Annotated in this window: 53 protein-coding genes and 1 tRNA gene (2 of these 54 cut by a window edge); 33 read left to right on the top strand and 21 right to left on the bottom strand. The window is 61.0% G+C overall.

Annotated elements, in window-relative coordinates; translation table 11 throughout:
- A protein-coding gene (locus IU367_RS21200; protein ID WP_274453022.1) for an acyltransferase crosses the window boundary here: on the bottom strand, positions 1-52 show its 5' end (the start). The gene continues 848 nt to the left of window position 1, outside the view; 52 of the gene's 900 nt are visible here — the first part of the coding sequence; the start codon lies at positions 50-52; its stop codon lies beyond the left edge, outside the window.
- A 135-nt stretch (positions 53-187) separates the two neighbouring features.
- Positions 188-1702, bottom strand: a complete 1515-nt coding sequence (locus IU367_RS21195) for a YifB family Mg chelatase-like AAA ATPase (RefSeq protein ID WP_274453021.1) — start codon at positions 1700-1702, stop codon at positions 188-190.
- A 384-nt stretch (positions 1703-2086) separates the two neighbouring features.
- On the opposite strand from IU367_RS21195, the gene ilvG reads away from it, so the two are divergent.
- The 6 genes from ilvG to ompA all read left to right on the top strand — a co-directional run bounded on the left by ilvG (position 2087) and on the right by ompA (position 9969).
- Positions 2087-3733, top strand: coding sequence for an acetolactate synthase 2 catalytic subunit (gene ilvG / locus IU367_RS21190; protein WP_274453020.1), 1647 nt, complete (start codon positions 2087-2089; stop codon positions 3731-3733).
- Positions 3730-4020, top strand: coding sequence for an acetolactate synthase 2 small subunit (ilvM, locus tag IU367_RS21185; protein ID WP_043142928.1), 291 nt, complete (start codon positions 3730-3732; stop codon positions 4018-4020). The genes ilvG and ilvM overlap by 4 nt, the downstream gene beginning before the upstream one ends.
- 12 nt (positions 4021-4032) lie before the next feature.
- Entirely contained in the window at positions 4033-4977 is a 945-nt protein-coding gene (locus IU367_RS21180; protein WP_274453019.1) for a branched-chain amino acid transaminase, read from the top strand.
- Between the two features lie 142 nt (positions 4978-5119).
- On the top strand, positions 5120-6961 hold the full coding sequence (gene ilvD, locus IU367_RS21175; RefSeq protein ID WP_274453018.1) for a dihydroxy-acid dehydratase: 1842 nt from the start codon (positions 5120-5122) through the stop codon (positions 6959-6961).
- 88 nt (positions 6962-7049) lie between these two features.
- Complete coding sequence (gene ilvA / locus IU367_RS21170; protein ID WP_241326161.1) at positions 7050-8570, top strand: threonine ammonia-lyase, biosynthetic; 1521 nt, start codon at positions 7050-7052, stop codon at positions 8568-8570.
- 292 nt (positions 8571-8862) lie between these two features.
- Entirely contained in the window at positions 8863-9969 is a 1107-nt protein-coding gene (gene ompA, locus IU367_RS21165; RefSeq protein WP_274453017.1) for a porin OmpA, read from the top strand.
- Positions 9970-10018: 49 nt separating this feature from the next.
- On the opposite strand, the gene IU367_RS21160 is transcribed toward ompA, so the two are convergent.
- Positions 10019-10471 (bottom strand): HPP family protein, encoded by a 453-nt coding sequence (locus IU367_RS21160; RefSeq protein WP_420796488.1) that lies wholly within the window; start codon positions 10469-10471, stop codon positions 10019-10021.
- Positions 10472-10549: 78 nt separating this feature from the next.
- Between IU367_RS21160 and IU367_RS21155 the strand changes: the two genes are divergently transcribed.
- Positions 10550-11104, top strand: coding sequence for a TetR/AcrR family transcriptional regulator (locus IU367_RS21155; protein ID WP_274453016.1), 555 nt, complete (start codon positions 10550-10552; stop codon positions 11102-11104).
- Positions 11105-11156: 52 nt separating this feature from the next.
- A complete protein-coding gene (locus tag IU367_RS21150) occupies positions 11157-12254 on the top strand; it encodes an EF-hand domain-containing protein (protein WP_274453015.1) in 1098 nt (365 codons plus the stop codon).
- 70 nt (positions 12255-12324) lie between these two features.
- On the opposite strand, the gene priA is transcribed toward IU367_RS21150, so the two are convergent.
- Positions 12325-14532: a primosomal protein N' gene (gene priA / locus IU367_RS21145; RefSeq protein ID WP_274453014.1), complete on the bottom strand. Its 2208-nt coding sequence runs from the start codon at positions 14530-14532 to the stop codon at positions 12325-12327.
- A gap of 146 nt (positions 14533-14678) precedes the next feature.
- Between priA and rpmE the strand changes: the two genes are divergently transcribed.
- The 3 genes from rpmE (at position 14679) to IU367_RS21130 (ending at position 17882) form a co-directional block, all read left to right on the top strand.
- Positions 14679-14894, top strand: coding sequence for a 50S ribosomal protein L31 (gene rpmE, locus IU367_RS21140; protein WP_033129027.1), 216 nt, complete (start codon positions 14679-14681; stop codon positions 14892-14894).
- 116 nt (positions 14895-15010) lie between these two features.
- Entirely contained in the window at positions 15011-16444 is a 1434-nt protein-coding gene (locus tag IU367_RS21135; protein WP_274453012.1) for a DUF2867 domain-containing protein, read from the top strand.
- 181 nt (positions 16445-16625) lie between these two features.
- Positions 16626-17882, top strand: a complete 1257-nt coding sequence (locus IU367_RS21130; RefSeq protein WP_098981464.1) for a malic enzyme-like NAD(P)-binding protein — start codon at positions 16626-16628, stop codon at positions 17880-17882.
- 76 nt (positions 17883-17958) lie between these two features.
- Here the strand turns inward: IU367_RS21130 and IU367_RS21125 are convergent, their stop codons facing one another.
- From IU367_RS21125 to trmA, 4 genes are all read right to left on the bottom strand, one after another.
- Positions 17959-18141, bottom strand: coding sequence for a hypothetical protein (locus tag IU367_RS21125; RefSeq protein WP_021138483.1), 183 nt, complete (start codon positions 18139-18141; stop codon positions 17959-17961).
- 54 nt (positions 18142-18195) lie between these two features.
- Positions 18196-19521, bottom strand: a complete 1326-nt coding sequence (gene rstB / locus IU367_RS21120; protein ID WP_098981468.1) for a two-component system sensor histidine kinase RstB — start codon at positions 19519-19521, stop codon at positions 18196-18198.
- A gap of 85 nt (positions 19522-19606) precedes the next feature.
- Entirely contained in the window at positions 19607-20314 is a 708-nt protein-coding gene (gene rstA / locus IU367_RS21115; protein WP_172955244.1) for a two-component system response regulator RstA, read from the bottom strand.
- A 269-nt stretch (positions 20315-20583) separates the two neighbouring features.
- Positions 20584-21717 (bottom strand): tRNA (uridine(54)-C5)-methyltransferase TrmA, encoded by a 1134-nt coding sequence (gene trmA, locus IU367_RS21110; RefSeq protein ID WP_098981472.1) that lies wholly within the window; start codon positions 21715-21717, stop codon positions 20584-20586.
- 171 nt (positions 21718-21888) lie between these two features.
- Between trmA and IU367_RS21105 the strand changes: the two genes are divergently transcribed.
- The 8 genes from IU367_RS21105 (at position 21889) to IU367_RS21070 (ending at position 29384) form a co-directional block, all read left to right on the top strand.
- Entirely contained in the window at positions 21889-23031 is a 1143-nt protein-coding gene (locus IU367_RS21105; RefSeq protein ID WP_274453011.1) for a DUF5610 domain-containing protein, read from the top strand.
- Positions 23032-23121: 90 nt separating this feature from the next.
- Positions 23122-23655, top strand: a complete 534-nt coding sequence (locus IU367_RS21100; RefSeq protein ID WP_274453010.1) for an ATP--cob(I)alamin adenosyltransferase — start codon at positions 23122-23124, stop codon at positions 23653-23655.
- Between the two features lie 99 nt (positions 23656-23754).
- Positions 23755-25437 carry an HAD-IIIC family phosphatase gene (locus tag IU367_RS21095; protein WP_274453009.1) on the top strand — a complete coding sequence of 561 codons (1683 nt, stop codon included), beginning with the start codon at positions 23755-23757 and terminating at the stop codon, positions 25435-25437.
- Positions 25430-25654: an acyl carrier protein gene (locus tag IU367_RS21090; RefSeq protein ID WP_274453008.1), complete on the top strand. Its 225-nt coding sequence runs from the start codon at positions 25430-25432 to the stop codon at positions 25652-25654. Before IU367_RS21095 ends, IU367_RS21090 begins: the two co-directional genes overlap by 8 nt.
- Positions 25651-26412 carry an AAC(3) family N-acetyltransferase gene (locus tag IU367_RS21085; RefSeq protein ID WP_274453007.1) on the top strand — a complete coding sequence of 254 codons (762 nt, stop codon included), beginning with the start codon at positions 25651-25653 and terminating at the stop codon, positions 26410-26412. The genes IU367_RS21090 and IU367_RS21085 overlap by 4 nt, the downstream gene beginning before the upstream one ends.
- On the top strand, positions 26402-26734 hold the full coding sequence (locus IU367_RS21080) for a VOC family protein (RefSeq protein ID WP_274453006.1): 333 nt from the start codon (positions 26402-26404) through the stop codon (positions 26732-26734). Before IU367_RS21085 ends, IU367_RS21080 begins: the two co-directional genes overlap by 11 nt.
- Positions 26735-26774: 40 nt before the next feature.
- Positions 26775-28136, top strand: coding sequence for a DUF4910 domain-containing protein (locus tag IU367_RS21075; RefSeq protein WP_274453005.1), 1362 nt, complete (start codon positions 26775-26777; stop codon positions 28134-28136).
- A 132-nt stretch (positions 28137-28268) separates the two neighbouring features.
- Entirely contained in the window at positions 28269-29384 is a 1116-nt protein-coding gene (locus tag IU367_RS21070; protein ID WP_274453004.1) for a class I SAM-dependent methyltransferase, read from the top strand.
- Between the two features lie 217 nt (positions 29385-29601).
- Here the strand turns inward: IU367_RS21070 and malZ are convergent, their stop codons facing one another.
- The 9 genes from malZ to IU367_RS21025 all read right to left on the bottom strand — a co-directional run bounded on the left by malZ (position 29602) and on the right by IU367_RS21025 (position 38348).
- Positions 29602-31431, bottom strand: a complete 1830-nt coding sequence (malZ, locus tag IU367_RS21065; protein WP_274453003.1) for a maltodextrin glucosidase — start codon at positions 31429-31431, stop codon at positions 29602-29604.
- Positions 31432-31436: 5 nt separating this feature from the next.
- Entirely contained in the window at positions 31437-32285 is an 849-nt protein-coding gene (locus tag IU367_RS21060) for an HDOD domain-containing protein (RefSeq protein ID WP_042870340.1), read from the bottom strand.
- Positions 32286-32355: 70 nt separating this feature from the next.
- Positions 32356-32775 carry an META domain-containing protein gene (locus IU367_RS21055; protein ID WP_274453001.1) on the bottom strand — a complete coding sequence of 140 codons (420 nt, stop codon included), beginning with the start codon at positions 32773-32775 and terminating at the stop codon, positions 32356-32358.
- Positions 32776-33175: 400 nt separating this feature from the next.
- Positions 33176-34537: a molecular chaperone gene (gene yegD, locus IU367_RS21050; protein ID WP_042870336.1), complete on the bottom strand. Its 1362-nt coding sequence runs from the start codon at positions 34535-34537 to the stop codon at positions 33176-33178.
- Positions 34538-34714: 177 nt separating this feature from the next.
- Positions 34715-35704 (bottom strand): 2-hydroxyacid dehydrogenase, encoded by a 990-nt coding sequence (locus IU367_RS21045; protein WP_274452999.1) that lies wholly within the window; start codon positions 35702-35704, stop codon positions 34715-34717.
- Positions 35705-35781: 77 nt separating this feature from the next.
- Positions 35782-36273 (bottom strand): CreA family protein, encoded by a 492-nt coding sequence (locus tag IU367_RS21040; RefSeq protein WP_065403460.1) that lies wholly within the window; start codon positions 36271-36273, stop codon positions 35782-35784.
- Positions 36274-36294: 21 nt separating this feature from the next.
- A complete protein-coding gene (locus IU367_RS21035; RefSeq protein WP_042870331.1) occupies positions 36295-36741 on the bottom strand; it encodes an Mpo1 family 2-hydroxy fatty acid dioxygenase in 447 nt (148 codons plus the stop codon).
- 180 nt (positions 36742-36921) lie between these two features.
- Positions 36922-37776, bottom strand: a complete 855-nt coding sequence (locus IU367_RS21030; protein ID WP_274452998.1) for a type 2 periplasmic-binding domain-containing protein — start codon at positions 37774-37776, stop codon at positions 36922-36924.
- Between the two features lie 185 nt (positions 37777-37961).
- On the bottom strand, positions 37962-38348 hold the full coding sequence (locus tag IU367_RS21025; RefSeq protein ID WP_042870327.1) for a TraR/DksA family transcriptional regulator: 387 nt from the start codon (positions 38346-38348) through the stop codon (positions 37962-37964).
- Positions 38349-38815: 467 nt separating this feature from the next.
- On the opposite strand from IU367_RS21025, the gene IU367_RS21020 reads away from it, so the two are divergent.
- From IU367_RS21020 to IU367_RS20980, 9 genes are all read left to right on the top strand, one after another.
- Positions 38816-40147 carry a glutamine synthetase family protein gene (locus tag IU367_RS21020; RefSeq protein WP_065403463.1) on the top strand — a complete coding sequence of 444 codons (1332 nt, stop codon included), beginning with the start codon at positions 38816-38818 and terminating at the stop codon, positions 40145-40147.
- Between the two features lie 174 nt (positions 40148-40321).
- On the top strand, positions 40322-41683 hold the full coding sequence (locus IU367_RS21015; protein ID WP_042870323.1) for an aspartate aminotransferase family protein: 1362 nt from the start codon (positions 40322-40324) through the stop codon (positions 41681-41683).
- 54 nt (positions 41684-41737) lie between these two features.
- A complete protein-coding gene (locus tag IU367_RS21010; protein WP_042870320.1) occupies positions 41738-42835 on the top strand; it encodes a polyamine ABC transporter substrate-binding protein in 1098 nt (365 codons plus the stop codon).
- A 140-nt stretch (positions 42836-42975) separates the two neighbouring features.
- Positions 42976-44037 carry a polyamine ABC transporter substrate-binding protein gene (locus tag IU367_RS21005; protein WP_390882463.1) on the top strand — a complete coding sequence of 354 codons (1062 nt, stop codon included), beginning with the start codon at positions 42976-42978 and terminating at the stop codon, positions 44035-44037.
- A 75-nt stretch (positions 44038-44112) separates the two neighbouring features.
- Positions 44113-45267, top strand: a complete 1155-nt coding sequence (gene potA, locus IU367_RS21000) for a polyamine ABC transporter ATP-binding protein (RefSeq protein ID WP_042870317.1) — start codon at positions 44113-44115, stop codon at positions 45265-45267.
- A complete protein-coding gene (locus IU367_RS20995; RefSeq protein WP_042870315.1) occupies positions 45264-46169 on the top strand; it encodes an ABC transporter permease subunit in 906 nt (301 codons plus the stop codon). Before potA ends, IU367_RS20995 begins: the two co-directional genes overlap by 4 nt.
- The gene (locus IU367_RS20990) at positions 46166-47008 is read left to right on the top strand and encodes an ABC transporter permease subunit (protein ID WP_042870313.1); all 843 of its coding nucleotides are present in this window, start codon (positions 46166-46168) and stop codon (positions 47006-47008) included. The genes IU367_RS20995 and IU367_RS20990 overlap by 4 nt, the downstream gene beginning before the upstream one ends.
- Before the next feature lie 89 nt (positions 47009-47097).
- Positions 47098-47814: an MOSC domain-containing protein gene (locus IU367_RS20985; RefSeq protein ID WP_274452995.1), complete on the top strand. Its 717-nt coding sequence runs from the start codon at positions 47098-47100 to the stop codon at positions 47812-47814.
- Positions 47815-47968: 154 nt separating this feature from the next.
- Positions 47969-48045, top strand: a tRNA-Pro gene (locus tag IU367_RS20980).
- Between the two features lie 314 nt (positions 48046-48359).
- Here the strand turns inward: IU367_RS20980 and IU367_RS20975 are convergent.
- Positions 48360-48887: an AbiTii domain-containing protein gene (locus IU367_RS20975; protein WP_043142807.1), complete on the bottom strand. Its 528-nt coding sequence runs from the start codon at positions 48885-48887 to the stop codon at positions 48360-48362.
- A 123-nt stretch (positions 48888-49010) separates the two neighbouring features.
- Positions 49011-49475, bottom strand: coding sequence for a thioesterase family protein (locus IU367_RS20970; protein ID WP_021138466.1), 465 nt, complete (start codon positions 49473-49475; stop codon positions 49011-49013).
- 133 nt (positions 49476-49608) lie between these two features.
- Here IU367_RS20970 and recQ point away from each other — a divergent pair, with 133 nt between their 5' ends.
- A complete protein-coding gene (recQ, locus tag IU367_RS20965) occupies positions 49609-51432 on the top strand; it encodes an ATP-dependent DNA helicase RecQ (RefSeq protein WP_043142799.1) in 1824 nt (607 codons plus the stop codon).
- Between the two features lie 93 nt (positions 51433-51525).
- Here the strand turns inward: recQ and IU367_RS20960 are convergent, their stop codons facing one another.
- On the bottom strand, positions 51526-51825 hold the full coding sequence (locus tag IU367_RS20960) for a c-type cytochrome (protein WP_274452994.1): 300 nt from the start codon (positions 51823-51825) through the stop codon (positions 51526-51528).
- A gap of 104 nt (positions 51826-51929) precedes the next feature.
- Here IU367_RS20960 and IU367_RS20955 point away from each other — a divergent pair, with 104 nt between their 5' ends.
- The 3 genes from IU367_RS20955 to IU367_RS20945 all read left to right on the top strand — a co-directional run bounded on the left by IU367_RS20955 (position 51930) and on the right by IU367_RS20945 (position 54500).
- Complete coding sequence (locus IU367_RS20955; RefSeq protein ID WP_274452993.1) at positions 51930-53357, top strand: protein adenylyltransferase SelO; 1428 nt, start codon at positions 51930-51932, stop codon at positions 53355-53357.
- A 10-nt stretch (positions 53358-53367) separates the two neighbouring features.
- Positions 53368-53655, top strand: coding sequence for a DUF3630 family protein (locus IU367_RS20950; RefSeq protein ID WP_274452992.1), 288 nt, complete (start codon positions 53368-53370; stop codon positions 53653-53655).
- 170 nt (positions 53656-53825) lie between these two features.
- On the top strand, positions 53826-54500 hold the full coding sequence (locus IU367_RS20945) for a 7-cyano-7-deazaguanine/7-aminomethyl-7-deazaguanine transporter (RefSeq protein ID WP_241326183.1): 675 nt from the start codon (positions 53826-53828) through the stop codon (positions 54498-54500).
- A 274-nt stretch (positions 54501-54774) separates the two neighbouring features.
- Here IU367_RS20945 and rraA read toward each other — a convergent pair whose 3' ends face one another.
- Positions 54775-55260 (bottom strand): ribonuclease E activity regulator RraA, encoded by a 486-nt coding sequence (rraA, locus tag IU367_RS20940; RefSeq protein WP_021138460.1) that lies wholly within the window; start codon positions 55258-55260, stop codon positions 54775-54777.
- 146 nt (positions 55261-55406) lie between these two features.
- On the opposite strand from rraA, the gene IU367_RS20935 reads away from it, so the two are divergent.
- Positions 55407-57246, top strand: partial view of a methyl-accepting chemotaxis protein gene (locus IU367_RS20935; protein WP_274452991.1) — the 5' portion only. Its footprint extends 14 nt past the window's final position; only the first 1840 of its 1854 coding nucleotides appear in the window; its start codon is at positions 55407-55409; its stop codon lies beyond the right edge, outside the window.

Genomic DNA, 57246 nt, shown 5'->3' with positions numbered 1-57246 from the left:
AGAGCAGGGTCGAGAGGCTGCCGCGCAGCCGCTCTATCAGCTTGTTGTGCATGAGTCGGGTCCGTCTTCTTGTCTGTGGGTGGCAACCAAGTGGTCAGATCTGTGGCCATAATATCAGCCGATGGTCCGCTAGACCATGCACAGGGCCATCGGCAGCCCGGGACTCATGTTTTCTGCATGGCGCCAGTCAGCCGCTGCGCAGCCGTGACAGCAGCCGGTCCATGGCGCGATAACCGAGCGCTTCGATCAGGTGCTCCTTCTCGATGGCGGGCCGTCCCGCCAGATCCGCTATGGTGCGCGATACCCGCAGTATGCGGTGCCAGGCCCGGATGCTGAGCCCAAGCCTCTGGATGGCATTCTCCAAAAACTCGGCATCTTGCGGTGATAATCGGCAAATGTCCTCTATCTCGCGACTATCCAGCAGGTTGTTGAGCTTGCCATTGCGGCTCAGCATCCGCTCTCGCGCTGCCAGTACCCGATCGCGGATCTGCTGGCTCGACTCCCCCCGTTCCGCCTTGCCGGTGAGGCTGCCCTTGGGCAGCAGCGGCACCTCTACCGTCAGATCGAAGCGATCGAGAAAGGGGCCCGAGAGCTTGCCGAGATAGCGCAGTATCTGATCCGGGCTGGAGCGGGTCTGGCCGTCGCCATAGTGGCCGCAGGGGCTGGGATTCATGGCGCCCACCAGCTGGAAGCGGGCGGGGAAATCCACCTGACGGGCGGCGCGGCTGATGGTGATGTGGCCCGTCTCCAGCGGTTCGCGCAGGGAGTCGAGCACCTTGCGCTCGAACTCCGGCAACTCGTCGAGAAACAGTACGCCGTTATGGGCCAGCGAGATCTCGCCGGGCCGCGGGTGGCTGCCACCGCCCACCAGCGCTACCGCCGAGGCGCTGTGATGGGGCGTGCGGTATGGCCTGTGATGCCAGTGGCCGGCGCGCGGGGTCAGGCCACCGATGGAGTGGATGGCGGCGGTCTGCTGCGCCTCCTGCTCGCTCAGCGGTGGCAGAATGCCGGGCAGGCGGCTCGCCAGCATGCTCTTGCCGGTGCCGGGCGGGCCTATGAACAGCAGGTTGTGGCTGCCGGCGGTGGCGATCTCCAGCGCCCGCTTGGCCTGGGACTGGCCGATCACATCCTGCAGATCCGGTACATCGGGCAGGGCATCCGTGGTCTGGGGATCCGGCAGCGGCAGCTCATACTGACCCGCCAGCCAGGCGGTGACGGCCAGCAGCTGATGGGCGGTGCGCACCTCGGCATCCTGAATGAGGGAGGCCTCCGGGCCGTTCTCCTGCGGCACCAGCAGGGTGCGGCCCGCATCGCGGCAGGCGAGCACGGCAGGCAGTACCCCGAGCACGGGCCGGATCTCGCCGGTCAGGGCCAATTCCCCTAAAAATTCATGATCGAGCAGGTATTTTGCGGGTATCTGCTTGGAAGCGGCGAGAATGCCGATGGCGATGGCCAGATCGAAGCGGCCTCCCTCCTTGGGCAGGTCGGCGGGGGCCAGATTGACCGTGATGTGTTTGGAGGGGAACTCGAAGTTGCCGTTGAGCAGGGCGCTGCGCACCCGATCCCGCGACTCCTTCACCGAGGTTTCCGGCAGGCCCACCATGTTGAAGGCGGGCAGGCCGTTGGAGAGATGAACTTCCACCGTGACTTGCGGTGCCGCAATCCCCAGGCTGGCACGGCTATAAACCACAGCTAATGACATAAATCCCGTCCTTGGTTTGATGTATGTGCTAGTTAACCGTTTTTTATTAGTTTTTTATGCCAGCTATCCCGATGCGGCTCAGTCAAAATCAGAGTCTTGTCAGGTAAAAAAGGCTTGCCCAATAAAAATCACCGTGCTAGTTCTAATAGCCATTCGCGGTGCAAACCGCCCCAATTTCACAGGATTTCCGGTTGTAACTATGAACATGGCCTCCCGTTTCGTCAGCATTATTGTGGTCCTAGTGGTGATTATTATCTCACCGCTCGGGGCTCGTTTAGCTGCACGGAACAAGGGATAGACCCACCACCGGACAGAACGAAACAAGCGACCCCCGAGCCTCACAGCTCGGGGGTTTTTTTTCGACTACAGGACAGGATTTTCCACATGAACGGCGCGCAGTTTTTGGTACAGGCTCTCAAGAAACAGGGTGTGACCCAGGTGTTTGGTTACCCGGGCGGAGCCATAATGCCGGTCTACGACGCCCTGTATGACGGGGGTCTTGCCCATCAGCTCTGCCGCCACGAACAGGGGGCCGCCATGGCGGCGGTGGGCTACGCCCGTGCCTCCGGTCAGGTGGGGGTCTGCATCGCCACCTCGGGCCCCGGCGCCACCAATCTGGTGACCGGGCTGGCGGAGGCGCTGCTCGATTCCGTGCCCCTGGTGGCCATCAGTGGTCAGGTGCCCTGTTCTGCCATCGGCACGGATGCGTTTCAGGAGGTCGACGTGCTCGGCATGTCCCTCTCCTGCACCAAGCACTCCTTCATGGTGACGGATGCCGCCGATCTGGGCAGGGTGCTGGCGGAAGCCTTCGCCATCGCCACCGAAGGGCGCCCGGGTCCGGTACTCATCGACTTTCCCAAGGATGTGCAGCTGGCCGCCGTGCCGACCCAGAGCCCGCTGTTTGCGGTGGAGGAGCCAGAGCCCCTCAATCCGGCCGAGCTGACCCTGGCCCGCACCCTGCTGGCCGGTGCCGAGCGCCCCGTGCTCTACGTCGGTGGCGGTGTGGGCATGGCCAATGCCGAGCAGCAACTGCGCGAGTTTGCCGCCGTCACCGGCATGCCGGCCGTCACCACCCTCAAGGGGATAGGGGCGCTGGATCCCGACAGCCCCGTCTATCTGGGCATGCTCGGCATGCACGGCACCAAGGCCGCCAACTATGCGGTGCAGCAGAGCGATCTGCTGGTGGTGGTGGGTGCCCGTTTCGATGACAGGGTGACCGGCAAGCTGGAGGAGTTTGCCCCCGATGCCAAGGTGATCCATCTGGACGTGGATGCCGCCGAGTTCGGCAAGCGCCGCGCCGCCGAGGTGGGCATCACCACGGATCTCAAGCGGGTGTTGCCCGCCCTGGCCATGGCGCTGGCCATAGATCCCTGGCGTGAGCACTGCGCGAACATGGCCCGCGAGTACGCGTTTCGCTACGACCATCCCGGCCAGCCCATCTATGCCCCGGCCCTGCTCAAGCAGCTGTCGGCCCGTCTGCCGGACACCAGCGTGGTGGCCTGCGACGTCGGCCAGCACCAGATGTGGGTGGCACAGCACATGCGCTTTACCAGCCCGCGCAACCACCTCTCCAGTGCAGGCCTCGGCACCATGGGGTTCGGCCTGCCCGCCGCCATCGGCGCCAAGATGTCGCGCCCCGATGACGAGGTGGTGCTGGTGAGCGGTGACGGCTCCTTCATGATGAACGTGCAGGAGCTCGGCACCATCCGCCGGGCCCAGCTCAAGGTGAAGATGGTGCTGATCGACAACCAGCGTCTCGGCATGGTGCGCCAGTGGCAGGAGCTGTTCTTCGACGGCCGTTACAGCGAAACCATACTCTCAGACAACCCGGATTTCGTCGCCCTGGCCGCCGCGTTCGGCATTCCGGGCGAGACCATCACATGCAAGGAGCAGATAGCCGGTGCCCTCGAGCGCCTGCTGGCAAGCGAGAGCGCCTATCTGCTGCATGTGGCCATTTCAGAGGAAGAAAACGTCTGGCCCCTGGTCCCGCCAGGTGTCGCCAACCACAAGATGATGGAGCAACGCCCATGAACCCGCACACCTTTGCGCAGCCAGCAGCTGCACAACACACCCTGCATATTCACGCCCAGCCCAGACCCGAAGTGATGGAGCGGGTACTGAGGGTGGTGCGCCACCGCGGCTTCGCTCTCTGCGCTCTCACTATGGAAACGAGAGCGGAGCAAGATTGCCAACAGCTGCGGATCACGGTTACTGTCGAGTCGGAGCGTCCCATCCAGCAGTTATGGAGCCAGCTGGTCAAGCTGGTGGACGTCTCCCGGGTCGATGCACTGGAACAGCAACCCCGGATCAGAGCTTAAGGAGCAACTGCAATGTCACAGCCTTCCCAATCCCCCACTCAGCCCAAGTACATCTGGTTCAACGGCAGCCTGGTGCCCTGGCAGGATGCCCAGGTGCACGTCATGAGCCACGCCCTGCACTACGGCTCCTCCGTGTTCGAGGGTGTGCGCGCCTACGATACCCCCAAGGGCACCTGCATCTTCCGGCTGCAGGAGCACACCCGCCGCCTGTTCGACTCCGCCAAAATCTACTGGATGGATGTCCCCTACAGCGAGGCCGAGGTGAATGAAGCCTGCCGCACAGTGGTGCGCGAGAACGGCCTGAAGAGCGGTTATCTGCGCCCGCTGGCCTTTGTCGGCAACGTGGGGCTGGGGTTGCATCCGCCGCTGGATGCCAAGGCCGATCTCATGGTGGCGGCCCTGCCGTGGGGCGCCTATCTGGGGGAAGAGGGGCTGAAAAACGGGGTGGATGTGTGCGTCACCTCCTGGAACCGGCTCGCCCCCAACACCATCCCCACCGGTGCCAAGGCTGGCGGCAACTATTTGTCCTCCCAGCTGATCAGCCGGGAAGCCAAGCGCAACGGCTATGCCGAAGGGCTGGCACTGGATGTGAACGGTTACCTGAGCGAGGGGGCGGGGGAGAACCTGTTCCTGGTGAAGAACGGTGTGCTGTTCACCCCGCCCGCCACCGCCGCCATCCTGCCCGGCATCACCCGCGACACCATAATGACGCTGGCCCGCGATCTCGGCTATGAGGTGCGCGAGCAGGCGCTGCCCCGTGAGGCGCTCTACGTCGCAGACGAGATCTTCATGACGGGCACAGCCGCCGAGGTGACACCTGTGCGTTCGGTGGATCGGATGAAGGTAGGCGCCGGCTGTCGTGGCCCCGTGACCGAGCAGTTGCAGAACGCCTTCTTTGGCCTGTTCAACGGTCAGACCGAGGACAAGTGGGGCTGGCTGACGCCGGTCAACGACTGATGAGAGAGGGGAGGCGTGACGCCTCCCCGAGTCGCTTCCGGTCAGGGCATCAGCGTCATGCCCTGACCAGGATCGATTCCCGATCCGCGAGTCACACATTCAAGAAATCATGCGCCCCATGGGCATTCAGGGAGTAGAGACAATGCCGAAGTTGAGATCCGCCACCACCACCCACGGACGTAACATGGCCGGGGCCCGCGCCCTCTGGCGTGCCACCGGCATGACAGATCAGGATTTTGGCAAGCCCATCATAGCCGTGGTCAACTCCTTCACCCAGTTCGTACCTGGCCACGTTCACCTCAAGGATTTGGGCCAGCTGGTGGCCCGCGAGATCGAAGCCGCGGGTGGCGTCGCCAAGGAGTTCAACACAATCGCCGTGGATGACGGCATCGCCATGGGCCACGGCGGCATGCTCTATTCCCTGCCGTCCCGGGAGCTGATCGCCGACTCGGTGGAGTACATGGTCAACGCCCACTGCGCCGACGCCATGGTCTGCATCTCCAACTGCGACAAGATCACTCCGGGGATGCTGATGGCCGCCCTGCGCATCAACATACCCGTGATCTTCGTCTCCGGCGGCCCCATGGAGGCGGGCAAGACCAAGCTGTCGGATCAGATCATCAAGCTGGATCTGGTGGATGCCATGATCCAGGGCGCCGATCCCAAGGTCTCCGATGCCCAGAGCGATCAGATAGAGCGCAGTGCCTGCCCCACCTGCGGCTCCTGCTCCGGCATGTTCACCGCCAACTCCATGAACTGCCTGACCGAGGCGCTCGGCCTCTCCCAGCCGGGCAACGGTTCCATGCTGGCGACCCACGCCGATCGCGAGCAGCTGTTCAAGCTGGCCGGCCAGCGCATCGTCACCCTGGCCAAGCGCTGGTATGAGCAGGATGACGAGACGGCCCTGCCGCGCAACATCGCCACCAAGGCGGCGTTCGAGAATGCCATGGCGCTGGACATCGCCATGGGCGGCTCCACCAATACGGTGCTGCACCTGCTGGCGGCGGCGCAGGAGGCCGGGGTGGACTTCACCATGGCCGACATCGACCGCATGTCGCGCAAGGTGCCCCAGCTGTGCAAGGTGGCGCCCTCTACCCAGAAGTACCACATGGAAGACGTGCACCGCGCCGGTGGCGTGGTCGCCATCCTGGGCCAGCTGGAGAAGGCGGGTCTGGTGCACGGCGATACCCGCACCGTACTGGGCGGCTCCCTGGCCGAACTGCTCAACGAATATGACGTCAGCCGCCAGCCGAGCCAGGAGGTGGTGGACTTCTACCGCGCCGGTCCGGCCGGGATCCGCACCACCAAGGCGTTCAGCCAGGATTGCCGCTGGCCCGAGCTGGATGTGGACAGAGCCGAGGGCTGCATCCGCTCGCTGAACAATGCCTACAGCCTGGAGGGCGGCCTGGCCGTGCTCTCCGGCAATCTGGCCCTTGATGGCGCCATCGTCAAAACGGCCGGCGTGGATGACGAAAACCTCTGCTTCCGTGGCCCGGCCCGGGTATTCGAGAGCCAGGACACGGCGGTTGCCGGCATCCTGGATGGCACAGTCAAGGCCGGTGAAGTGGTAGTGATCCGCTACGAAGGGCCAAAAGGGGGTCCCGGCATGCAGGAGATGCTCTATCCCACCACCTATCTCAAGTCCATGGGATTGGGCAAGCAGTGCGCCCTGATCACCGACGGCCGCTTCTCAGGCGGCACCTCGGGTCTTTCCATCGGCCACGTCTCGCCGGAGGCGGCCTCCGGCGGCACCATAGGTCTGGTGGAAGATGGCGACATCATAAACATCAATATTCCGGCCCGCAGCATGGTGCTGGAGGTGGCCGACAGTGTGCTGGCCGCCCGCCGCGTTGCCGCCTCGGCCCGTGGCTGGAAGCCGCTGGACCGTCAGCGTCAGGTCTCCTTTGCCCTGCGCGCCTACGCCATGCTCGCTACCAGTGCCGACAAGGGCGCGGTACGAGATCGCAGCAAGCTGGAGGAGTGATGATGACACTCAAGGCAAATTACCCGTATTCCGTCTGCGCCGTGCCGAGCATGGTGTGCGTTCATCCCGGCAAGACGGAGGAGTAACCATGGTCTCTGCGGCAGATTATCTACGCAAGGTGTTGCTCTCCCCCGTCTATGAGGCGGCGCGGGTGACCCCCTTGCAGACCCTTAAAAAATTGTCCGAGCGGCTCGGCAACCAGGTCTCCCTCAAGCGGGAAGACTTGCAACCTGTGCACTCCTTCAAGCTGCGCGGTGCCTACCACAAGATCGCCACCCTGACCCAGGAGCAGAAGGATCACGGCGTCATCGCCGCCTCTGCCGGCAACCATGCCCAGGGGGTCGCCCTGTCGGCGGCCAAGCTCGGCATCAAGGCCATCATAGTGATGCCCAAGACCACGCCGGACATCAAGATAGATGCGGTGCGCCGGCTGGGTGGCAACGTCATGCTGTTTGGCAACAGCTTCGACGAGGCCTATGCCGAGAGCCGCCGCCTCTCCGAACTGGAGGGCTACACCCTGATACCGCCGTTTGACGACGTCGAGGTGATCGCGGGCCAGGGTACTATCGGCAAGGAGCTGCTGGAGCAGGATACCCACCTCACCCACGTCTTCGTGCCTGTGGGGGGCGGCGGCCTGGCCGCCGGTGTGGCCGTCTACATCAAGCAGTTGCTGCCGGATGTGAAGGTGATCGGGGTGGAGGCGGAAGGCTCCGCCTGCCTCAAGGCCGCCATGGAAGCCGGCGAGCCGGTCAATCTGGATCGGGTCTCGCTGTTTGCCGATGGAGTGGCGGTCAAGCGCATCGGCACAGAGACGTTTCGACTGTGCAACCAGTATCTGGACGAGGTGGTGACCGTCTCCAACGACCAGATCTGCGCCGCGCTCAAAGACATCTTCGACGACTGCCGTGCCATCGCCGAACCCTCTGGCGCCCTGTCGCTGGCAGGGCTCAAGGCCTACAGCGAGCGCGAGCAGGTCAAGGGCGGCCGGATGGCGGCCATCTTGTCCGGCGCCAACGTCAACTTCCACAGCCTGCGCTACGTGTCGGAGCGCTGCGAGATAGGCGAGAAGCGCGAGGGCATGCTGGCGGTGACCATACCCGAGCGCAAGGGGGCCTTCCTCGACTTCTGTCGTCAGCTCGGCCCGCGCATGGTGACCGAGTTCAACTATCGCTACGCCGATGCGGCCCAGGCGTCTCTGTTCGTCTCGGTGCGCCTGACCGGCGGCGACGAGGAGCTGACCCAGATCCAGCATCAGCTGGAGGGAAATGGCTACCCTGTGGTCAACATGACTGAGAGCGAGCTGGCCAAGAACCACGTGCGCTACATGATTGGCGGCCGCCCGGCCCGGCCCCTGGGTGAACGTCTCTACAGCTTCAAGTTTCCGGAGCAACCGGGCGCCCTGATGCGTTTCCTGGAGACCCTCGGCTGTCGTTGGAACATCAGCCTGTTCCACTACCGTAACCACGGCGCCGACTACGGCCGCGTGCTCTGCGCCTTCGAGCTGCCGGACGAGGACGTGGCCGCCTTCCACGACTACCTGCGCGAGATTGGCTACGGTTGGAAAGAGGTCAGTGACGACCCCGCCTACCGGCTGTTTCTGGCCAGCTGATGACCCGCAGAACACAAGCAGGGAGGCCGCAAGCCTCCCTCTTTTTTTGCGGTCGTGGCGGCTGACAGGCAGGGGCAACCTGCTGGGCCCGGTTGCCGCCCGGACCTTTATTGCGATCCTGCATCTGCGCCGTTTTTCCAGTCGGGAATGTCGTCAGCTTCACACTCTTGAGTCCCAAGTCATTTGAGGCCGGCGAGAGATGGGATAACCTGATGAACGGGGCCGGGTTCGCCCCATCAGGGAAGATAAGCGCATAGCGCGCCCATAACGACTCATTGCAGAGGCTTTCACCATGAACAAATCGATACTTGCCGTGCTGGTCAGCGGCCTGCTTACGACGGGGGCCGTGCAGGCTGCCGCCCAGGACAACACCTGGTATGCCGGCGGCAAGGCCGGTTGGTCCAACTACTTCGATGTCGACCAGAAGCAGGTGGTCTCGGATACCCTGGGCGCGCTGCAAAACACCAGCACCAGCAAGGATGCACTCGGGCTGGGTGCGTTCGCCGGTTATCAGCTCAACCCCAACCTGGGTTTCGAGTTCGGCTATGACTGGTTCGGCAAGTACACCTCGTCCGGTGATCTGAGCGGGGTCAGGGTGGAGGGAGAAGCCAAGAGCCAGATGATCCAGGCCACCATGAAGATAGGTTTCCCGGTCAACGACGCGCTGGATCTCTATGGCCGGATCGGCGGCGGCTACGCCTGGACCAACAGCGAGCTGTCGGCCCAGACCTCGACCGATTTCATCAAGGAGACAGGCAACAAGCATGGGGCCGCGTTTGTCGGGGCGCTGGGGGCCGAATACGCGATTGACCGTGATTGGGCTGCCCGTATCGAATATCAGTACACAACGCCGCTGGGGGACGCCTCCCTCGATCGCTCCGGCATAGAGATGGATAACGGCCTGCTCTCCGTCGGCATGCTCTACCGCTTCGGTCAGCAGGGGGGCGATGTGGTGGCCCCGGCACCTGCGCCGGCCGCAGCGCCCGCTCCCGCCGCCGTGGTCGTCACCCAGCAGTTCAGCCTGAGCTCGGACGTGCTGTTCGAGTTCAACAAGGCCACCCTGAAGCCGGCCGCCAGTCAGGCGCTCGATACCCTGTTCAGCCAGATAGTGGCCGCCAATCCCAAGGATGGCGTGGCGACCGTGATCGGACATACCGACCGCATAGGCTCCGATGCCTACAACCAGTCCCTGTCGGAGCAGCGTGCCCGCAGCGTGGCCGACTACCTGATCGCCAAGGGGCTGTTTGCCGACAAGGTGCGGGTCGAGGGGCGTGGCAAGTCCTCCCCCGTGACCGGCAACAACTGCAGCAGCGGTTCCAAGCCTGCGCTGATCGCCTGTCTGGCACCGGATCGCCGGGTGGAAGTGCGGCTGGAAGGTGTTTCCCAGGCCGCCAAGTAAGGGTATTGGCATGAATCACAACAAGGGAGGCTTTGGCCTCCCTTGTTGTTTATATGGCCTTGGGCCGCCACAGCCGCACCCGCTGAAAGCCGTGGCCCAACAGGATCAGCAGCAAGGCACCGGGCAGCACTGTGTGCCACAGGAAGGGCCACGTCTGTCCTGTCATCAACACCAGCAGGGGGTTGGCGCCGGCGGGCGGGTGTATGAGGTTCAGGCCCTGCATCAGCGCTATGGCCAGCCCCACTCCCAATGCCAGCTGCAGTTCCAGCGGCAAGGGGAGCGACTGTACCAGCAGGCCGACCGTGGCCGTCAGCAGGTGGCCCCCGAGCAGATTGTACGGGCGGGCCAGCGGGCTGGCCGGCAGTGAAAACAGCAGCACGCAGCTTGCCCCGAAGGGCGCCATGATCAGGGCCGTGTGCCAGCTGATGTTCAGCCAGCCCAACACCCCGATCGCCAGTGCCGCGCCCACGCCTGCCCATAACGGGCCATACCATTTTGTCATCACGTTTCCCTCTTGGTTTGTCTGACGTGATTAGGCACATTAGGTAGACAGATCGGTGTACTTCAAGGAGAAAATGACGTGAGTGAAAAACGGCAGCAGCTGATGGAAACCGCCTATCGGCTGTTCAATCGTCATGGCTTTCACGCAACCGGCATAGATCGCATCTGGGCGGAGGCAGGGAGCACCAAGCGTACCCTCTACCGTCACTTTCCCACCAAGGATGCGCTGATCGAAGAGGTGCTGCTGTCCCGTGAACGGGAGTTTTTTGCCCTGCTTGAGGCACGGCTCGCGGGTCGGGAGGGCAGGGAGGATCGGTTGCACGCCCTGTTCGACGGATTCGGGGAGTGGTTTGGCCGCAGCGACTTCTATGGCTGCAACTTCATCAATGCCAGCGCCGAGTTTGCCGACCCGCGTCATCCGGTTCGCAAGCTGGTGGTGGCACACAAGCAGGCGCTGCTGAACTGGGTCAGGGCGCAGCTCGGGTGCAGCCTCTCGCACGCCACCGGGCTCTGCCTGCTGCTGGAGGGGGCAGTGGTGATGGCCCACAGCTATCAGCAGCCGTTGGCGCTGGAGCAGGCCAGATCATTGGCCCTGGCCTTGTTATGTGCCGATGGCGAGGCTGCCACGCTCTGATATAGCCAATCGGTGTTAAGCCTGACACGACATCCGGTCGATAACTGACCAGATGTATGGCGCCGAGGATCAACGTATGCGCATCGATCACTACGATCTCCAGGGAGAGGTACAGCACCAGTATCAACAGCTGCAGGCTCGCAAGGTACGCAACCTCGGGCCCGTCGCCCCTGCCGTGCCCGGGAGCCCTGCCGGGAATGAGGCCACGCCCACGACGGATCGGGTGGTGGCCGAGCTGATGCGCACCGTCAGCGCGAGCGTCATGCAGGGGAGCGTGAGCCAGCCAGGCGGCGCCAGTGCCGAGAGCGTGCCCTCTCTGGTCAAGCCGGAAGAGGAAGAGGCCAATCCCGACGACGGGCTGGATAATCGGCTGCGGCTCATCAAGCTGATGATAGAGGCCATGCTCGGCCACGAGATAGAGCTGCCGACGCCCATCAAGCCGGCCGAACAGACCGCGGAGGGGGTGCCGACTCCGCAAGGGGAGGCAACTCAGGCCGCCCCCGAGCCGGATCAGGCGGTGGAGGTAACCGATACCCTGCTGCAGCGGGAGCAGCTCAACGTGGTGGCGGCGGCCAGCGTGGAGACCAAGGATGGCCAGACCCTGCAGCTCGATCTCGGCTTTGTGCTCGACTGGCGCCAGCTCGATATCAGCCAGCGCCGCACCACCCTCAATGCCCTCAAGGATCCGCTGGTGCTCAGTCTGGATGGCAAGATTGCCGATCTGACCGAGGCGCGGGTCAACTTCGACATAGATCAGGATGGCAAGGACGACAGCCTGCCGGGTCTGAGCGAGGGCAGCGGTTTCGTGGCGCTGGATCGCAACGGCAACGGCACCATAGACGATGGCGGCGAACTGTTCGGAGCCCGCTCGGGCAACGGCTTCGGCGAGCTGGCGGCACTGGATGAGGATGGCAACGGCGTGCTGGATGAAGGCGACAAATCCTTCTCGGCCCTGCAGTTCTGGCGCCCGGACAATGCCCCCGTTGCGCTGGTGGAGCTGGGGATAGGCGCCATACTGCTGCACCCTCTGGATACCCCCTTCAATCACCTGGGCGAGGGCGGCAATCAGGGGGTCTTGCGCCAGTCCGGTCTCTATCTCACCGAGCAGGGCAAGGGCGGCTGGGTGCAACAGATAGACCTGAGGGTCTGATCCCGGGCCCTGGCTGGCGCATAGCGGGATCGCGAGTCGCCGCCAGCACCTGAGCAATATACCAACTGGCTCAGTTCAGCTCAGTGGGGTCTATGTCCAGACTCCAGCGCACCTTCTTGGTCTCGGGCCAGCCATCCAGCTCCTTGACCGCCCAATCCAGCAGTTGTGCCAGGGTTGCCCGGTTCGGCCCCTGTACCAGCAGCTGCATGCGGAATTTGCCCGCCTTGCGTTCCATGAAGCCGCTGATGGGCCCCAGCACCTGCACGTGGGGGTAACGGGCGCTGCGCAGTGTCTCGGCGAGGCGGGTGAGGAACAGCTGCACCTCGTCACGGCCAGTGGCCTCGGCCCGGAACAGCCCCTGATAGCTGAAGGGCGGCAGCCCCAGCAGGCGGCGCTCCTTGAGCGCGGTATCCGCAAAATGGCCATAACCGTTCTGGGTCAGATCCTGCAGCAGGGCATGTTCCGGGTGGTGGCTCTGCAACACCACCAGCCCGGGCTTGCTGGCGCGCCCGGCGCGCCCCGCCACCTGGGTGTAGAGCTGGGCTAGCTTCTCGGCGGCGCGAAAATCGGCGCTGAACAGGGCGCCATCCACATCCAGCAGGCCCACTAGCGTCACATCCGGAAAGTGGTGACCCTTGGCCAGCATCTGGGTGCCGATCAGGATCTTGTACTTGCCCGCCTTGATGTCGCCGAGATGGGTCTCCAGTTCCCCCTTGCGGCGGGTGTTGTCTCTGTCGATGCGCACCACAGGGTATTGCGGAAAAACCGTGGTGAGCAGCTGTTCCAGCTGCTCGGTGCCGACTCCTGAGCCTATCAGCTCCTTGCTGCCGCACTCGGGGCAGCTGTGGGGCAGGGGGCGCACGCTGTCGCAGTGGTGGCAGTGCAGGCGACGCCCTGCCTGATGCCAGGTGTACCAGGCGTCGCAGCGCTCGCAGGCGGCGCTCCAGCCACACTGGTGGCAGATAAGCGAGGGGGCATAGCCACGGCGGTTGAGAAACAGCATCACCTGGTTGCCGGCCACCAGGTGCTCCGCCATCAGCTGCTCCAGCTGGGGGGATAGCCCGGCCTGCAGCCGCACGCTCTTGATGTCCAGGATCACCTGGCGGGCGGTCTGGGCGTTGCCGGCGCGGCGCGTCAGGCTGAGGTGGTGATACTTGCCGGTTCTGGCGTTGTGCAGCGTCTCCAGCGAGGGGGTGGCCGAGCCGAGCAGGATGGGAATGCCGGCGCGATGGGCCCGCATCACCGCCAGATCCCGGGCGTGGTAGCGAAAACCGTCCTGCTGCTTGAAGGAGCCGTCGTGCTCCTCGTCAATGATGATGATGCCGAGGTTCTTGAACGGGGTGAACACCGCGGAGCGGGTGCCGATCAGAATGGCGGCGCCGCCATCGCGGCAGGCGAGCCAGGCATCCAGCCGTTCCCGATCGTTCATGGCCGAGTTCATCGCCACCACAGGCACCTTGAAGCGGCGACGGAAGCGGTTGATGGTCTGGGGAGTGAGGCCGATTTCGGGCACCATCACCAGCGCCTGCTTGCCCGCCTTGAGCAGGGGCTCGAGAATGCTCAGGTACACTTCTGTCTTGCCTGACCCCGTGATGCCGTCCAGCAGGAAGGCGCTGAACTGGTTGCTCTGACTGGTGACGGCGGATACCGCCAGCGCCTGCTCGCCGTTGAGGCGCAGCCCCTCTCCCGCGTCAAAATGCGTCGCCCAGTCGCCGTCATGGCTCGGCTCCAGGATGCGCTTCTCCAGCAGCCCCTTCTTCTCCAGCGCCGTGAGTGCCGCGCTCTGGATCTCCTCCTGCTTGAGGGCGGACGGCGTCTGCGGCCCCTTGCGCAGCAGGGCGAGGGCCTGTTGCTGCTTGGCGGCCCGCTTGAGCTCGTTGAGATCGATCGCCATGCCGGCCTCGGTGGCAAACCAGAACTCCAGCTCCCGGTAGGCGGCGGGCTCCCCCTTGCGCACCAGCACCGGCAGGGCGTGGGGCAGCACCTCTCCCAGCGGATGCTGGTAGTAGCTGGCGCTCCAGGCCATCAGCGCCAGTATGTCCGGCCCCAGCACGGGGGCGCTGTCAAGCACTCGCTTGATGGGCTTGAGCTTGTTGCGGGGCACCTGGCTCTCGGTCGGATGCTCCACCACCAGCCCGACCAGGGTCTGGGGGCCGAAAGGGATCTCGACCCGACAGCCGGGCTCAGGCAGGGGCAAGGGAGAGAGATAGTCGAAGTGACGGCGTAACGGCACCGGCACAGCCACACGAACCAGATCCAGCGTTTGGGAAGAATTCACCAGGGATTGCCTATTTTTTCTGCGAAGCCACTTGCCTGATCTCAGGCATTTCCTATATTATTCGCAGCCTTTGAAACTGTGTTCAACAATCGTGTGGTGTCCGACAAGAGATCGGATGGCGACACGGCCTATTATCGAGGTTGTCCATGAAAGCTAATATCCATCCCGAGTACGTCGCCATCACCTGCAAATGCTCTTGCGGTAACGTCATCAATACCTTCTCTACCCTGGGTAAAGATCTGAACCTGGACGTGTGCTCTGCATGCCACCCGTTCTATACCGGCAAGCAGAAAGAAGTTTCTAGCGGCGGCCGCGTAGACAAGTTCAACAAGCGTTTCGGTGGTCTGACTGCCAAGAAGTAATTCTACTTCTGAAGAATTCTGAAAAAGGCGCCCATCGGGCGCCTTTTTTATTGCGTGGCGTTCTGTATTGAAGCGGTTTGCCCTATGGTGTTGGCTCACTCATGGGAGAAAAACAGATGCGCACATGTCTGGTGATGGGAGCGGCAGGATATATAGGGTCTTACCTGGTGCCCCACCTGCAAGGGCTGGGTTATCGGGTGATCGCCGGGGCTCGTCGTCCCTGCCGTCTGCCGCCGGGCGTGGAGTTTCGTCTCGCCGACAGCCTCAAGCCCATTACCCTGCTACCCGCGCTGGCGGGCATAGACACCGTCTTCTATCTGGTGCACGCAATGGGGGCCGGCGCCGATTTTCACCGGCTGGAGCAGCAGGGGGTGAAGAACTTCGCCGCCGCCGCCCGCGCCGCCGGGGTGCGCCGCATCATCTATCTGGGGGCCATCCAGCCCGAGCGCTGCAATAGCCGTCACCTCAACTCCCGCCGCCATTGTGGCGAGCTGTTTCGCGAGGCGGGCGTGCCGACGGTGGAACTGCGCTCCGGCATCATCATAGGGCCGGGTTCGGCCGCCTTCGAGGTGATGCGGGATCTGGTGTTCAACCTGCCCATGATGGTCACGCCCAAGTGGGTGCGCTCCCGCACGCCACCCATAGCGCTCTCCAACCTGCTGCACTACCTCGGCAGGCTGGTGGAGGTCGAGGGGGTGGATGGCCGGGTGCTCAACGCCGTCGGCCCCGAGTTGCTCAGCTATCAGCAGCAGTTGCAGAAGTTCGCCGCCCATATAGGCAAGCGCTGTCCCATCATCCCCATCCCGTTTCTGAGCCCCCGTCTCTCCGCCTGGTGGCTGCAATTCGTCACGTCTGTGCCGCAACCCGTGGCCAAGGCGCTGGTGGGCGGCCTCAAGCACGACATCCCGGCCGATGACGGCCCGCTGCGGGCCCTGCTGCCGCAAACCCTGCTCAGCTTCGACGAGGCGCTCGGGGAGAGCCTGGCGCTGGAGCAGAAGCTGGGGGCCGAGCAGCAGGGGCAGGAGACGCCGCTGGGGCTGCGCTGGCGCCACCCCGAGTACGGCTTCTATGACCGCACCGCCAGCGGGGAGGCCATCTGTCTCGCCGCGCCCGAGGTGGTGTGGCAGGTGTTGCAGCAGCTGGGGGGCGAGCAGCGCTACTTCTACATGAACGAGCTGTGGGTGGTGCGCGAATGGATGGATCACCTGATCGGCGGCCCGGCCCGCACCCGTGGCCGCACCAACCCGGATCGCTTCGTGAAGGGGGATATGCTGGACTCCTGGCAGATCCTCGGGGTCGACGAGGGGCGCAGGCTGGATCTGCTGTTCAACATGAAGGCCCCCGGAGTGGGGCGGCTGGAGTTCAACATACTGCCGGAGGAGTCCGGCCTGACCCGCATCAAGGTGACGGCCCACTGGCATCCCCAGGGGGCCTGGGGACTGGCCTACTGGCTCGCCATGCTGCCGTTTCATCTCTTCATCTTCCAGGGGATGACGGAGGCCATCGCCAGGCAGGCGGAGGCGAAAGCGGGCATCCCTGTGATGGGGTGAAACCATATCTATAACTAAATAGGTATTGGTGGTTGGCATGACATGCTAATTACTGGCTTGTCAGTGGTGGCGAGGCGATACTTTCCTCTGTGAAAGCCCGATGGTTTTCTTTATGATCCCCAGCCCTCGCCCGCTGGCGAGCCAATGCACCACTCCATTCACTTCCGTATCGGGGTCCCCCATGTCCGATCTGCGTCACGATCTTCGTCAACAAGCACTCGATTACCATGCCCAGCCCGTGCCGGGCAAGATTACCATCGCCCTCACCAAGCCCGCCGAGACAGCCCACGATCTGGCGCTGGCCTACAGCCCGGGTGTGGCCGAGCCGGTGCGCGAGATCGCCGCCAATCCCGATGATGCCTACCGCTACACCGGCAAGGGCAACCTGGTGGCCGTCATCTCCAACGGTACCGCCATCCTGGGGCTGGGCAATCTGGGCCCGCTGGCGTCCAAGCCGGTGATGGAGGGCAAGGCCCTGCTGTTCAAGTGCTTCGCCGGCATAGACGCCATCGACATAGAGGTGAAGCACGAGACCAGCCAGCAGTTCATCGACACAGTGGCGGCCATCGCCGACACCTTCGGTGGCATCAACCTGGAAGACATCAAGGCGCCCGAGTGCTTCGAGATCGAGCAGGCGCTGATCGCCCGCTGCGACATCCCGGTATTCCATGATGACCAGCACGGTACCGCCATCGTCACCGCCGCCGGTCTGCTCAATGCGCTGGAAGTGCAGGGCAAGCGCATCGAACAGAGCCGCATCGTCTGCATGGGGGCCGGGGCTGCCGCCACCGCCTGCATGGACCTGCTGATCAAGTGCGGCGCCGCGCCACACAACATCTTCATGCTCGATCGCCAGGGGGTGATCCACACAGGCCGCACCGATCTCAACCAGTACAAGCAGCGCTTCGCCAACGACACGCCGCTGCGCACCCTGATGGATGTCATTGAAGGGGCGGATGTGTTTGTCGGCGTCTCCGGTCCGGACGTATTGCCTCCGGAGGCTGTGGCCCTGATGGCCCCCAACCCGGTGATCTTCGCCTGCTCCAACCCGGACCCGGAGATCAAGCCATCCCTGGCCCACGCGGTGCGGGGCGATCTCATCATGGGCACGGGTCGCTCGGATTATCCGAACCAGATCAACAACGTGCTCTGTTTCCCCTTCATCTTCCGCGGCGCGCTGGACGCCCGCGCCAGCCGCATCAACGATGCCATGAAGATAGCCGCGGTGGAGGCGATCCGCGGTCTGGTCAAGGAGCCGGTGCCGGCCGAGGTGCTGACCGCCGCCGGGGTGAGCGCGCTTTCCTTCGGCAAGGATTACGTCATTCCCAAGCCGATGGATGCCCGCCTGCTGCCACGGGTGGCCCGCGCCGTGGCGCTGGCGGCGGTAGCTTCCGGCGTGGCGCGCATCGCGCTGCCGGCAGATTACATGCTGAAATAAACTGGCGGTACCATACCGACCACGACAGAAGGGGCCCCTGGGGGCCCCTTTTCATTACGGGAAGCTTGAGACGTCTTTATTTGGTCTTGGGAGCGACCTTGACGGCCGGTGCCTTGGCATGAGTCGCCTTGTGGTGCTTTTTCACCACCTTGGTCTGGGTCGCCTGGGGAGCGGCGGCCTTGGTGGGGGTGGCTGCCATGGTGAAGCCGGAGGTCAGGGCGAAGACAGCGGCCAGGCTCAGGGGGATCAGCTTGTTCATATTCCAGTTCCTCATTCGGGTTGATGACATGGAGCGTTTCTCCATGACTTCATCCTAGGGCCGTTCCGATGGCGGTTCAGTGAGTGGCTGGTGACGGTTTGTATCCAAATGTACGGGCAGCTTCAGGCAGAAGCGGGCACCGCTGCTGCTCGGCAGCAACTGCACCTCGCCACCGTGGTGGCGGGCTATGCTGCGCACTATGGCGAGGCCGAGGCCGGCGCCGCCGGTACGGCGATCCCGGCTCTGATCCAGGCGCACGAAGGGCTCGAAGATCTGGGGCGCCAGCGCAGGGTCTATGCCGGGGCCGTCGTCGGCCACCTCCAGCAGATAGTGATCCTGCTGCTGGCTCATGGCGAGGGTCACCCGGCTGGTGGCGTGGCGCAGGGCATTGCCGATGAGGTTCTCCAGCGCCCGGTCCAGTAGGCGGGTATCGCCGCGCCAGGGCAGGGGATTGGCGGGGTGACTGAATTCGAGCCGGGTTTGTGGCCGCAGCGCCTGCCAGTCTGGGAGACGGCTGCCGGCCCAGCCGGCCAGCTCCAGCTCGCTGCATTGCAGTGGCAGCTCGGGGCGATCGAGCCTGGCGTAGGTGAGCATCTCCTCGATGAGGGCGTCCAGTGCCCCCAGATCGCGATCCAGCCCCTGTTGTTCCTCTGCCGATGGCTGCGGGTCCAGCATGGCGAGCCGGTAGCGCAACCGCACCAGGGGGGTGCGCAGCTCGTGGGCGATGGCATCGGTCAGCTGCTTGCGACTGGCCAGCATGGCTTGCAATTGCTCCGTCATCTGATCGAAGGTGCGTCCCACCCGGCCCAGGCTGCTGCCGGCAGGCAGGCCGGTGCGGCTGGAGAGATCCCCATCGCCGACCCGGCGGGCCGTCTGTTCGAGCCGCTGCAAGCCGCGCCAGTGCGGGCGCAGCCAGAGCAGGATCGGCAGACCCAGCGAGAGACCTATGGCCAGCAACAGCCCCACATCGACCCAGTGCAGCTCGTGCAGGTAGGAGAGGTAGGGGACGGGGCCGACGATCAGCACCTGATCCGTCTCCGGGATGCGCTGCAGGAAGGTGTCATCCTCCTCGACTATGACTATGTTGCCCGCCTCGAGAAAGGCCTGATCCTCCTTGGCCAGCGGCTGGTTGGCGAGGGCGCCTATCTGCAGCGGCAGGGTAAGCTGGCGGCTCTGCTCCGCCATGCGTGCGGGCCAGTGTTCCGGCGGCAGGCGGGCCAGTTCGCCGGTGAGCAGGCCGAGGGAGCCTTGCATCATCCGCTCCAGATAGCGGTCACCCGCCCGCTCGGCACTGACCTGATAGACGATGCCGACCAGCAGTATGGCCAGGGTGAAACAGCCGATCAGCAGCAGGTAGAACTGGATAAACAGGCGGCGCATGGGATCTTTCCTCTTTCCTGGATTGCGTCCGGGCGTTGCGTCTTTGCCCCCTCATCCCCCGCATGGAGAGAAGGGAGCATCAACCTCATTCCCAGGCGTGGGGCACCAGCAGATACCCCTTCTGGCGCACCGTCTTGATGCGGGTCGGGTTGTTGCTGTCATCTCCCAGCTTGCGGCGCAGGCGGGAGATGGCCACATCCATGCTGCGGTCCTGGCCATCGTAGTCGCGGCCACGCAGGCTGCGAAACAGCGCCTCCCGTCCCAGGATCTGGCCCGCATGGCAGGCCAGCTCCCACAAGAGGTCAAAATCGGCGGTGGAGAGGGGGATGCTGTCGCCATCGAGGCGCACATCCCGACCCGGCCCGTCGATCTGCAGGCGGCCGAACTGCAGGCGCTGGGGCGGCGTACTGGCCACGGCTGCTTGCGGTGCCTGTCCCTGCTGGCGGAACTGGACCCGCAACCTGGCCAGCAGCACGGGGGGCGGCGTTGTCTTGAGGATGTAGTCGTTGGCACCCAGCTCCAGGCTGAGGATCTGGTTCATGTCGCTGTCGAGTGAGGTGAGCATGACGATGGGGCCCTTGAAGCGCGGACGCAGATCCCGGCACAGGGAGAGGCCGTCCTGCCCCGGCAGCATGATGTCGAGCAGCACCAGGTCGGGCTGCTCGGCCAGGGCCCTGGCCAGCGCTAGGTCGCCTCTGGGTTCCAGCAGCACCTCCATGTCGTGGCGGGCAAGCCAGCTGCTGATGAGTTGGCCTATTTCGGGATCATCTTCAACAAAAAGAATGCGTTGCATTGTGGCATGACACCCAGGCTGTGGCGCGGATGCGCGTGCCGCCAGCATAACGGCTCCCGGCCCGGCATGCACTGGGATAAATAATCAAACAGGGCCCGCGGGCCCTGTCGTCATTCTGGTTGTGGAGACGGCTCGAATTCAGCCTGCTTGACGTCTCAAATAACCCCACCGGTTTCCATGTGATGGGCCCGGGGAGCTGGCCGGATTAGCCAGCCTTGCGCTTGAGATAGACCCCGGCTTCCATGTGATGGACCGGGGAGCTGGTCGGATTAGCCAGCCTTGCGCTTGAGATAGACGCCGGCTTCCATATGGTGGGTCCAGGGGAACTGATCGAACAGGGCGAAGCGGGCGATCTCGTGGGTTTCGCCCAGTACGGCCATGTTGGCCTGCAGTGTCTCTGGGTTGCAGGAGATGTAGAGGATGTTGTCGTACTCCTGTACCAGCCGGACTGTGGCGTCGTCGAGACCGGCGCGGGGCGGGTCGACGAAGATGGTGTTGCACTGGTAGGCGCCCAGATCGACCCCCTTGAGGCGGTTGAACTCCCGCTCGCCGCGCATCGCCATGGTGAACTCCTCGGCTGACATGCGCAGTATGATCAGGTTGTCGACGCCGTTGGCGGCGATGTTGAACTGGGCTGAGTCCACGCTCGGCTTGGCGATCTCGGTGGCCAGCACCTTGCGGAAATTCTGGGCCAGGGCGATGGAGAAGTTGCCGTTGCCGCAGTAGAGCTCCAGCAGGTCACCCTCGCTGCCTTTGGTCACGTCCAGCGCCCAGCCCAGCATCTGCTCGTTGATGGCGGCGTTGGGCTGGGTGAAGCTGTTCTCCACCTGCTTGTAGAGCAGCTCGCGGCCCTGGACCGTCAGCCGCTCGATGACGAACTCCTCCCCCAGGCAGATCTTCTGCTTGTGGGCGCGGCCAATCAGTTGCAGCTCGAACCCCTGGGCCCGCAGGTCGGCCTGCAGTGCCTCGGCGGCTTGCTGCCACTCGCTTTCGAGCTTGCGATGGTAGAGCAGGCTGACACAGATCTGGCCGGACTGGGTAGAGAGGTAGTCTATCTGGAACAGCTTGCGACGCAGCACCGGGTGCGGGCGCAGCCCCTCCAGCAGCACCGGCATCAGCTGGTTGATGAGGCGGCTGGCGGTGGGGAACTGGTCGACCCGGATGATCTCCTTGGTGGCCGGCGCATACATGCAGTGGAACAGGTCATCCCCTTCATGCCAGATGCGGAACTCGGCGCGCATCCGGTAGTGTTCGGCGGGGGAGGCGTGCACTTCCAGCGCAGGCAGGGTGAAGTCGGCGAACAGCCCGTTGAGGCGCTCGCGCTTCGCGTCGAGCTGGGCCTGGTAGTCGGCGGGAGTCCGCAGGGCCTGGGAGTCGGCGCCAGCTTGCTGGATTTGGGTCATGATATACCTCACATGCACACCGGCAGGGCCGGGTCGAAATCGGGGGAAGGCAACGGGCCACCCAAAGGGTGTGGATTTTAAAAGGCCGTTGCAGATTGTCCAGTATTTTGTGGTCAAGAAGTGTTCAGTCAGGCCGATACCTGATCTACAGGCATGGTGGGAGGACACATTATGCAAATCGACGGCGTGGGCTCAGCCCAATCCAAGGGAGTGGGCGTTTCGCCCAAGGCACCCCAACAGGTACAAGAGAAGCAGATCAGCAACGCAGAGGAAGTCTCTCTGCACAAGCCGCCCAAGTGGGCTCAGGTGCTGGTGCAGCAGGCGTTGCAGTTTGCGCTGGAGATAAACGGTCAGGGTTATCAGGCACCCAAGGCACAGGAACCCGAGGAGATAACCCCGGAGACCCTGTTCGACTTCCAGTCGGTAGCGGACAACGTGCTGCAGTTCGTCACCGGACGGCTGGGCGCCGCCCGTGCGGACGGCAAGTCCGATGACGACCTGACCGGCATGATGGAGCAGGCCCGCAAGGGGGTGGACAAGGGCTTCGGCGACGCCAGGAAGCAGCTGGGCAAGTGGGCCACCGATAACGAAGACATCAAGACCGGTATCGATCAGAGCTACAAGCTGATCCAGAAGGGGCTCGACGAGTTCGAGAAGGAGTTCTTCGGCAAGGTCTCCTCCACCGACATGGGGCAGGCCGAGATGGCCAGTCGCCAGCAGGGCTCGCTGGAGATCCAGACCAAGGATGGCGACAAGGTGGTGCTGCGCTTCAATGACAGCTGGCAGACCAAGTCCCAGAAAGATGACAGCGGCAGCCAGTTCAGCCTCAAGTCGAGCCAGAGCTTCAGCTTCTCGCTGGAGGGGGATCTCAGCAGCGAGGAGATGGACTCCATCGGCAAGCTGGTCAAGGGGATCGACGATCTGGCGGGGAATTTCTTCTCCGGCAACTTCGAGGATCTGCTGAAGAAGGCGGGTGACCTGCAACTGGATGACAGCCAGCTCGCCTCCTACTCCCTCAAGCTCAAGCAGAGCGTCAAGCTGAGCCAGACCTACCAGGGAGCCCATTCGCTGCAGGAGATGCTCAAGCCGCTGGCGGACTATCTGCCCAAGCTCGATCAGGTGCAGCAACAGGCGGATGCCCTGCTGCCGGAATCGCAGCAGCAGGCGCTGACCCCCGCGGTGCTGGCGGCCCGCGGCCAGAGTGAACCGGCTCAGGTCAACAGCTTCACCAGCTTCAACCAGCGGATGCTGGAGGCGCTGCGAATGATAGGCCAGTTCCAGCCTGCGACCGAGCCTGCCAGCAGGAGCGTCTGAGTCAGCATCGCCCGGCTCAAGCCATAAGCTGCCGTTTGCCAGCTCCCCCGGGGGCTGGCAAACTGGCTCTTTTCCCAATCCGGCTACCTTATGAACCCCAAGAAGCCCAGAGACAAGCGCGAGCTCTGCTACCCCTTCATCTTCGAAACCCAGTTCCAGTGTGATTACGAGATCGCCACCGATGAGCTTTGCTGTCAGGTGGGGGCCGTACTCGCCCAGTTGCCAGTGGCAGAGGGAACCCGGGAGGTGGTGGCCGATCTGGGGGCCTTGCAGCGGCTCATCTACAACCTCAACGGTTCGGTACGGGGCAAGCTCGGTATTTTTGAAGAGGATCTGGCGTGGTTGAAAACGCGGTATGACCACTACAACGAGGCGAGCCGCGGCCGGGTCACGGGTTTTGTCTTGCCCCAGGGGCCCCAGCCCATCCCCACATTGCACCTGTGCCGCTGCGGCAGCAAGAAGGTGGTGCGTCTGCTGGTGCGCCTCGAGGAGAGCGGCGTCCGCTTCGATCCCATCCTCTATCGCTTCGCCAACCTGCTGGCCAACTTCTTCTTCGTGCTGACCGTCTACCTCAAGCAGCTGTGGCGGGTGGAAGAGGTGCCCTACGTCAGCATCAATTACTGACCAAGTAGCTGAAAAAGCTTTTATTTTTCGGGAACATCAAAGACGATCCAGCCATGCCGTTGCAATCTGGATGGCGCCGATAGCGGAGCGGGGGAAGACATGACGACGATTCATCTCAGTGGCAGTTCATTCTTGATGCCGGGCAACCTGGCCTGGCGGTCGCTGGCTGCCTACGGCGAGGTGCAAGTCGCACCCCATGGGCAGTGGCTGCAAACCTTGATGACTCCAGCCGAAGAGGTCGCCACCCAGACTCACATCATCATCTGGTTGTGGGAAGATTTGGTGCCGGCACAGACGCTGGTCGCGTGGAGCGGTTTGGCACAAGAGGCGCGGCAGCTGGCCGTGGCCGCCTTCGTCGCATCACTCTGCCAGCCCCTGCAACAGCGTCTGCAGCGTCGGCCGCAGGACCATCTGCTGGTCGGGGTCTGCAGCCGTTCCCCTGCCTCCGTATTTGGCGCGGCGCCCTCCGCGCTTGCCTGTCTGGCCGGTGAATTTGAGCGTCAGCTTGCCCATTTGCGGCAGCAGTATTCCGGCTTGGATGACCTGCACCTGCCGCTCTGGTTGCAACAGCAGGGTCGCCACCACTGTTTCGACAGCCGCAATTACTACCTGATGTCCTGCCCCTTCTCCATGGCCGGGTTGGCCAGTCTGGCGCAGTGGATTGCCCCCTTGCTGCAGCGGTTGCACAGGCCAGCTCACAAGGTGCTGGTGCTCGATTGCGACAATACCCTCTGGGGTGGCGTTGTGGGCGAAGATGGCGTGGGTGGCGTCCTGCTGGGGCAGGATGGGGTGGGGCGTCTCTATCAGGCTTTCCAGCAGGCCGCCTGCTACTGGCACGGGCAGGGCGTCATATTGGCGCTCTGTTCCAAGAATCTGGCCGACGATGTGTGGCGGTTGTTCGATCAGCACCAGGGCATGGTGCTTGAGCGCCGGCACATAGCCGCGGCCGAGATTGGCTGGGAGCCCAAGTCCGCCGGCCTGCGGCGCTTGGCTGCGCGGCTCAATGTGGGGCTGGACAGCCTGGTGTTCTGGGATGACAGCGAGCTGGAGCGTGCCGAGGTGCGTGCCAATTGCCCTGAGGCCACCGTCATCACGCCCCCCGCCGAGCTTTGGGGCTGGCCTGATGCATTGATGACGCTCGCCGAGCTGCAGAGCCGCCACCAGAGCCATGATGACAGCTTGCGCCAGGGTTCCTATCTGGCACAGGCAGAGGCGAATGCGGTGCGCCAGCAACTGGGCGACGAACACGCCTTCTTGCAACAGTTGGGGCTACGAGCGAGCTGGCAACCGCTCTCCTCAAGCAATCAGCTGCGGGCCGAGCAGCTGAGCCAGAAGACCAACCAGTTCAATCTCTCCGCCCGGCGTTATCAGGCGGGTGAACTGGCACAGCTTGCCAGTACGCAGGGTGAGGTCTGGCTGGCATCACTGCAGGACAAGTTTGCCGATCACGGCATGACGGCCCTGTTGGTGGTGCGTCCACTCGATGGGGGAAAGGCGCTGCTGGATACCCTGGCCATCAGCTGTCGGGTGCTGGGGCGAGGCTTTGAATACTGGCTGCTGGCGCAACTGGCTGCCCGACTGATGGCAAAAGGCGTTGACCAACTGGTGATAAGCCTGGTACCCACGGATCGCAACCAGCCGGCACGGGTCTTTCTGGCGAATCTGCCAACCCGGCCGATAACCACTCCAGCGGGATTGGTGCCGCTGACGGACGAGGTGTTCCTCAGTCTAGATCTATCCTCTATTTCTCTCCCGTTTTTGGAGTTTTATGCCAATGAATGATCTTATCGCACTGGTATGTCAGCAATTCCCCCAGGCCTGCGTCAACGAACAGTCAGCCCTAGGCAGTTTTCCCGAATGGGACTCCCTGGGTCACTTCAATCTGCTGTTGCTCATCGAGCAGCACTATGCAGTGCGGTTCGAGCCGAACGAGCTGGTCGAATTGAAGAGTCTGGCCGATATCCGACAGGCTCTGCTGCGCAAAGGAGTTGCCGTGTGAAGCAGGCTCTCGAACAGGCTCTGACCGAGCTGGGGATCCCCAGAGGCGGGGCTCTGATGGTGCACTCGGATGCCATGGTCGTGGCCCAGTTTCCCGGTATGGGCAATGTCCAAGGGATCGCTGCCTTCTGGATGCACCTAGAGCAGTGGCTAGCGGGGCACCTGCTGGTGCCAACCTTCACCTATAGCCCCATGGCGGGCGAGTGCTTTGATCCGGTCCTCACCCCGAGCAAGGTGGGGCTGATGACGGAGGTATTTCGGCAGCGCGAAGGGGTGGTGCGCACACTGGATCCCATCTTCAGCATGGCGATCAGCGGTCCGCAGGGACCTGCGCTGGTGGCCCGGGAGTGCCAGGACTGCTTCGGTCAGGATAGCCCGTTTGGCTGGCTGGCGGAGCAGGAGGGTTGGCTGATGGGGCTTGGTTGCCTCCCTAGTACCACTTTTACTCACTATGTAGAGCAGCGATTGGTCGTATCCTATCGCTATCACAAGGCGTTTGCAGGCCAGGTGCGAGTAGACGGGCGCTTGCGGGAGTGGCGGGCCGACTATTACGTGCGCGACCTAACGCTGGCCAGCGAGATCGACCTCTCCCGGCTGGTGGCCTTGTTGCAGGAACGGGGTGTCTGGCGCCAAGCGCTTTGCCAGCGGGTGCCGGTCTGGGCTGTCTCGTGCCACGACTTTATGATGGCAGCCGGCGAGTTGCTGGCGGTAGCGCCATATGCCCTGATCCGGGCGGGAGGAGAGCCCCATGCAGTTTGATCACATCGGACTGGTGGTGCCGGACCTTGCCTGCAGGGAGGCCTATTGCCGTGAGGTGTTGGGGCTGAGCCGCTTCTCGATGGTGGTGGAAGAGCCGCAGCAGCAGCTCGTGTATGACGAGCATGGTCGGTGTTACGAATTGGTCGCCCCAGCAGGTGAGGAGAGCCCGGTGGTCCTGCTACTCAAGACTCGGTGCAACGTCATCAACTACATGGCCTGTCGGGTGGTCTGCAAGCAGGAGATCGCCCCCCGATTGCGGGAACTGCGCCACCTTCCCTTGGACCCTGCCAGTCGGGCTGTGCCCATATCTAATTTTACTTGAGCCCTTTTGGGAATATTGTTGAGTTGCTTGAGGAGACCTAATGATATCTAAAAATAATATTGGTTATCTGCCTACAGACTGGGATGATCAGACTCAACTTGGCGAGCAACTACATCGTTTATTGACCCTGTTATTTCCACTTAATCGCAGTTTGACTGGTGATGGTGTGAGGAAAACATTAGCTCTGTTTCGTGAGCATTGTTTATCTGAATTGCAGATCCATGAAGTCGCTAGTGGCAGTACATTCTTCGATTGGACTGTGCCAGATGAATGGAATGTTCGAGAGGCTTATATCGTAGGTCCTGATGGACGTAAGGTTGTTGATTTCAATGATAGTAATTTGCATTTGGTTGGCTATTCAGAACCGGTACACTGTACTCTCTCTTTAGCCGAGTTACAGCCCCATTTGTATTCATTACCTGAGTTACCGGATGCAATCCCCTATGTCACTTCTTATTATCAGCGTCGTTGGGGCTTCTGTTTACCGCATAAAGTGCGAGAGGCGCTACCGGAGGGCGATTATGAAGTAGTGATCGATGCGAGTCTACAGCCGGGCTCACTCACCTATGCTGAGTGGGTGTTGCCAGGAGATAGCGAGCAGGAAATTTTGTTGTCTAGTTATGTTTGCCACCCTTCTATGGCCAACAACGAGCTGTCTGGCCCCTGTGTCGGTGTGTTCCTGATGGCTTGGCTCGCCTCCTTGCCAAAGCGCCGCTACAGCTATCGGTTAATGCTGGTTCCAGAGACGCTTGGAGCAATCGTTTATCTCTCCCGCCATTTGGAGCATCTAAAGCGTTATACTCTGGCTGGCTTTAATCTGACCTGCATGGGGGATGAGAGGTGTTACTCTTTCTTACCATCTCGGCAGGGGAATTCTTTAGCTGATCGTATTGGCCACCATGTTTTGAGTCACATGGCCCCTGACTATATGAAGTATAGCTATCTTGACCGAGGTTCTAATGAACGTCAGCTTTGTGCTCCTGGAATTGACTTGCCTGTCACGACTATAATGCGTAGCAAATATGGTTGTTATGCTGAATATCATACCTCGCTGGATGATCTGTCACTGGTCACTCCGATGGGGTTAGCGGGCAGTTTTTTGGCGCTGCGTCGAGCCATCGAATGCTTGGAGCTAGATCAATGCTACGAGGTGACGGTATTGGGGGAACCCCAGCTAGGTAAACGTGGCCTTTATCCAAACCTCTCGACTCGTGGCTCAGGTGAACATATTCGGGATATGATGAATTTGTTGGCTTATAGCGATGGTCATTTGACCTTATTCGAGATAAGCGAGATCATTAATGCCCCATTTTGGCGGGTCGAGCCACTTGCCAGATTATTGCTTGAAGCAGGGGTGTTGTGTCGGCACAACCCTATTACTGATAATGTGCTTACAGAATAGAAATTACTAGGGATACATGGAGTTGGTTGGTGCAATAGAGAGTAAGCTTCAGCTCCTTATCGAATGTTGCACGTATTGTATGGCATGAAAATGTCACATTATCGACCTTAATTAATGCTTTAAGGAAAAATCATGAAATGTCCATATTGCTTTAGTGATAACACATTGGTCTTCCTTGAAAGAAAGATGCCGACTGTATTATCTGCGTATTCTGGTGATTTCCCCGTGAAAGTAGCAGAGATGCAGGTCAGTGCTTGCAAGGATTGCCTGGTTGGCTTTGCATCGAAGAAATTATCTTCGGAAGAGTTAACTGAAATATATGATAACTATTCATATATATCCCCGCTTAATAATATCGGTGTGACTAAATATGATGGAATGATTGATTCTATTATCAATCATTTCGGTGTAAATGATGAAATAATAGAAATTGGTTGTTCAGAAGGGTATCTTCTGAAGAAACTCAGAGATATTGGTTTTTCGAATGTGACAGGTATTGAACCTGGACCTCAGGCAGATAGTGCAAAGGCATTAGGACTTAATGTTGTAAAAGGTTATTTTGATGCCAGTCATGCTAAAAAGAAAATAGATGGCTACTATCTTATGCATGTATTCGAACATTTCGAAGACCCATTTTCAATTTTCAGATTAATGTCAGATTCGTTGAATGAGACAGGAAAGATTGTAATTGAGGTCCCAGATTTTGGTGGTTTTCATGTGCAGCATCTTTTCTATTATAATCTATATTTCATGAGGGTGTTATCTCGCGATAACAATTTAAAAATAATAGATTTTTTCATTGAAAATGCTAGCCTAAGAGTTGTCTTTGCAAAGCGTGAAAACGTTAAATATTGCGAGGTTGATGTAGCCTTAGACAAGGATAAATATATATCAAATTTGGTAAATATTAAAAGTCACTGTGAGTCATCTTGTAAGAGAGTCAATGATTTTCTCAGAGATAAAGATACGGTTTTTTGGTGGGGAGCTGGTTCTGCATCAGTTATCCTATTGAATGGAATAGAACAAGGAATTTTGGATAGCACCGAGATAATTGTTATTGATGGGGATAAAAATAAAGCTAACCTTACGATTCCTGGTGTGAATCTTAAAGTTAATTATTATGGCTGTATTAACAATGCACATATTAATGATTTGGTCATTGCATCAAGTTTCTATAAAGAGATATTTAATACAATAAGGCACAGTGGTATAACATATGACCATGTTGAAGTCTTTAGTGACGCCTAAAACTTAATGTCTTATGTATCCTACGGCAATTAGATATAATAAATGTAGTGGCATAATAGACGTAGTGTTATGAGTGGAAATTTTCGCTAGTATCAATGTATCGTCAAAAAGTGTACACATTATTATTGATATGGGTAGGTTTACAATAAATTGGAAAATAGTAGGAGTGGTTAGTAGCGGGAATACTCCCGCCTTTATTTTAGAGTATCTAATGTGCTCAGCTGGAGAGCAGCACCCTGGCCGAGTTGGCGGGAATGGTCAGTTGTACCTGTCCTTGCACCACTTCGTACTTGTCGCCGTTGAAGGCATCGGTGAAGCGGCTGGCGGGGCTGGCGGTCTGCCACAGGGGCAGCTTGATGGTGCGCGGTTCGGTCGGATGACGGTTGCAGGCCACCACCACCTGATCGCTTTGCAGGGTGCGGGCGAACACATAGCTGTGCGGGCCGGCGTAGAGGGTCTGGATGTCGCCACGGCGCAGGGCTGGCCGCTGCTTGCGGATCTGGATCAGCCGGCGGTAGTGATCGTGCAGCACGTGATCCCAGGCCGTGGTCTCCCAGGGGAAGCAGCGACGGCAATCCGGGTCATTGCCACCCGAGAGCCCCACCTCGTCACCGTAATAGATGGACGGCACGCCTATGTAGGTGAGCAGCAGGGTGGCAGCCAGGGTCATGCGCTGTTTGTCTTCGCCCAGCAGATGCAGGAAGCGGGCGGTATCGTGGCTGTCCAGCAGGTTGAACTGGGCCAGCTGGTTCTTGAACGGGATATGGGCCCGCGCCAGCTTGAGCCAGCGATCAAGCTCGTCGGCGCTGATCCTGATGGGGTGATAGGCGATGTCCTGCCCCGCCAGGAAGGCACGGATCGGGTGGGCGAAGCCATAGTAGTTCATGGCGCCATCCTCCTGATCCCCCTGCAGCCACTGGCTCGCCTCGAAGAAGTGCTCGCCGAGCACATAGGCGTCCGGGTTCTCCTGTTTCACCGCGCCGCGAATGGCGCGCACATGGCCGCGATTGCCCTCGGCCGTGCCCCGCTCTCCCAGCATGTGGATGACGTCGAAGCGCCAGCCGTCGATCTGATAGGGCGCGCGCATCCAGTAACGGAGGATGGCGTCGTCGGCCCGGTAGATGGCGTCCTGCACCTGTTCGCTGGCAAAGTCCAGCTTGGGCAGGCTGCGAATGCCCTTCCAGCTGACGTAGTCTCCTTCGTTGTCAAAGGTATAGAAGCTGCGCCACGGCGAGTCCGGGTTGCTCTGGGCCCCCTGTGGCGGGCAGAACCAGGGGTGCTGGGTCGAGGTGTGGTTGACCACGGCATCCAGGATGATCTTCATGCCGCGCTGGTGCAGGTAGCGGGTCAGCTCGGCGAACTGCGCGTTGCTGCCGAGGTGCGCATCCACTTTGAAGTAGTCCTGGATATCGTACTTGTGGTTGCTCGGCGAATCGAAGATGGGGTTGAGGTAGAGCGCCGTCACCCCGAGGGATTGCAGGTAATGCAGCTTGGCATCTATGCCCGCCAGGTCCCCGCCGTAAAATTCACAGGCGCCGTGCCCCTCTTCGTGACGGCTGACCGGCTCGCCCCACGCCTTGCTGATCACAGCCTTGCCTCTGTACTCATATTCGTGATGTTTGACGCTGAGCGAGGGATCGCCGTTGCAGAAGCGGTCGGGGAAGATCTGGTAGAACACCTGATCCTGCACCCAGGCTGGCGGTTGGTGCAGGCTGTTGAAGCGAAAATGCTGCTCCCTAGGTGGCATGGCCGGGCTGACGCCGGCGCCGTGCAACCACCACTGCTCCTCATCAGTCAGGCATTTGAAGCAGTAGAGGTGGATATCCTGCCCTTTGATCAGTGGCAATGTGGCTTGCCACACCTGTAACCTGTCCCTAGTGGAGACAGGCGTCATGGCCACCAGATACTCCTCGTTGTCCGGCTCGTGGCGCAGCCACACCTCGCGGATCGGGGCATCCAGCGCACTGAACAGGGTGAGTTGCAGGGTGTCGGCGCTCTCTTTGAACCAGGGCGCCACCTGGGGATGAAACAGAAATGGATGAGTCATGATGCTTATTGAGTCAGAAGGTCGGCGAGGGCATTACCCTGTTCGTGAAGCGTTTCGAGCTGGCCTGCCAGTGACTTGGGATCCAGCCCCAGCTGATCGGCGAGCGGCTTGGGGAAGCGGGCTATGATGGCCTGAGCGGGCACGCCCGCATTCCAGGCGAAGGAGATGAAGACGGCGAGCCGGATCAGCACCGCCTCCTTGCTGACCGGATCGTGGGAGAGGGGATCCAGCTGCTGGGAGATGGCATCGACGAAAGCTTCCGACAGGTTCCAGCGCCGCGCCAGCTCGGCACCGAGCTGGGCATAGTCGTAGCCCAGCATCTCCCGCTGAGCCTCGACCCGGCTGCTGCCCTTCTGGATCGCCATGTTGATGAGCTCGGCCTCTTCCGGCAGGGTGCTCTGGATGAGCAGCTCACCAATGTTGTGGATCAGAGCGCAGGTGAAGGCGGTCTCGGGGTCGAGCACCTTGGCCTCCTGGGCCAGCGTCTTGGCGATGGTGGCGACCTGGAAGGTCTCGGTCCAGAACTTGTTCTTGTCGAAGCTGGGGGGGGCCTTGAAGCTGCCTATGATGCCGGAGGCGACCACCACGGAGCGCAGCCGGTTGAAACCGAGGCGGATCACCGCCTGTTCGATGGAGGTGACCTCATTGCCGCGGCGCAGGGCGGCCGAGTTGGCCATCCGCAGCACCTTGACGCTGATCACCTGATCCATGGCGATCTTGGCCGCGATCTGGTCGATAGGGGCGTTTTCATCGTTGAAGCTCTGCATCAACTCATGCAGCAGCTGCGGGATAGTGGGGAGTTGTTTGATCTTGTCAAACAGACGATCCATCGACATGGCTGAGACAGCCTCCATTGCGAGCACTGCCTCATAGTGTGCCACAGGCGGGGCACATGTTCCTGTTTGTGATGCCTGTTTGTGAGCGCTAGTGCACCCAGTCGCGCAAGGTGTACTCCAAACGGTGCCTTTTCCCTTCCAGGATCAGGGTCTGGGTGGTGCCGCTCAGAGTGGCGCCGTCGGTCAGCGTGGTGATGACGGCCTGCTCTATGGTGGCGAGTTGCGCCTGACAGGCCATCTCTGTGCTGCCCAGGCTGGTGACCCAGAATCTGTCACCCTCGAGGTGTCCCTGGCCAAAGTAGCGATTGCAGCCGGCGATACCGTTGACGGTGAAGTGTTCACCAATCTCGAAATCGGGCGGGTTGTCGCGAGAGGCCGTGATGGCCTGGCCATCCAGCTTGTCTAGCACCCAGTGATGGTGCTGCAACTCTTGCTGGACGAACGAGGGAGTACTGCTGCAGGCGCTGAGCAGGATCAGGGCGAGCAACAGTAGCAAGAATCTGGGCATGGAAGGGCTCCAATAGTGGGAGCGACAAGCATACCTCTTGCGCAGCCCTTGGGGCAGGGCGAGGGGGGCCGCCCCCGACCGCTTCTGTCGCCCTGCTGGTCAGCCCGGTGTCGTTAAATGGCAACACTTGCGGGCTGGCGGGAGATGTTTGATGCCAACAAGACGACAGGAACCCTTATCGCTCTGCATCAGTGGTTGAACAGGCGATCGGCGTAACGGGCCAGCCCTGTAGTCACCTAGCCGAAGTCACCACCAGCCTCAAGAGGAATCGTGGGCAACGTTCGGCATTATAGTCAGCGGTTGAACAGGTGCTCGGCGTAACGGGCCAGCCCTGCAGCCATCAGACCGAAGCCATCGCCACCCTCTCAAGAGGAATGGCGGGCAGCGTTCGGCATTATGGTCAGCGGTTGAACAGGCGTTCCGCATAACGAGCTAGCCCTGCCGCTACCGAGCCAAAGTCATCGCCTCCCTCAAGCGGAATCGTAGGCAACTTCTGGCGAATGAAGGCGGCAATGAGCGGCGAACGGGCGCTGCCGCCGGTGACGAAGATGCGGTCAGGCTGCACACCCGCGGCGGCAATGGCTTGGTCCATCAGCTCGCCAATCTTCTCCAGCAGCAGGGCCGAGGCGTTGGCCAGCTGCTCGCGATTGAGCTCAGCCTCCAGTCCCTTCTCCAGCTCGCTCAGAGACTGGTGATTCGATTCCTGCTCCGAGAGGGCGATCTTGCCCTGCTCGGCGCGCCACACCAGCTGGTGGCTCAGCTTGTGGGCCCGCAGATTGGCGAGGCGACCCAGCTTGCTGCCTGGCTGGCTGTCGAGCTGCAGATCCTGCAGCTGACGAGCGGTATCCAGGCTGTAGAAGCGGCCCTGGGCACTGACGTCGTTGATGGCGGCCGCATCCCAGAACAGCGGGTGGGGCAGCGGTTTGCCGGTCTTGAGAATCTCGTGCATGCCGAGCAGAGGCATCATGCCTTCCACCGTCAGCCGGATGTCGAAGTCGTTGCCGCCGATGCGCTGGCCGCTGTGGCCGAGCAGATCGCCGCTGCGATCCAGCTGGTTGCGATGGCTGGGACCCATGCGCAGCATGGAGCAGTCCGTGGTGCCGCCGCCGATATCCACCACTAGCACGACGGCGTCCTCGTCGAGGCGCGCCTCGAATTCGAAACCGGCTGCCACGGGTTCATAGAGGAACTCCACCTGCTCGAACCCGGCCAGACGGGCCGCCTCGGTCAGGATGGCGATGGCCTGGCTGTTGCTTTCCTCCCCGGCCAGCCCCTGGAAGTTGACCGGGCGACCGATTACCGCCTGGCGGATCGGGGCGCCAAGCTGCTGCTCCGCCTCGCGGCGTACGTGCAGCATCATGGCGCAGACTATGTCTTCGAACAGCGCGATCTGGGGGGCCTTGAGGCCGTAGGCGCCGAGGAAGGATTTCGGCGACTTGATGTAGTAGCCATCGTCCGGCTCCTCCAGATAGCGCTCCAGCGCCGCAGCGCCGAAGCTGAGTTCGTCGATCAGTCCTTCTTCCCGCATCTGGCGGCGCACGGCCTGGGCTCGGGTGACTACGGGGCCGCGCAGCTTGAGGTATTCCGCCTGCTGGGCAGGGGCCAGCCCTTCGGCCAGGAGACCGGCGATGGCCTCTCTGTGGGGCGCGTGTAGCGTTGAGGGGAGATAGCGGGAACCGCCCAGAGTCAGCAGCCTGGGGCTGCCTTGCTCCATCACGGCGACGGCACAGTTGGAAGTACCGTAATCAAATCCGATAAACATGGGCAGCCAGACTCCTGAATAAAAAAGGGCAGGTAGCCTACCCGATGACGTCGGGTCTCACAACCCGGCACCCCGGATATTGAGGTCGCAGGGGAAAATACATAAGGGGGAGCATGTCTGTGTGGAAAACAGAGGGAATGGCTCCCTCTGTCGTTCATGGCTACGGGTGCGAGAGGGTTACTCGACCTCGTTGTCGCTATGGCCCCGGCTCTCGATGGCCTTGAGGTTGCCGAGGGTGGTATCGGCGATGGCGTGCAGCGCCTCGCGGGTCAGGAAAGCCTGATGGCCGGTAAACAGCACGTTGTGGCAGGCCGACAGACGACGGAAGACGTCATCGGTGATCACCTCGTTGGACTTGTCGGAGAAGAAGAGATCTTCCTCTTCCTCGTAGACGTCCAGCCCCAGCGCACCGATGCGGGAGGTCTTGAGCGCCTCGATGGCTGCGTTGGAGTCGAGCAGGCCGCCCCGGCTGGTGTTGATGATCATCACCCCGTCCTTCATCTTGGCGAACGCTTCCTTGTTCAGCAGATGGTAGTTCTCCTTGAACAGCGGGCAGTGCAGGCTGATGACGTCGGACTGGCGGAACAGGGTGTCGAGATCCACGTATTCGGCCCCAAGCTCGATGGCCGCCTGATTCGGATAGGGGTCACTCACCAGCAACCGCATGCCGAAGCCCTTGAGGATGCGTAGGGTGGCGATGCCGATCTTGCCGGTGCCGATAATGCCAGCGGTGCGGCCGTGCATGTTGAAGCCGACCAGGCCTTCCAGCGAGAAGTTGGCATCGCGGGTGCGCTGATAGGCCTTATGGATGCGGCGGTTGAGGGTCATCATCAGCCCCACCGCGTGTTCGGCAACGGCTTCGGGGGAGTAGGCGGGCACCCGCACCACCTTCAGCCCCAACTCCCTGGCGGCGACCAGATCCACGTTGTTGTAACCGGCGCAGCGCAGAGCGATCACCTTGGTGCCGTTGGCGGCCAGCTCGGTCAGCACCTCACGGTCGGCATCGTCATTGACGAACAGGCACACCACGGGGAAGCCGTGGGCCAGCCGGGCTGTCTTGGCCTCCAGCCGCACGTCGAAGAACTCCAGCTCGTAACCGTACTGGCTGTTGGCCTGATTGAAGTGGTCCTTGTCGTAGCTCTTGGTACTGAAAACGGCGACTTTCATGGTGCGCTCTCCGCAAATAATGATGTAGTTAAATTACAACAAATGAGGCGCTTCATCACGGCTTAAATGGCGGCTGCTCAGCCCCACGGCATGATGGGAACCGCGCTCACTGCGCTTTTATACGAGCCATCCACCAATTTGGTGCTGTAGGTCAGATAGACAAGTGCATTGCGCTTTTCGTCGTAAAAACGCACCACTTTCTGCTCCTTGAACACCAGTGAGGTGCTGACGTCGAACACCTCTTCCCCCGCCTTCAACTTGGCAGGCAGCGTGATGGGGCCAATCTGGTGGCACGACAAAGAGGCGTGAGAGGGGTCTTCCGCCAGCCCCAGTCCGCCCTTGACGCCACCGGTTTTGGGGCGAGCTAGATAGCAGGCGACGCCCGCGATGCGGGGATCGTCGAACGCCTCCACCAGGATCTTGTGGTTGGGGCCCACCAGCTTGAAGGCGGTGCTCACCTCACCTATGGGATCGGCCTTGTCGGCCAGGGCCGGGCCGGCGAGCAGGGCCCCCAGCAGCAGGGGCAGGGCAGGACTAAGCCTGTTACTGAGCGTGTGGCGGTATGACATTGTCTCTCCTGTTGGCCTCCCTCAGTAGGGAATGCCCAGACGACGATAGAGGCTGGCCAGCACCCAGGCGGGGCCGATCAGCAGAAATTGCAGGTCGGCGAGGAAGGAGGGGCGTTTACCCTCGATCCTGTGACCGACGAACTGGGCTATCCAGAGCAGCCCGAAACCCACCAGAGCGGGCCAGAGCAAAGGGCCCTGCCATAGCTGACAGAGCACCAGCCCCAGCGTGGTCAGCACTGCCATCCCCACAAACAGGGGGAACGACAGCCGCAGATAGAAGGCCAGCACAGGGATGGCCGCCAGCGCCGCCCAGTTGAGCGAGGGCGGCAGCGGGCCGGTTGGCAGACACCAGAGCAGCGCCAGCGAACAGAGATAGATGCCGGGCACTGCCAGCTTGTGGATTGCCACATTGACGGGGTGCTGGTGGCTCTGGCCGTAGTCGCTGAACCATTCATCGAGTCGTTTCATGGCACCTCCCTGGTGCTGCGGGTTGAAACCTCTGCTGGCTGGCGTGTCCCTTGCCAGCCCTGCCATCGCCTCTGCGTTTCCTGCCCGGGCGGCTTGAGCTATGTCGCTGCGCCGGGTAATCCCAATGCTGAGGCCGGGGCTCCATACTGCGGTGGATAATCCCCACGGCCCCGGAGCCCATTATTGGGGGGGATAATCCCAATATTGGGCCGGAATACCCCTGAGCAAGGGGGTCATGTCCGGATTGGGCAGCGAAATGGTGACCCGCTGGTTCAGATTGGCGCTGGCGAGGGCCTCACGGATCTTGGGGTTCTCACGGAAGAAGGTCATGAAGCTGCCATCGGCATAGGCTCGTTCCAGTCCGGTCTGGATCGCCTTGGCCAGCTTGGGAGACTCGGGGCTGACGAAGAAGAACTCGGCAAAGGGATAGCGGATCAGCAGGTGCTGATCTATCACCAGATTGGGATATTGTGCCACCAGTTCGCTGCGTTCGGCGAAGATCTCCACCAGATTGCGCGGGAAAAAGTCGAGTTTGTCGCCGTCGTTGATCAGGCGAAACAGGTTGTTGTAGCGCCCGGAATAGGTGGGAATGCCGGCATTTTCCAGGATCTTGTTGTCGGCCCAGCCGACCCCCTGGGCCGCCTTCAGTCGCTTGAGATCGGCCAGCGAGTTGACCTGATTGAACTTCTCCTGGGCGTCGCTGTGGATGAAGGAGAGGCGCAGCCCTTCCAGACCGCGAAATAGCGGGATGGGGACGGCGATGAGGGAGGACTCGAGTGCGCTGGAGGTGCCCATCCAGAACACATTGATGGTTTGGCCCTTGCTCAGCTGTTGCTGCAGGCTGTATTGGTTGAGGTTGAGCTCCACCTGCTGGATGCGAAATGGCTGTCCGGAATGGGTCAGCGCCAGTTCCAGCAGCTTGAGCTGGTATTCCTTGTCGAGATCGTTGATCGGTCGGCTGGGGACCTTGACCGTGAGGGTCTGTGCTTGTGCCAGCAACGGCAGACACAAGCACAGTTTGAGGAACCATTTCACTCTCTGCTCTCCTGTAGATTCCGGGCTTGCCCGGAGTCTAACAGAAGTTGTCACTCTCTTGTGCGACGCCGTGATCAGGGCTCACGTGCAGCTTTTGGTCCGCATTTATCAACATGAACGCCGGTTCCTGCGCTGCACTTTGCCGACGACTTATCGCGACCGGCCAGTGACGGCTCTTCGCAGAATCAGGCGACGCGACGATACACGTGGGTATCGTTGAACTCCTTGGTACTCTGGCATTCGACGCAGAAGCGGGACTCAGGTCGAGCCTGCAGTCGCTTGAGGGAGATCTCGTCACCGCAGGATTCGCAGTAACCGAACTCTCCTTCGCCGATACGCTTCAACGCCCCTCTCAGCTTGCGCAGATGCAGCTTGTCATGCTCGATGCGGTTCAGCTCCAGACGACGGGCTTCCTCGATACTGGCACGGTCAATTTCATCTGCCATCTCGTTGGTATCGGTGGCGATGGCCTGGCTGGCCTGGGAGTTGAGGCGATCCTCGAGTTCGAGGATCTGGCGCTCGATCTGCCCCTTGTAAAAGGCCAGTTGGTCTTTAGTCATGAAATCACACATACGGTTTACTACCAGTCAGTTACTAACCCAATTATCCCTGTTTATGGGGGCTGTCTGCCTGCAGACCAAGCCCTGTGTCCTGCATTTGCACCAAATCCAAGCAGGAGAGTGCAAATCAGGGCGGGCCTTGTACCAAAAAAATGCAGGCATGCAAAGCAAATAGGGCAAGGATTGTGCGCCTTTGCAAAAAAATGACCCGATTCGGACAGGGTCTGACTGAGAACATGGGGGATCAGGCCCCCTCGTTGGCACCGGGATTGCAGTGAGCTTTGAGGGCACTAGGGTGTTTAGTATTTGGTGCCGCCGTGGTCATTATATGCACCGTTATTTATAGTTTTTTAAACACCACCGCTTGACATTGGCCATAACGGCGGGCTTTTATGGTGGTGTTGATTACAATTTGATAACAAGGGTGTTCCATATAGTAGACACCCTTGCCAATGGCAATCGTAAAGTCGGGGTTTAACATGGACAGTATCAAGGGCTGGATGGAGAGCAATCGCATCACGGAAGTGGAGTGCCTGTTTCCGGATTTCACCGGTAATGCCCGAGGCAAGATCATTCCAGCCAACAAATTTTTGCGCGAAGGGGGCATGCGGCTGCCCGAGGTCATCTTCACCCAGACGGTGACCGGCGAGTACCCGGATGACGACAGCATGATAGACCCGCTGGAGCGGGACATGCAGCTCTACCCGGACCCCAACACCATTCGTTTCGTGCCCTGGGCGCTGGAGCCGACCGCTCAGGTGATCCACGACTGTTTCGACATCAATGGCAAGCTGATCGACATAGCGCCGCGCTCCGTGCTGCGTCGGGTCCTGTCATTTTATGAGAAACAGGGCTGGAAGCCGGTGGTGGCGCCCGAGCTGGAGTTCTACTTGGTCAAGCGCAACGAAGACCCCGACTATCCGCTGGTGCCGCCCGTTGGCCGCAATGGCCGTCCCGAAACGGCCCGCCAGTCGTTCAGTATCGATGCGGTCAACGAATTCGACCCCATCTTCGAGGACATGTACGACTACTGCGAGGCGCAGGAGCTGGAAGTGGACACTCTGATCCACGAATCCGGCGCCGCCCAGATGGAGATCAACTTCCTGCACGGCGATGCCATCGATCTGGCGGATCAGGTGTTCCTGTTCAAGCGCACCATGCGTGAGGCAGCCCACAAGCACGGCATCTATGCCACCTTCATGGCCAAGCCGATGAGCGACGAGCCGGGCTCCGCCATGCACATCCACCAGAGCCTGGAAGATGTGAACGGTCGCAACCTGTTCGGCACGGAAAATGGCGGCAACACCGAGCAGTTCATGCACTTCATCGCGGGGCTGCAGAAGTACACCCCGGCGGTGACCGCCCTGCTGGCACCGAACGTCAACTCCTACCGTCGCCTCACCTTCGGCGAGAGCGCGCCGCGCAACGTGCAGTGGGGGGTGGAAAACCGCACCTGCGGCCTGCGCGTGCCCTTCTCCGAAGCCGGTGCGCGCCGTGTCGAAAACCGCTTCGCCGGGGCCGATGCCAATCCGTATCTGGCCCTGGCCGCCACCCTGGCCTGCGGCTACCTCGGCATGATGGAGAAGCTGGAGCCGATGCAGGAGATGAAGTCGAGTGCCTATGACCTGCCCTACAGCCTGCCCCGCTCGCTGGAGGAGGCTCTGAGTCACCTGGAACAGTGCGAGCCCATCAAGGAGATGCTGGGCGAGCGCTTCATTCGTGCCTTCGTGGCGGTCAAGCGCAAGGAGTACGAGACCTACTTCGGGGTGATCAGCCGCTGGGAGCGGGAGTTCCTGCTGCTGAACGTGTGATCCGGCTGCGTGCTTGCCACGCGCCGCCCAGATACGGGGAGGCCAATGACGGCCTCTCCTGCTCATATCGAATCAACACACGGCCCGTGAGTGGAAGTGACCGTGAGTGCGCCAGCCGCCCTCACCGATTGACGACAGACTCTCGCTTAAATCGAAGGAACCGAGGAGCAAGCAATGAAGCAGACCACACGTGAGTGGCAACAGCTGGATGCCAGCCACCACCTGCACCCCTTTACCGATTTTCAGGCGCTCAACAAGAAGGGCAGCCGCATCATCACCAAGGCCGAAGGCATCTATCTGGAAGACTCCGAAGGCAAGCGCATCCTGGACGGGATGGCGGGCCTCTGGTGCGTCAACATGGGCTACGGCCGACAAGAGCTGGTGGATGCCGCCACCAAACAGATGCAGCAACTGCCCTACTACAACCTCTTCTTCCAGACCAGCCATCCGCCTGCGGCCGAGCTGGCGACCCTGCTGGCCGAGATCACCCCCTCCCATCTCAATCACGTCTTCTTCACCGGCTCGGGCTCAGAGTGCAACGATACAGTGCTGCGCATGGTGCGCCACTACTGGGCCAGCAAGGGGCAGCCGGACAAGCAGGTGATCATCAGTCGCCACAACGCCTACCACGGCTCGACGGTGGCGGGTGCCAGCCTGGGCGGCATGAAGGGCATGCATGCCCAGGGTGGCCTGCCCATTCCCGGCATAGTGCACATTGATCAGCCCTACCACTTCGGTGAGGGCCAGGGGATGAGTGCCCACGAGTTCGGTCTGGAGCGCGCCCGCCAGCTGGAGCAGAAGATACTGGAGCTGGGAGTGGACAAGGTCGCCGCCTTCATCGGCGAGCCCATCCAGGGCGCCGGCGGCGTCATCATTCCGCCCGACAGCTACTGGCCCGAGATCCAGCGCATCTGCGATCACTACGGCATCCTGCTTATCGCCGACGAGGTGATCTGCGGTTTCGGCCGTACCGGTCACTGGTTCGCCAGCGAAGGGTTTGGCATCAAGCCGGACCTCATGTGTCTGGCCAAGGGGATCACCTCCGGCTATCTGCCGATGGGGGCCGTGATGGTGGGCGACAGGGTCGCCAGGGTGCTGGTAGAGGAGGGGGGGGAATTCAACCACGGCTTTACCTACTCCGGCCATCCGGTGGCCTGCGCCGTTGCCATCGCCAACATTACTCTTATGCAAAACGAAAGCATAGTTAAGCGAATTCATGATAACATCGGCCCCTATTTGCAGCGCCGCTGGGCGGAGCTGGCGGACCATCCGCTAGTGGGCGAAACCCGTGGCAAAGGCCTGGTGGCCGCGCTGGAAATAGTGCAGGACAAACAGACCAACAGCCGCTTCCCGGCTGGGCTGCAGGCCGGTATGACCTGTCGGGAGTTCTGCTTTAACAATGGCTTGGTGATGAGGGCTGTCGGCGATACCATGATCATATCGCCCCCCTTGGTGATCACCGAGGAACAGGTGGATGAATTGGTCAATCTGGCCAGGCTCAGTCTGGACCTGACGGCTGCAAAGCTGAAAGGGTAGGCGAGTGCCGGGCAGGTTGGCTTACGCATACAATTTGCTTAGGAGACAAGGACGATGTCTTTCAAAACGGGAATGATTGCCGCTTCTGTGGCGCTGGTCATGATGAGTACCGGGGCGATGGCCGAGGACAAGGTGTTGCACGTCTACAACTGGAGCGACTATATCGCGCCGGATACCCTGGAAAACTTCCAGAAAGAGACGGGCATCAAGGTGGTATACGATGTGTTCGACAGCAACGAGGTGCTGGAAGCCAAGTTGCTGGCGGGCAGTTCGGGTTACGACATAGTCGTGCCATCCAACCCTTTCCTGGCCAAGCAGATCAAGGCGGGCGTGTTCCAGAAGCTGGACAAGTCCAAACTCTCCAATTGGCAAAATATGGATGTCGACCTGTTGAAGGCGCTCGAGCCGAGCGACCCGGGTAACCAGTACTCCATTCCTTACATGTGGGGCACCATTGGCTACGCCTACAACGCCGAGAAGGTGAAGGCCGTGCTGGGCAAGGACGCGCCTGTGGACTCCTGGGATCTGGTGTTCAAACCGGAGAACATGGCCAAGCTGAAGGAGTGTGGTGTCTCTTTCCTCGACTCACCGACCGAAATGCTGCCGGCTGCCCTGCAATATCTGGGTTTCAAGCCGGATAGCCAGAAGCCGGACGAGTTGAAGAAGGCAGAGGCATTGTTCCTCTCCATCCGCCCCTATACCGCCTATTTCCACTCTTCCAAGTACATCTCGGATCTGGCCAACGGCAACCTGTGCGTCGCGGTTGGTTACTCGGGTGACTTGCAGCAGTCCAAGGCACGGGCGGCGGAGGCCAAAAACGGCGTAACCCTGACCTACACCATTCCGAAAGAGGGGGCAGGCAGCTTCTTTGACATGCTGGCCATCCCGGCCGATGCCAAGAACGTCGAATCCGCCCACATCTTCATCAACTACCTGATGAAGCCGGAAGTGATCGCCAACATCACCAACGTGGTGCAGTTCCCGAATGGCAACAAAGCGGCGACTCCGCTGGTGGATGAGCCTATCCGTACCGATCCGGGTATCTACCCGAACGCTGAGACGCTCAAGAAGATCTACACCTTCCCGGACCTGCCGGCCAAGGTGCAGCGTCTGATGACCCGCAGCTGGACCAAGATCAAGTCAGGCAAGTAAGTGATGAGTGCCCCTCCCGGTCCGCAGTTCGGCCGGGAGGGTGGTGACAACCCGACAGGTTGAACGGCGCGTATGGATGCGCAGCTGGCATACCAAAAACATGAGGACTGAGATACGTGCACACAACCAAGATAGTGACTATGGCCCTGGCGCTGGGGTTGGCAAACATGGCCCAGGCAGCCCCTGTGGTTCATTTTTACAATTGGTCCGATTATATCGGCGAGACCACCCTAAGTGACTTCCAGCAGGCAACCGGGATCCAGACCGTCTACGATGTGTTTGATTCCAATGAGACCCTGGAAGGCAAGCTGCTGACCGGACGCACCGGTTACGATCTGGTGGTGCCTTCCAACAATTTCCTGGCCAAGCAGATCAAGGCCGGCGCGTTCCAGAAGCTGGATCCTGCCCTGCTGCCCAATTTGACCAATCTGGATCCCGTGCTGCTCAAGCAGCTCGACAAGGTGGATCCGGGTCACCAGTACGCCGTGCCCTACCTGTGGGGCACCAACGGCATCGGCTACAACGTCGACAAGGTCAAGGCCGTGCTGGGAGTCGACAAGATTGACTCCTGGGCCATGATCTTCGAACCGGAAAACATGCAGAAGCTGGCCCGTTGTGGCGTCGCCTTCCTCGACTCGGCCGACGAGATGATCCCGGCGGCGCTCAACTACCTGGGGCTCGACCCCAACAGCCAGGATCCGGCCGATCTCAAGCGTGCCGAGAGCCAGTTGCTCAAGGTGCGACCCTATGTGGCCTACTTCCACTCCTCAAAGTACATAGGCGATCTGGCCAATGGCGATATCTGCGTGGCGGCCGGTTTTTCCGGCGACATCCTGCAGGCGGCGGCCCGTGCCGACGAGGCGGGCAAGGGGATCAAGATTGCCTACAACATCCCGAAAGAGGGGGGCAACCTCTGGTTCGACATGATGGCGATCCCGGCGGATGCCACCAATGTGAAAGAGGCGCACGCCCTGATCAACTACGTACTCCAGCCCGAAGTGATCGCCAAGGTCAGCAACCATGTGGGCTATGCGAATCCCAATGCCAAGGCGGGAGAGTACATGGACGAGAACGTGCGTGATGATGAGTCCGTCTATCCACCCCAGGCGGTGCTGGAACGGCTGTATGTGCAGCAGGCACATCCCCGTGCGGTGCAGCGTCTGATCACCCGGAGTTGGACCAAGATCAAGTCCGGAACCTAACCTTGGCGCCCGTCCTGGGGCGCCAGACTGTTTTATGGATCGGCCCAGGCCGGTATCACGTTTGGGAGTTTGGTAATGGCGATAGCCTCCAGTGCCTACAAGAAAGCCCTCGAGGGCAACCAGCAGCGCAAAGAAGTGCTGGTGAAGATTGACAGGGTAAGCAAGCAGTTCGATGAAACGCTGGCGGTCGACAACGTGTCACTCAACATCCACAAGGGTGAAATCTTCGCCCTGCTGGGGGGCTCGGGTTCCGGCAAGTCGACTCTGCTGCGGATGCTGGCGGGATTCGAGCGTCCCACCGAGGGACGCCTGTTCCTTGATGGCGTCGACATCACCGACATGCCGCCCTATGAACGTCCCATCAACATGATGTTCCAGTCCTACGCCCTGTTCCCCCACATGACGGTGGCGCAGAACATTGCCTTCGGCCTCAAGCAGGATGGCCTGCCCAAGGCCGAGATCGATGCGCAGGTCGAGGAGATGCTCAAGCTGGTGCAGATGACCCAGTATGCGCGCCGCAAACCGCACCAGCTCTCCGGTGGCCAGCGCCAGCGGGTGGCACTGGCCCGCTCGCTGGCCAAGCGTCCCAAGCTGTTGCTGCTGGACGAACCCATGGGGGCGCTGGACAAGAAGCTGCGTTCCAGGATGCAGCTCGAGCTGGTGGAGATCATAGAGCGGGTCGGCGTGACCTGTGTCATGGTGACCCACGATCAGGAAGAGGCCATGACCATGGCCGAGCGGATTGCCATCATGCACCTGGGCTGTATCGAGCAGATCGGCAGCCCCATGGACATCTACGAGACCCCGGCCAGCCGGCTGGTGTGCGAGTTCATCGGCAACGTCAACCTGTTTGACGGCCTGCTGGTGGAGGATGAACAGGACCACGCCACCATCGCCTGCGCCGATCTGGAGCAGCCCATCTACGTGGGCCACGGCATCAGCTCCCGCGCCGAGAACAAGAAGGTCACCTACGCCCTGCGGCCGGAAAAACTCTTGATGAGCACCCAGAAACCGACCGAGATCGAGCACCCCGATTTCAACTGGACCAAGGGTGAGGTCTATGACATCGCCTATCTGGGCGGTCACTCGGTTTATCATATCCAGCTGCCTTCGGGCAAAATCGTGCAGGCCTTCATCGCCAACGCCGAACGCCACGGCAAGCGGCCGACCTGGGATGACCAGGTGTTCCTCTATTGGGAAGATGACAGCGGCGTGGTGTTGCAATCATGAAGGCATTGAGACGACTGAAGCGACTGGGCGGGCGCCAGCTGGTGATCGGCGTGCCCTTCTTCTGGCTGTTCCTCTTCTTCCTGCTGCCCTTCATCATAGTGGTGAAGATCAGCTTCGCCGAAGCGGACGTGGCCATCCCGCCCTACACGGACGTGGTGAGCTGGGCCGACAATCAGCTCACCATCTTGCTCAACATGGGCAACTACCTGCTGCTGCAGGAGGATGAGCTCTACATAGCGGCCTATCTGGGCTCCCTCAAGATGGCCTTCATCAGCACCATTCTCTGTCTGCTGATCGGCTATCCCATGGCCTACTCCATCGCGCGGGCCAACAAGGAGACCCAGACCGTTCTGCTGCTGCTCATCATGATGCCAACCTGGACCGCGATTTTGATCCGGGTTTACGCCTGGATGGGGATCCTCAGCAACAACGGCCTGCTCAACAGCCTGCTGATGGGCATTGGCCTGATTGACGAGCCGCTGACCATACTCAACACCAATCTGGCGGTCTATATCGGCATAGTTTACTCCTACCTGCCGTTCATGGTGCTGCCGCTCTACGCCAACCTGGTCAAGCATGACCAGAGTCTGCTGGAGGCGGCCTCCGATCTCGGTGCCCGCAACCTGACCCGCTTCTGGCGGATCACTGTGCCGCTCTCCAAGAACGGCATCATAGCCGGCTGTATGCTGGTGTTTATTCCCGTGGTGGGCGAGTTCGTGATCCCGGAACTGCTTGGCGGCCCCGAGACCCTGATGATCGGCAAGGTACTGTGGCAGGAGTTCTTCAACAACCGCGACTGGCCGGTGGCGTCTGCCCTGGCGGTGGTGATGCTGGCGGTGCTGATAGTCCCGATTATCCTGTTCAACCGCAACCAGGCGAAGGAATTGGAGGGCAAGGTATGAAGCGTTTCGGTTTTGCCAAGCTGATGTTGTGGCTGGGGCTGCTGTTTATCTACTTGCCCATGGTCATCATGGTGATCTACTCCTTCAACGCCTCCAAGCTGGTGACTGTATGGGGTGGCTGGTCGCTCAAGTGGTATTTCGGCCTGCTCGACAACAAGCAGCTGATAGGCTCTGTGCTGCGCTCGCTGGAGATTGCGCTCTACACGGCGGTTGCCGCCGTGGCGCTGGGGACTGTGGCGGCCTTCGTGCTGACCCGGATCCCGCACTTCCGTGGCCGCACCCTGTTCGGTGGACTGGTGACGGCACCCCTGGTGATGCCCGAGGTGATCACGGGTCTGTCGCTGCTGCTGCTGTTTGTGGCCATGGCCCAGCTGGTGGGTTGGCCTGCCGAGCGGGGCATGGTGACCATCTGGATCGCCCACACCACCTTCTGTACCGCCTATGTGGCGATCGTGGTGTCGGCGCGCCTGCGGGAGCTGGATCTCTCCATCGAGGAGGCGGCCATGGATCTGGGGGCCAAACCCTGGAAGGTGTTCTTCCTGATCACCATCCCCATGATAGCCCCCTCGCTGGCGGCGGGCGGCATGATGTCGTTCGCCCTGTCGCTGGATGATCTGGTGCTGGCGAGCTTTGTCTCTGGCCCGGGTGCCACTACCTTGCCGATGGAAGTCTTCTCGGCGGTGCGGCTCGGCGTGAAACCCGAGATCAACGCGGTGGCCAGCCTGATCCTGCTGTCGGTGTCACTGTTCACCTTTGGCAGCTGGTATCTGATGGCCAAGGCAGAGAAACGTCGTCGTGCCGAGATCGCCATGACCACCCAGATGCAGGCCGTCGCCTGACCCCAGGGCTGTTGACGCCGCAACACGGCTTGCGCCGCAGCGTCAACAGCCCCTAAGATCCGCATTCTCTCATCCGCCAGGAGAATGGAATGCGGATCTCCCTTTTTATCGGCCAGAGCGCCGAGATGAATGCCGAACTGGCTCCCGCGCTCGTCAGTGCCATCGACAAGCATGTGGCAAGCAATCCCCTGTGGTGCAGTTTTTCTGGCCTGGAGGGAGATGAACAGAGCGACCTGCGCCATCATGGCGGCCCGGATCGCTCACTGCACTACTATCCCGCCGATCACTACCCCTGGTGGCACAACTGGCAAACGGCGCTGGGCCTTGCCGCACCTCGCACGCCCTGGCAACCCGCCGCCTTTGGCGAGAACCTGTCCGGTCTCGGGCTGACCGAGGTTGAGGCCTGTATCGGCGATGTCTATCGACTCGGTGAGGCGTTGATCCAGATAAGCCAGCCGAGATCCCCATGTTTCAAACTCAACCAGCGTTTCGGTTATGGCCAGATGTCACAGGTGATGCAGCTCAATGGCCGTTGTGGCTGGCTGTTACGGGTGCTGGAGGAGGGGAGGGTCGCACCGCAGGAGACGATGGCGCTGGTCGACAGGCCCTATCCCGCCCTGACGGTGAAACGCACCGCCGATATCCTGTTCAACCAACTACGGGACGAAACGGATCTGCTGTTGCTGCTGGAGAATCCGGCGCTCTCTCCCAATTGGCGCCAGCATGCGGCCAACTGGCTGGAACATGGGGTGGTAGCCGACTGGCGTCGCCGCTTGCTGGGGCCGGCCGAATTTCAGCTTCCCTAGGATGGGTTGGAAAAATGTCACGTCCCTGCGCCCTTTCTGTGAACCCGGAGCCAAAGCGCTGAATAGTTGAACGAACGGTCATTTTTTTCCCTTAAAACACAAAAAAGGCTTGTGTCATGTCGGGGCATTAGGTAAATTCTCGCCCCGCAGACATCGGTGTGTAGCGCAGCTTGGTAGCGCACTTCGTTCGGGACGAAGGGGTCGGAGGTTCGAATCCTCTCACACCGACCATTTTAGAAAAGGCCGCTCAATGAGCGGCCTTTTCGCATCTGGATTTTGCCGATCCCGGTACGGAATATCCTGCTGGTTGCTGGTTGCTGGTTGCTGGTTGCTGGTTGCTGGTTGCTGGTTGCTGGTGGTGGCATATCTATGCCGCTGCGGCTTTCTTGCTCATCTATCCGGCTGCCGTCGTGGTGCGCAGACATTAAAAGGGCCACCGCTCGGTGGCCCAGGGTGGAGTCTGATCCTGACTCCGGCACTCTAGATTGTGGCAATCTCGCTATGGGTCTTGTCTATGGTGCCCTCCTTGCGCGCCAGGCGCTTACTCAGATATGCCAGTGCTGATGCCGCAATGCCTTGAAGCTGTGTTGAGGTTGCAAGGCCGCGTGCTTGGGGTACTCACTAATGAAATGTTCGATTCCCTCCATCAGTTGTGAACGTAATGAAGACACGGGCTCATGCCAGGCTTGCAGGCATAAATGGCCGGGGATCAACTGCTCCTGATAATCTTCCAGCAGCTGCTCTGGCCAGGGTTCAATACCGGAATTGCGTTGCAGTAGATAATGGGCGGCGGGTTCACGGGCATAGATGAACTGAATCTGGGCCAGATCGCGTTGGCTTAGCGTTTGACTGTTGATATGACAGGTCAAATATTTTCCCGTCTTCAGATCCAAGAAGTGACCGCGTTGCCGACAGGCTACGATGCGATACCAGGGCAGGGGCGAACAGAGAGAGTATCCCTCAAGCTCCTGTTCCAGCCAGTGGCGACACTCGGGTGTCTGCACCTCGTCGAGCATGGACTCGAGCTGTGTCAACAAGGCTCTGGATGGTTTGGTGGCCAGTTTCGCACTCATCGCCTGCAATCCTCCCTCTGCACACAATCCCGAATTTCAGTATGGACCCGCGGGCGGCAGAGGGGGTAAGGATTCTAATGATTAAAATCAGATTAGCAGCGTGGTTTTTATGCAATGGGTGAGTCAGCCCACCAGATAGGTGCCGGTACCGAAGGCGATGTGGGTGCCCTCTTCGTTGTGCAGCTCCATCCGGGCGACGGCAACCTTGCTGCCGGCGCGGATGATGTGGGCGGTGGCGATGAACTCGTTGCCGCGGCCCGGGCGCAGGTAGTCCACCCGCAGATCTATGGTGCCGAGGCGGGAGAAGCGCTCCTTGAGGTAGTTGGGGGAGAAGTCTTCCAGCTCGTCGATGCAGGAGGCGGCGACTATCATGCCGCCGGCCACATCCAGCAGGCTGGCGGTGACGCCGCCGTGCAAGATGTTGTGGAAGGGGTTGCCGATCAGCTTGTCATCCATCTTGATGCGCAACTCCACCTTCTCGAAGTCGTAGTGGGTCACCTGCATGCCAATCAGCTTGTTGAACGGCATCCGCTCGGCGAACAGGTTGGCAATGCCACTGAGCGCCATCTTCTTCAGCATGTGTTTCATTCTCTGATACCGATCCCTGTCATCAAAGCCGAGTAAAAACTCCAGCCAGTCTGCAACACTTCCTTAACAGTCGCAATGGCAGGTTTATTGTGAGCGGCGGCTGCTTTAGAATGGCGACCCCAAAGGAGAGCCCATGACCGTCATTGCCGAAACCTTGCCCGATACACCACTTGCCTTGCTGCAGGCGGTATTCGGCTACCAGCAATTTCGGCCGGGCCAGCTGGAGATCATCGAGCAGATAGTGGCGGGACGCGATGCCATGGTGCTCAAGCCCACAGGTGGCGGCAAATCACTCTGCTTCCAGATCCCGGCGCTGCTGCGACCCGGGCTGGGCGTGGTGGTCTCCCCGCTTATCTCGCTGATGAAGGATCAGGTCGACAGCCTGCGCGCCAACGGTGTGGCGGCCATCTACATCAACTCGGCCCTGAGCCGGGAGGAGATGATCCAGAACTTTGCCGCCATGCGTCGCGGCGAGATCAAGCTGCTCTACGTCTCCCCCGAGCGCTTGTTGCAGCACGAGTTCATGGATCGGCTGGCAGAGCTGCCGCTCGGCCTGTTTGCCATCGACGAGGCCCACTGCGTCTCCCAGTGGGGTCACGATTTCCGGCCGGAATACGCGGCGCTCGGACGGCTCAAGCAGTGGTTCCCCCAGGTGCCCGTGGTGGCGCTCACCGCCACCGCCGACGAGGCGACCCGCAGCGATATGCTGCACCGGTTGGAGCTCAATGATCCCTTCATCCATACCGCCAGCTTCGACAGGCCCAATATCCGCTACAGCCTGGTGGAGAAGTTCAAGGCGGCGGAGCAGTTGCTGCGCTATGTGCAGAGCCAGAAGGGCAACTGCGGCATCGTCTACTGCTCCAGTCGCAATCGGGTGGAGGAGGTGGCCGAGCGTCTCTCCCGTCACGGCAGCAAGGCCGCGCCCTACCACGCCGGTCTGCCTCTGGCCCAGCGCCAGCAGACCCAGGATGCCTTCCTCAAGGATGACATAGAGATAGTGGTGGCGACCGTGGCGTTCGGCATGGGGATCGACAAGCCGAACGTACGCTTCGTGGTGCACTACGACATCCCCAAGAACATCGAGTCCTACTATCAGGAGACGGGCCGGGCCGGCCGCGATGGCACCCCGGCCGAGGCGCTGCTGCTGTACGATCCCGCCGACATAGGCCGGGTGCGCCGCCTGCTCGACAACATAGAAAACCCCCAGCAGTTGCAGGTTGAGCAGTACAAGCTCAACGTGATGGCCGCCTTTGCCGAGGCGCAGACCTGCCGTCGCCAGGTGCTGCTCAACTACTTCGGTGAATACAACGACAAGCCGTGTGGCAACTGCGACATCTGTCTGGATCCGCCCAAGAGCTACGACGGCACCGAGGATGCCCAGAAGGCGCTCTCCTGCGTCTGGCGGGTGGGTCAGAACTTCGGGGTGGGTTACGTGGTGGAGGTGCTGCGCGGGTCGCTGAACCAGCGCATCAAGGATCATGGCCACGACAAGCTGTCGACCTACGGCATCGGCAAGGATCAGAGCCACGAGTACTGGATGAGCGTGATCCGCCAGCTGATCCACAAGGGGCTGCTGACCCAGAACATCACCCGCAATCTGGTGCTGCAGCTGACCGAGGCGTCCCGCCCCGTGCTGCGTGGCGAGATGAAGCTGGAACTGGCGGTGCCACGGCTGCAGCCCATCTCCAGTCGCAAGGAGAAGCGCAACGGCCTGCTGGACAACGCCAACTACGACAAGCGGCTGTTCAAGGAGCTGCGCGGCCTGCGCAAACAGATTGCCGAGGATGAAGAGGTGCCACCCTACGTGGTGTTCAACGACGCGACCCTGGTGGAGATGGCGCAACTGATGCCGATGACCGAGGCGGAGATGCTGGCGGTCAATGGCGTCGGGCATCGCAAGCTGGAGCGCTTCGGTGAAGCCTTTATGGACCTTATCATCGACTACTGCCGTCGCTAGGGTCGATTAGCGAAGCCTAATCGACCGCAGCAGGTGCACTCCTGGATGAGGGCACGTCAGGAGTGGGGCGCCCGTCCGCCGGGCGCCGAGAGGTTATTTCAAGCTGGCGTAATAGGCCGCCAGGTTCTCCATGTCGGCCTCGGTGAGCGGCGCCATGAAGGGCAGCATCAGGGGTTCCTTGCGACTGCCCTCCTTGAAGGCTTTCAACTGCTTCACCAGATAGGCGGCATTCTGGCCGGCCAGATGGGGATAGTTGGGGAGCAGTGCCTTGCCCTCGACCCCATGGCAGGCGGAGCAGACCGCCGCCTTGGCCTTGCCCGCCTCGATATCGGCCGCCTGGGCCTGTCCCCACAACAACATCAGCAGGGGCAGAGCGCCCAACCATCTTTGCATCTTCTTCTCCTTGAAATGAAATAGCGCGATCACCTGTTAGCCGAACTCGGCCGACGGCGGTATAAAGAGTGACACGAGCATACGCAGGGACGAATCGCACTACCATGAAGCTGATCAACACTTTCGCCACCGAACTGCCCTGGGCCTGTGAGCCCGTGGCCCCCCAGCCGCTGCGCGAGCCCAGCTTGCTGCACCTCAACCACGGCCTGCTGAACGAGCTGGGACTGGGCGATGTCGGCGCAACAGACTGGCTTGCCTGCTGTGGTCTGGGCCAGCCGCTGCCCGGCATGCAGCCGGTGGCCCAGGTCTATGCGGGTCATCAGTTCGGTGGTTACAGCCCGCGGCTCGGCGATGGCCGTGCGCTGCTGCTGGGGGAGCAGCTGGCACCGGATGGTCAGGGCTGGGATCTGCATCTGAAAGGGGCGGGCAAGACCCCCTTCTCCCGCTTCGGTGACGGCCGTGCCGTGCTGCGCTCCAGCATCCGCGAGTATCTCGCCTCCGAGGCGCTGCATGCCCTCGGCATTCCCACCACCCGGGCGCTGGTGCTGGTTGGCAGCCAGGAGCCTGTCTACCGGGAACAGGAAGAACGCGGGGCGACAGTGCTGCGCACAGCCCCGAGCCACCTGCGTTTCGGTCATATCGAATATTTCGCCTGGAGCGGGCAGGGAGAGAAGATACCGCTGCTCATCGACTATCTGCTGCGTCACCACTTCCCCGAGCTGAACAACGGGGCCGAACTGTTTGCCGAGGTGGTGCGGCGCACCGCGCGGCTCATCGCCAAGTGGCAGGCCGCCGGTTTCTGCCATGGCGTGATGAACACCGACAACATGTCGCTGCTCGGGCTGACCCTGGATTACGGTCCCTACGGTTTCATCGATGCCTATGTGCCGGACTTTGTCTGCAATCACTCGGATCCGGGTGGCCGCTACGCGCTGGATCAGCAGCCGGCGGTGGGTTACTGGAACCTGCAGAAGCTGGCGCAGGCGCTGGCGGACCATGTGGACGGCGAGGCCCTGGCCGCCGCGCTGGCCCAGTATGAACATCAGCTGATGCTGCACTACTCCGAACTGATGCGCGCCAGGCTCGGGCTGGCGGTGTGGGAAGACGACGATCCGACGCTGTTCCGCGAGCTGTTCCGGCTGCTGGCGAGCCAGGGAGTGGACTATCACCTCTTCCTGCGCCGGCTGGGTGAGGTTACTCAGCAGGGGGATTTGCCCGCCTCCCTGTTGGCACTGCTGCCGGATCCTGGGCTCTGGCAGCAGTGGCTTGCTCTCTATCGGGCGCGACTGGTGCGGGAGGGAAGCGAGGATGCCGCCCGCAAGCGGCAGATGGACGCCGTCAATCCCAAGTATGTGCTGCGCAATGCCCTGGCCCAGCAGGCGATAGATGCCGCCGAGGCGGGGGATATGACTCCGTTCGAGCGGTTGTTTGCGGCCTTGCAGCACCCCTATGACGAACAACCCGAGTATGACGACCTGGCGACACCGGTTCCCCAGTGGTATTGCGGTGGCGAGCTTTCTTGCAGCAGTTGAGGGATGAGAGATGAATTGGCGTGTAATGCGGACAGACATTGAGTCGGCCGTGCTGATGCTGGATTGCCCCGGGCTCTGCTGGGATACCTTCCCGGCGCTGGCCGAGGCCTTGCTGCAGGAGTGGGAGCTCAGGCTGCTCGACAGGGAGTGGGGCGCCGATCGCCACGGCTGGTTGCTGGAATTTGAAGGCAGCCAGCTCAGGCTGGAGTATGAACACCATAGCGGTTGCTGGCTGACGGCGGTACAGCCGGTCGATCGCGAGGTCTTGCTCTGGCTCGGTCGCCAGCATAGAGGCTGAACGGGCTGCTTGGGGGCGCATGACCTTGCCCTTCGATGACAATGGCCGCTGGTCGAATCAACAGCATAAAGATTGAACTATCAGTTGGGGGGCGTATAATCCCGCCCCTCAATTATCGCCAATGGTGGCGGTATGGGTTCCCTAACCCCATTAACCAAAAAGGTCACAATATGCATTTGACCCCTGCTCAGCACCAGACGGCGCTGGTGCGCCTCTCGTTGTTCCACATCCTGATCATCGCCAGCAGCAACTACCTGGTGCAGCTGCCGATCACCATCTTCGGCTTCCACACTACCTGGGGTGCCTTCAGCTTCCCGTTCATCTTCCTGGCCACCGATCTGACGGTGCGGATCTTTGGTGCCGGTCTGGCGCGCAAGATCATCCAGACCGTGATGCTGCCTGCACTGGCCGTTTCCTATGCGCTCTCCGTGCTGTTCTTCGAGGGCAGTTATCAGGGCATGGGCAATCTGGCGGAGTTCAATCTGTTCGTGGCGCGTATCGCGCTGGCCAGTTTCATGGCCTATCTGGTGGGCCAGTTCATGGACGTGGTGGTATTCAACCGGCTGCGGCTGCTCAGGGCCTGGTGGGTGGCGCCAGCCGCCTCGACCCTGTTTGGCAACCTGGTGGATACCATCGCCTTCTTCAGCATCGCCTTCTGGCGCAGCACGGATCCCTTCATGGCCGAACACTGGGTCGAGATCGCAACCGTGGACTATGTATTCAAGTTGCTGATAAGCCTTGGTTTGTTTGTGCCGCTCTACGGCGTCTTGCTGCGTTATCTCAGCCGCAAGCTGGTGGGTGAGGCCGGATTGGCCGGTCTGCAAACGGCGACGCGCCAGGCCTGATGCAATTGACCACCCCAGCGGTGGTCAATTTTTTTGCACGTTTGGCAAATAAGAGTTGCTTAGTTAAATGAGAATGATTATTGTTAACTTGTTTTCCGGGAAAGACTTCATTCGTTCCAACGTGATGGACTTCTTGTGAAGGCACGACATTGCTCACATTGCTTCCAGTTATAGGGCCAGTTCTTCTGGCCCTCTTTTTTTGCTTTTTTTTCAGCAAGTTGCAGCCATAAAAAATGGGAGCCAAGGCTCCCATCGTCACAACTCAGGTTGCGGCTTACTCGATATCGAGCGCCTCAGGGGAGAGGATTACCCCTGTGGTGTCTGCGTAGAGATGATCATCCGGCAGGAAGGTGACGCCACCGAAGTTGACCGGCAGATCCGTCTCCCCCACGTCCTTGCTGTCGGCGCCCACCGGAATGGCGGCCAGTGCCTGAATGCCGATATCCAGATCTTCCAGGATGTCGACTTCGCGCACGCAGCCGTAGCAGACGATGCCTTCCCACTCGTTCTCGGCTGCTGTAGTGGCGATCTCGCTGTCGATCAGGGCACGGCGCATGGAGCCACCGCCATCGATCAGCAGCACGCGGCCGACGCCGTTCTCCTTGACCAGTTCACGGATCAGACCATTCGATTCGAAGCATTTGACTGTGGTGATGACGCCGCCGAAAGAGGCGCGGCCGCCGAAGGAGCAGAGCATGGGTTCGAGCACATCCACCATGTCCTGATAGATGTCGCACAGTTCTGAAGTGTTGTATTCCATAGTGTCAAATCCACGGCTGGAAACAGGTGGGATCCAGTATAAGGAGTGGGACTGGCATTTCAATGAATATTCCTTGAACAACAACAGGGATGGCGTTTTCTGCATAAGCTCAATGCAGTTCATTCCCTGTTCGTGAGAGGTCCATCGTGCTGATCCGTCATAAGTTGATCCTGAACACAGTGCTGGTGGCCATTGCCATGCTGGTGCTGAGCGGTTTGTTTCTCTACTCCAGCCAGGTGAGTCGCCACCTGACCGAGGCTCAGCGCAACGTGGATGCGCTCGAGATTGCCATGCTGAACCTGCGGCGGGCCGAGAAGGATTTCCTGATCCGCAAGGATCTGGCCTTCGTCGATCGCTTCAACCAGGGGCTTGCCGATTTTCACAAGCTGGACCAGACCCTGAGTGCCGATGACAACCTGAGGGCCGTGAACGGCGAGCTGGCCCGGCTGGATCAGCAGATGGGGGCCTATGGCAAGGCCTTCAACGATCTGGTGGCGCAGCAGCAGACCATAGGGCTGGGGCCGGAAGATGGTCTCTACGGCCGTCTGAGGGCGGCTGTGCATCAGGTCGAGGAGGGGCTCAAGCAGCTGGATCAGCAGGGGTTGATCATCACAATGCTGCAGCTGAGGCGGGCGGAGAAAGACTTCATGCTGCGCTCCGATATCCAGTATCTGGAGCGTTTCCAGACCTTGCACAAGAGCTTCCAGGAGAGCCTGGCGAGGCTGCCGGAGGCGGATCGCGGCAAGCTGGAACAGGCCAGCCTGCAGTATCGGCAGGACTTCGTCGCCCTGGTGGAGGGCATGCAAGTGCTGGGGCTGAAAGAGGATGAGGGGCTGCGCAACCAGATGCGGGACTTAGTGCATCAGACCGAGCAGGGCTTCACCGCCCTCGGTCAGCACATAGCCGACGAACTGGTGCGGCAGACCTCGCGCCTCAACAGCCTGATGCTGGTCTGCGGCGGCGTCATCATAGTGCTGATCGGCATCATGAGCATCTTGCTGGGCCGCAGCATAGACAGGCCCATCTCGCGGGTGAACGACACAGTCAACCGCATCCGCCAGGACAACGACCTGCGCCTCAAGATAGAGCTGCAAGGAGCCGACGAGATGGCCCAGCTGGCAGGCAATCTGGACGTGATGCTGGGGGGCTTTCGCCATCTGATCGGCGATGTGAAGCAGAGCGTGCACACCCTGACCGAGGCGGCGGATCATCTCTCCAGCAACGTCAGGCGCACCAGCGAGGGGGCGTCACGCCAGTTGCAGGAAACCGACATGGTGGCGACGGCCTCCACCGAGATGGGCTCCACCATAGAGGAGATAGCCCGCAACACAGAGCAGGCCGCCAACAATGCCCAGGCCACCAACAACAAGGCGATGGAGGGACGCACCGCGGTCGAGAACACGGTTCGCCAGATCCGCTCGCTGGCCGGCAATCTGGAGAGCTCCTCTCAGGAGGTGGCCCAGTTGCAGAAAGAGAGCGAGACCATAGGCTCCGTGCTGGACGTGATCCGCGGCATTGCCGAGCAGACCAACCTGCTGGCGCTCAATGCGGCCATCGAGGCGGCGCGGGCTGGGGATCAGGGCCGAGGTTTTGCGGTGGTGGCGGACGAGGTGCGCAGCCTCGCCATCCGTACCCAGAAGTCGACCCAGGAGATAGCCGGCATCATCAGCTCGCTGCAGAAGCAGACCGGCAGCATAGTGGGCATGATGGCGACCTGTCGCGAGCAGGGCAACAGCAGCTCGGAGCAGGCCAGCACGGCGGGCGAGCTGCTGGGTCAGATCACCCAGGATGTCACCCACATCATGGACATGAGCACCCAGATAGCCGCGGCCATCGAGCAGCAGAGCCTGGTGGCCAACGAGGTGAACCGCAACGTCAACAACATCCGCGACATAGCCCAGGAGTCGAGCCTGATGGCGGAGGAGAATGCCAAGTCCAGCCAGGGCCTGACCGAGCAGGCCAAGTTGCTCAACCAGGCGGTGGCCA

It is taken from the genome of Aeromonas bestiarum (assembly GCF_028751155.1).
GTDB classification, from domain to species: domain Bacteria; phylum Pseudomonadota; class Gammaproteobacteria; order Enterobacterales; family Aeromonadaceae; genus Aeromonas; species Aeromonas bestiarum.
The sequence above is the reverse complement of the archived record's forward strand: the minus strand, read 5'-3'. Positions and strand labels throughout refer to the sequence as shown.

Bases quoted from the DNA above. Each gene is read 5' to 3' on its own strand.
- IU367_RS21010 (WP_042870320.1), top strand. From the start codon at position 41,738: ATGTCTTTCAAAACGGGAATGATTGCCGCTTCTGTGGCGCTGGTCATG.
- IU367_RS21090 (WP_274453008.1), top strand. From the start codon at position 25,430: ATGAATGATCTTATCGCACTGGTATGTCAGCAATTCCCCCAGGCCTGC.
- IU367_RS20955 (WP_274452993.1), top strand. From the start codon at position 51,930: ATGAAGCTGATCAACACTTTCGCCACCGAACTGCCCTGGGCCTGTGAG.
- IU367_RS21160 (WP_420796488.1), bottom strand. From the start codon at position 10,471: ATGACAAAATGGTATGGCCCGTTATGGGCAGGCGTGGGCGCGGCACTG.
- IU367_RS21195 (WP_274453021.1), bottom strand. From the start codon at position 1,702: ATGTCATTAGCTGTGGTTTATAGCCGTGCCAGCCTGGGGATTGCGGCA.
- IU367_RS20975 (WP_043142807.1), bottom strand. From the start codon at position 48,887: ATGAGTGCGAAACTGGCCACCAAACCATCCAGAGCCTTGTTGACACAG.
- yegD (WP_042870336.1), bottom strand. From the start codon at position 34,537: ATGTTTATCGGATTTGATTACGGTACTTCCAACTGTGCCGTCGCCGTG.
- IU367_RS21025 (WP_042870327.1), bottom strand. From the start codon at position 38,348: ATGTGTGATTTCATGACTAAAGACCAACTGGCCTTTTACAAGGGGCAG.
- recQ (WP_043142799.1), top strand. From the start codon at position 49,609: ATGACCGTCATTGCCGAAACCTTGCCCGATACACCACTTGCCTTGCTG.
- IU367_RS20990 (WP_042870313.1), top strand. From the start codon at position 46,166: ATGAAGCGTTTCGGTTTTGCCAAGCTGATGTTGTGGCTGGGGCTGCTG.
- rstA (WP_172955244.1), bottom strand. From the start codon at position 20,314: ATGCAACGCATTCTTTTTGTTGAAGATGATCCCGAAATAGGCCAACTC.
- malZ (WP_274453003.1), bottom strand. From the start codon at position 31,431: ATGACTCATCCATTTCTGTTTCATCCCCAGGTGGCGCCCTGGTTCAAA.
- IU367_RS20985 (WP_274452995.1), top strand. From the start codon at position 47,098: ATGCGGATCTCCCTTTTTATCGGCCAGAGCGCCGAGATGAATGCCGAA.
- rpmE (WP_033129027.1), top strand. From the start codon at position 14,679: ATGAAAGCTAATATCCATCCCGAGTACGTCGCCATCACCTGCAAATGC.
- ompA (WP_274453017.1), top strand. From the start codon at position 8,863: ATGAACAAATCGATACTTGCCGTGCTGGTCAGCGGCCTGCTTACGACG.
- IU367_RS21035 (WP_042870331.1), bottom strand. From the start codon at position 36,741: ATGAAACGACTCGATGAATGGTTCAGCGACTACGGCCAGAGCCACCAG.
- potA (WP_042870317.1), top strand. From the start codon at position 44,113: ATGGCGATAGCCTCCAGTGCCTACAAGAAAGCCCTCGAGGGCAACCAG.
- ilvM (WP_043142928.1), top strand. From the start codon at position 3,730: ATGAACCCGCACACCTTTGCGCAGCCAGCAGCTGCACAACACACCCTG.
- IU367_RS20960 (WP_274452994.1), bottom strand. From the start codon at position 51,825: ATGCAAAGATGGTTGGGCGCTCTGCCCCTGCTGATGTTGTTGTGGGGA.
- trmA (WP_098981472.1), bottom strand. From the start codon at position 21,717: ATGACCCAAATCCAGCAAGCTGGCGCCGACTCCCAGGCCCTGCGGACT.
- ilvA (WP_241326161.1), top strand. From the start codon at position 7,050: ATGGTCTCTGCGGCAGATTATCTACGCAAGGTGTTGCTCTCCCCCGTC.
- IU367_RS21055 (WP_274453001.1), bottom strand. From the start codon at position 32,775: ATGCCCAGATTCTTGCTACTGTTGCTCGCCCTGATCCTGCTCAGCGCC.
- IU367_RS21075 (WP_274453005.1), top strand. From the start codon at position 26,775: ATGATATCTAAAAATAATATTGGTTATCTGCCTACAGACTGGGATGAT.
- IU367_RS21095 (WP_274453009.1), top strand. From the start codon at position 23,755: ATGACGACGATTCATCTCAGTGGCAGTTCATTCTTGATGCCGGGCAAC.
- IU367_RS21060 (WP_042870340.1), bottom strand. From the start codon at position 32,285: ATGGAGGCTGTCTCAGCCATGTCGATGGATCGTCTGTTTGACAAGATC.
- IU367_RS21040 (WP_065403460.1), bottom strand. From the start codon at position 36,273: ATGTCATACCGCCACACGCTCAGTAACAGGCTTAGTCCTGCCCTGCCC.
- ilvG (WP_274453020.1), top strand. From the start codon at position 2,087: ATGAACGGCGCGCAGTTTTTGGTACAGGCTCTCAAGAAACAGGGTGTG.
- IU367_RS21080 (WP_274453006.1), top strand. From the start codon at position 26,402: ATGCAGTTTGATCACATCGGACTGGTGGTGCCGGACCTTGCCTGCAGG.
- IU367_RS21125 (WP_021138483.1), bottom strand. From the start codon at position 18,141: ATGAACAAGCTGATCCCCCTGAGCCTGGCCGCTGTCTTCGCCCTGACC.
- IU367_RS21100 (WP_274453010.1), top strand. From the start codon at position 23,122: ATGAACCCCAAGAAGCCCAGAGACAAGCGCGAGCTCTGCTACCCCTTC.
- IU367_RS21005 (WP_390882463.1), top strand. From the start codon at position 42,976: ATGGCCCTGGCGCTGGGGTTGGCAAACATGGCCCAGGCAGCCCCTGTG.
- ilvD (WP_274453018.1), top strand. From the start codon at position 5,120: ATGCCGAAGTTGAGATCCGCCACCACCACCCACGGACGTAACATGGCC.
- IU367_RS21045 (WP_274452999.1), bottom strand. From the start codon at position 35,704: ATGAAAGTCGCCGTTTTCAGTACCAAGAGCTACGACAAGGACCACTTC.
- IU367_RS21135 (WP_274453012.1), top strand. From the start codon at position 15,011: ATGCGCACATGTCTGGTGATGGGAGCGGCAGGATATATAGGGTCTTAC.
- rraA (WP_021138460.1), bottom strand. From the start codon at position 55,260: ATGGAATACAACACTTCAGAACTGTGCGACATCTATCAGGACATGGTG.
- IU367_RS21105 (WP_274453011.1), top strand. From the start codon at position 21,889: ATGCAAATCGACGGCGTGGGCTCAGCCCAATCCAAGGGAGTGGGCGTT.
- IU367_RS21130 (WP_098981464.1), top strand. From the start codon at position 16,626: ATGTCCGATCTGCGTCACGATCTTCGTCAACAAGCACTCGATTACCAT.
- IU367_RS20945 (WP_241326183.1), top strand. From the start codon at position 53,826: ATGCATTTGACCCCTGCTCAGCACCAGACGGCGCTGGTGCGCCTCTCG.
- IU367_RS21015 (WP_042870323.1), top strand. From the start codon at position 40,322: ATGAAGCAGACCACACGTGAGTGGCAACAGCTGGATGCCAGCCACCAC.
- IU367_RS21180 (WP_274453019.1), top strand. From the start codon at position 4,033: ATGTCACAGCCTTCCCAATCCCCCACTCAGCCCAAGTACATCTGGTTC.
- IU367_RS20995 (WP_042870315.1), top strand. From the start codon at position 45,264: ATGAAGGCATTGAGACGACTGAAGCGACTGGGCGGGCGCCAGCTGGTG.
- IU367_RS21150 (WP_274453015.1), top strand. From the start codon at position 11,157: ATGTATGGCGCCGAGGATCAACGTATGCGCATCGATCACTACGATCTC.
- IU367_RS21070 (WP_274453004.1), top strand. From the start codon at position 28,269: ATGAAATGTCCATATTGCTTTAGTGATAACACATTGGTCTTCCTTGAA.
- rstB (WP_098981468.1), bottom strand. From the start codon at position 19,521: ATGCGCCGCCTGTTTATCCAGTTCTACCTGCTGCTGATCGGCTGTTTC.
- IU367_RS20950 (WP_274452992.1), top strand. From the start codon at position 53,368: ATGAATTGGCGTGTAATGCGGACAGACATTGAGTCGGCCGTGCTGATG.
- IU367_RS20970 (WP_021138466.1), bottom strand. From the start codon at position 49,475: ATGAAACACATGCTGAAGAAGATGGCGCTCAGTGGCATTGCCAACCTG.
- IU367_RS21020 (WP_065403463.1), top strand. From the start codon at position 38,816: ATGGACAGTATCAAGGGCTGGATGGAGAGCAATCGCATCACGGAAGTG.